The following is a 57,671-nucleotide window of genomic DNA, read 5'->3' on the forward strand; positions in this document are numbered from 1 at the left end:
TCATGTTTGCCGGTTGCTGCAATCCGTCCTTTATCCATCACGACGATTTGGTCGGCCTGTTTGATGGTGGACAGCCGGTGGGCAATCACCAGCAGCGTCTTGCCGTTGGTCAGGGCGGCAATGGATGTTTGCAGCTTGTCTTCATTTTCCGGGTCGGTAAAAGCGGTTGCTTCATCGAGGATTACCACCGGCGCATTTTTTAACAATGCCCTGGCAATGGCGATGCGCTGTTTTTCTCCCCCCGACAGCTTGCTTCCCGCCTCGCCGGCACCGGTATCATAGCCGCCGTCCAGTCTGCGGATAAACTCATCGCAGCAGGCAGCCCGGGCCGCAGCCAGCACTTCGCTGTCTGAAGCCGCCGGATTCCCCAGACGGATATTTTCCCGCAGCGAGCAGTTGAACAGGAAATTATCCTGGGTCACAAAACTGATGGTATCGGCAAGCTGTGTCAAAGGCAAGTTCCTGATTGCCACCCCGCCGATTCTGATTTCGCCGCTGCCGGCATCCCAGAAGCGGGCAATCAGCCGCGCCACCGTAGATTTGCCGCCGCCGGAAGGACCCACCAGCGCCGTAAAGCTGCCTTGGGGAAGCTTTAAATTGATGTCGTGAAGCACATTGCTGCCGGCATTGTCCGCCGGCGAAGTCCGGGCCGTGTCATAAGCAAAGGACACATGATCCAGTTCAATATCAAACCCGTTCAGTTTTGCCGGCCTGTCTGGGGCCGGCAGTTCTTCCAGAGTGAGAAGTTCGACGGCATCATTCACCGCGTATTCTACGGATTTTGCATCATTGACAAATACCGTAAAGCTGGTTAAGGGCGCTACGATTCCCAGGGACAATATCAGGCACATGGTGAGATCGGCCGGGCTTAACGGCCCGTTAAGATACAGCAGCATGCCGGCCGGCATTGTGCCCAGCAAGGTGGAAGGCAGGACCGAACCGCCAAAGTTCATGAGTTTCCAGGTGCTGCGGAACCAGTTGAGGGTATACTCCTTAAATGATTGCACCGCCCTTTCAAATTTTTCATAAGAGGCGGCGGATTGGTTAAAGGCCTTGACGACCTCAATGCCCTCAATATATTCGACAATCACGCTGTTCACGTGGTTGCTCGCCTCCGTATAATCGGCATACTGGCGGTTAAAGGTTCTCATCATGATGGCGTAGGCTGTGACCGCGACCGGGATCGTGAGCATGGCTGCCAGTGCCATGCGCCAGTCGATCAGTACGAGATAGAAAAATACGCCCACAGGCAGCAGCAGGTTGGAGATTCCTTCGGGGATCAGGTGGGCCAGAGGAACCTCGATGCTTTCCGCCCGGTCGATGATTACATTCTTCAGTTTTCCTGCCGGCTGGTTCAGCACGGTGCCGAGGGGAGCCTTCATCAGTCTGCCGGCCATCCGGATGCGCATGTTCTCCAGGATGCTGTAGGCGGAATAATGAGCCAGCATGGTTGACAGGGCATAAAAACCGATCTTTATGACATGCCCGACAAGACATACTGTTGCCCAGAACCAGAGTGCGCCCGCCGTCTGGCGGCCGTCGAAAAATAAAATGATGATCTGATACACGCCGATATAAGGCACGAGTCCGCCGATGACGCTGATAATGGCGCATAGTACCGAGCCCAGCATCTTTTCACGGCACTCGGCGGCAAAGGAAAAAACCGTTTTCAGCCAATGATTTTTTTTGATTTTTTTCATCGTGGCTTCACCTCTTCTGTGTTTGGTTCCCGGAAACGACCGATTTTACCGCAAAAATATAATACGGGTTGGCCGGCAACTGCCGGTCAACCCGTATTATATTTGTTTTACTTTGCTGTTATCTACTCCGCACCAACGACGGCTGCTCCGTTTAGACAAGAGATTTCCGGTATTCCTGTGGTGATTTGCCGGTTGCGGCCTTAAAGGCCGTAGCAAATTTACTGGCATTATCGTAACCCACTTTGCCGGCGATCATGGCAATGCTTTCATTGCTCCGGCTCAGCATCAGCGCCGCCGCCTGCATGCGGTAGGCCCGCAGGTAAGTTTTGACGGAAGCGCCATAAACCCCTTTGAAACAAAGCTTCAGCGTAGTAAGCGGTATATCGAACCTAGCGGACAGTTCATTCAGGGTGAAGTGACGGTCCATATTCTCGCTGATGTACTTCCTGACCGCTTTTACAGTATTCACCTGCCTCCGGGGGAAATAGCGACGCTCTTCGCCGTTGCCGGGGGCTTCAACGGCGCTCAAAAACAGCAGCAATTCCAACACTTTAATCTTAAAGTACATTTGTCTGATTTGACCGGGCACAGTATAGAGCTCGGAGAAAATATGCTGAATGGAATCGCCGGCGCGCATGATGAAGGGTTTGGCGCCGGTGCAGAATTTTTCCTGTAAGGCGGTTACATCCACCGCAAAGCCGTCCAAAACAGTTGATAGCGTTTTGCGGGCTTCATCGATATAGATTGCGACCGTTATACCGTGATAATGGTTTAGTGGAAAGCCGTAGTTGTTGGTATGATTTTTTTTGTTGCTGATCTGCAGGTCGCCTTCGGCCAGATACATATAGGACCCGTTTTGAAATTCCCATTCAATGCGGCCTTCCCGGCAGTGATCAATTCCCAGCATGTTTACTTTCGGCTGAAATTTGGCATAACAGCCGGACATATGAAAATCATTGTACATCAGATCAATGCCGGGAAATACCCGGTAGCAGGTCATAGTGCCCTCGCCGGAGACATCCTGCATTTTATAAATGGTACATGTTTCATCCTGTTTGGTGATCGTAATGTTACCGCCGTAATAAATTTTTTCTTTTCCTGTGATTTCCACATTATCTCACCTTTTAGCAGCCGTGTTTCATACTACCGTTTCAGTTTCTAGCTGTTCATCCATAATTCCTTTATGCCGCCGCATACCGCTTTGTACAAGATGCGGCCGGATACACCTTAGTCAAGATAAATGAAATGTGGTATGATTGAGATAACGATTATATTTATTATAGGAAGGAATGGTCAAACTGCAACTATTCTTTAACAAAGAAAATGAAGTAGATATTAGCGGATTAAACATTAAATCTACTGTGCAGGACTTTTTCGATGCTATTGATGAGTTCTTGACTGAAAATCCATTGCCATGCGATACCTGTAAGCAACATTGCTGTAAAGGCAGATTCAAAATCAATATGGACAGTATCAGCGCTAAAAAAATATCCAAAGGAAAGGTTGAACGCATAATTCCCAAACTGTTTGTTGACGCGGGCCAAAATAAACTGGAGGTATACTTTGTTGCCGGAAACAAAAAATGCCGTCACCTGGACGGCCTGGCAAGATGTCTTATTTACAAAGAGCGGCCGGCAAGCTGCCGGACTTATGTCTGTATTCCGCAAAGCCCATGCTATAAAATCCTCGATGCGGCAATTGTTGCGGAAATGCATCATGCTATGCGGGCAGAATATCTTGATGCGGTTATAGCAGACCCGGCAACGCCGCCGGGAGCTATTGAGCCGGCAAAAACATTGCGCCAGGAAATAATAAGCAACAGCATAGCCTACGGATACAACAATTACAGCGAAATCCTGATCAAGGATTGTGTAAGAGCTGATTTAGCACATTCCAACGTGTCCCAGGAAGAAGTCCGTTTGTTTTACGAAACCATCAAGAATCAATAGAGAGGAGGTTTAACAAATTTTTGTCCAATTTCGAAGACACCCACTTCTATAAGTGGGTGTTACCGCTTCTAAACTTCGGTGGGGGTAGAGTCCCCCACCGAAGCCCCGAAGTTTAGCAGAAGCTAAACGAGTTCACTACGAATTAGTGCTGAAGCTTTCGGAAACTACTTACTATTTCAATGATCGCGCCGATTAAAAGGGTTATACAGATGAACTTTGTTGTAAAAGTCAGGGCCTCTAACAGAATAGTAACTAAATACCATCCGGATACCAATGGTGTAATGTATGATAGAACAATCAAAGGTATTAACGATAGCAGAAATAAATAAGTAGCAGGATAATTTTTCAGCATATGATCATCCCCTTATTGTATTTCTCTTTCTATTTTCATTATATTCTGTACATTTCAATTTGTCTATCAATTCAGGCAAAAAAAATTAATAAAAAAATTTAGGGGTCCGCCATGGCTTACAATTACCATGGCAGACCCCTAAGTGCTCCTTAAGTGAATGATCCTAAGTGAATGACCCTAAGTGAAACACAGCAATTTCTGCCGGACAGCCGAGGCGAAAAGGCAGGCAGTGTCCTGCGCCTACACTCACATAGCCGTAATTGTCTTTTTGCCGATACATGCCGCGTGTATAGGCAAAGGGCAGGGGATATGCCGGTTTTTCGAAGATGCCGATCTGCCCCCCGTGGGTATGACCGGTCAGAGTAAGAGAAATATTGCGTTGAAAACCATCGTCGATAAAATCCGGATGATGAGCCAGCAGTATTGTAAATGACCCATGGGGGATTCCCCTATGGGCGGCAGCGATATATTGACGACGTTTTTCCTTACGCTCCGCCGCGTTGTTTGCCCACGGGTAATCAACCCCGACAATGTAAACCGGCTGTTCACCCGCCATCAATCGATAATGAGTATTTTCAATTAGCGTAACAGTACTTTTAGCGATACGTTCGCGGATTTTACCCATGTTTTTATAGTGCTCGTGATTGCCCCAGCAATAATAAATCCCATGACGCAGGTCAAGGCTGAGTTGTTCAAGCCGGGCAAAGGTCTCATCCAGCATATCCAGATCATCAATAAGATCGCCGGTGATTGCCAGTAAATCCGGCTTTTCCCGCCGTATCATGCCGGCAACATAATCCAGCTTATCCAGGTTAAAAAACGGTCCGATATGCGTATCGCTCAATTGAGCGAGTTTCAGCCCATTCCAGGCGGCAGGCAAGCCGGAAAAAGTCAATTGATGCCGCCGTACGACAATCTCCGTGTCGCCGATGAAAACACCCTGTGTCCCCACCCCGAAGGCAAAAACCGGCGTAATGGACGCCATTTTTCGTAAAAAAATTCGGCGGGACATTTCCGGTGTATTGTCTGCTGCCTGTTCCGCCGGCTGGGCAAATAATTGCATAAAATATTGGCAGCCATAGAAAAAAGGTATAGTCAATATTATGGCAAGCTGACTGAAACACCAATTAAAAGCAATATAGAGCGCCAGGTAAAAGCCATGTACATACATGAAATTGGCAGAGGGCTCAATTACCCAGTAGTATACAATTAGGCAGAAGGTAACCGAAGTGAGCATCCAGTATCCTGTACGCACAAAGCGATTGCTGAAAATGGACATCTTCCTGCATAGAAAACGGTAATCAACCCAGCTGATTACCAAATACAAACAAGAAATCAACGCGACAAGAGAATAAAAAGATATCGTCCGCATGGTCTAACAACCTCCCGCCTCCCAATTCCCGGAAGCTTGTGGAGCATTCTTGCTCCCACGATAGATGTTGTTTCCATCTTAACATGTTTCCCGGGGAGCCATATTAGCGGGAAGTTAAATAATCGTTAACACTTAGCTGAGTTTTGTCGTACTGATCCGTTCCCTGTCGCAACACTGGAAGATATTGCTGCTTTATTGTGATATAATAAATATATCTATAGATTTATGAATTCGAGAGGAGATTTTTATGGCACAGGAAATATTAGCTCAAGATGATGCTGACACAAAGAAAGTAAGTTGGGAGGCTTTTATCAAGCAAGATGTACTTAACTTTATGATGACACATAACTTGCAGGCAATTACCGTAGACGACGGCGCCGGTAAAAAAGGCGTCGTTAAACGAACAGCGAAAGGTGACTTTTCAGTCCAGATTACTTCTAATGAGATACTTTAGCGGTCTGTTAGTTTTAGAGTTTACAGACCATTAGGAAATAAATGCCTTGAAGAATGATATCATCACAGATGGTTATCATATTTGGGGAGGGATAAAAATGACCCAGAAGTATCGCTCGATGGAAGAGTTAGATGCATCGCTTCCGGATAAACATGAGGTTGCCGCAGAGCTTGGCATACCATTGGACAAAGGACATAACGAAAATTTAACAACCAGGGAAGCCGGGAAAATCGGCGGCAAGATCGGCGGCGAAAAAATCAAAAAAATAATTGAGATGGCTGAGGCCCAGATGGCGGAAAGGAAATAACGCCGGAGTAAAAGATTTCTGACGGTAATTATGATCCTGGTTCCAGCAGCACTTTATTGCAGTTAGGGACGAAAGCGCTAAAAAAGAGGAGACCTGGGGAGTTCAGAGTGTGTGAACTGCTCCCAGGTCTTTTTCGTTATAGTAAGAAAGTATCTGTTTAGGACGGCGCAGGACAGCCTTATTAATGCTGCGCTGTCCTTTGCCTGCCGGTCGTCAAAAAGACGCGTTGGCTTTTTTCTTAACTGCCTTTCAAAAGGCTGACCCGGCACGACTCGGGATACCTCTTTTAGCTGAAATACCTCAAATATATATAGGCGTGACAAATCAAAATAGACAGCAGCATAAATGGGAAAGCCACTTTAAAGAACTGGCGAAAGTTAAGCGGAATACCATTTTTCTCTGCAATTCCGGCCACAATAACATTAGCTGATGCTCCGATCAATGTGCCGTTACCGCCCAGGCAAGCTCCCAATGCTAACGACCACCATACCGGCTCCAGATTAATGCCGGAAATTTGCCCCATCTCCTGCAACATTGGAATCATTGTAGCTACAAACGGAATGTTGTCAATAAAAGCTGAAGCAATAGCCGACAGCCAGAGGATTAAAAGCGAAGTTTCCAGTACCTGCCCCTGGGTTATATTTAGGCTCCATTGAGCCAGTGCTTTGATTACCCCGGTAGCTTTCAGTCCTCCTACCAGGACAAAAAGACCGACAAAAAAGAAGATGGTCGGCCATTCAATACTAAGCAGTATTTCTTCCGGCTCTTCTTTGCTGATTAACATCAACAGCATGGCTCCGGCCAGGGCAATTGTCGCTGATTCTATGTGAAAGACCCCGTGCAGCCCAAAACCGGCGATAGTAATTGCCAGTACCGCCAAAGATTTTTTCAATAACTGCCAATCGCTGATTTCGTCTTTATAGTGCAATTTTAATATGTTTTGACGATTTTCTTCATCTACCTGCAAGTCCTTTCTGTATAGCAGAACAAAAATACCAACCATTATAAATGCAATTAAAATACTCACCGGCGCTAAGTTATTAACAAACGCATTAAAGCTCAGACCAACAGCACTGCCAATCATAATATTGGGAGGATCGCCGATGAGGGTGGCGGTACCGCCAATATTCGAAGCAATAATCTCAGAAATCAAAAATGGAACCGGGTTGACTTGCAGTTTATCGGTTAACGTAATTGTGACCGGTACGATCAGCAAAACGGTGGTCACATTGTCTAAAAAGGCTGATGCAAAAGCTGTAATCATAGATAACAATGCCAACAGCCGGAGAGGATAGCCTTGGGTAACAGTGGCCGCCCATATGGCAACCGCCTCGAAGACGCCTGTGCGGCGGGTAATGGTTACAAGAATCATCATACCGATTAACAACCCCAAAGTATTAAAATCGATAGCGTCTTTGATAGCTGTCTCCTGACTCAAAAAACCAAGCAGCAGCATGATGATTCCACCGGTCATGGCTATGACCATCCGGTGAATTTTTTCCCAGATTATCATGATATAAATGGCAACGAAGATTATGATAGAAACATAAAAAGCAGTATCGTACAAACAATCATCTCCCTAATATTTAATATTGGAAATAAGCAAGAGGAGCCCTTGGTGACAGGCTCCTCCCAAAAACAAAACTATTTTATTATCTAGTTATTAGTATACTCTTTCACCATATATTAGTCAAATACTAGGTAAGAATAGCCCGTTCCGAGACGATTTGCCTGTTATTGCATCACTGTGATGGCATCGCCATCTTTTATATCATTTATGTTGGTCGTTATGACCAGGCTTTGTTCCGGCAGGTCGGAGGTAATTTCCGTGAAATCGCCGATGGTTTCCCCGATACTTATTGGTTGGATTGCAGCTTTGCCATTAGCTGCCAGGTATATAAAATTTTGGCCATGGTCATCCCGGAGTACCGATGCGGCAGGAACGGCGGGGACTACGGCTGTTCTGCCGGTGTCGATACGAACATTAACCGACATACCGGATTTTAGTAAACCGGCCGGATTATTAGTGAGTTTAGTATGGGCAAGGAAGGAAGGAATCTGGTTGGCTTCAACCTGAGGATAGATTCTGCAAACTTGACCCGCGATACTTTGTTGCGATATGTCTATTGTAGCCGGGGTGCCCAAATGGACCAGATACAAGTCATTTTGGTCAAGATGAACGACAACCTCTACTTCCTGACCGCTTCCTAAGGATATCAGCTGTTGACCGGCCTGCACCCCTTGCCCGAGGGCAGCGGCTATAGCAGTCACTATGCCGTCGATCGGCGCGTTAATAGTGGCGGAGCCATTTATGGGGACACTAGAGGACTGGGTTGAGTTTAAGCTTTCTTTTGCTTCTTGCAGGCGGGCCGCGGCCATCTCCATTTGCCGGCGGGGAATACCCCCAATTTCGAATAATTTTTGATAGCGGTTATATTCTTTCAGGGCATTGTCATAATTGGCTTGGGCCTGCGGCGAAACTCCTGCCGTTTGATTTCCTGCTGCTTCCGAGGACCCTTGCAGCGTAAATAGAGGCTGACCGGCTTTCACTGCCTGGCCTGCCGTTACGTATAGCTCGCTGAGGAGACCGGAGAATGCGGCGTTGACAGGGACGGATTCCGAGCTTTCGGTAGAACCCGTGCGGACAATATATATTGACTTATTTACGGTACCTACCGGTACAGCCGTAAGAGTAACCGGCGCTTGCGAAACAGTATGCCGGGTCCGGGGTACAAACGGAAACAGGTTGTAATTGGCGGCCAATAGCAGCGCCACCAGACAGATAACTGCGGTTAGGGCAATAATAAGGCGGTATTTTTTGGTGATTCTTTCCACATGTATCACCTCCAATAATGATCAGGTGGCAATTACTATGTTCTCACTTTTTGCTTTTTGCGTCAAGTCCAGGTGGAAAAGTGAAGTTTAACTGCAGGGTGGGAAAAAGACCGGATTTCCGGTATAATGTATATTGATAGGTTGTCAACACCTTGATGACTTGACATTAGTCATTGCCATACGCTTGTCGCGGCAGCGGCGGCTATATTTTTCTAAAGGAGGAGATGCAGTAATGCATATTCTGCCCAAAACGCATAATGAGCAGCAAGTAGGCAGCAGGCGGCTGCCTGTTGTTTCTGTCAGATGGATTGTTTCGCTGTTGTGCTTACTTATCCTATTGACAGGAATTTTTACCCATCACCGGGCAATCAGTGCGGGCAGTAGTGCAACATCTAAGTTGGAACCTGTCCGGCCTAGCGGAGGCGGACAGACGCAAGACATTGAAAAAATGGCCAGGAGTACTGATAAATTGGCGACTAAGCCTTCCATCTGGCCGGTTAGCGGCGCAGTCACCTCGGGTTTTGGCTGGCGTATTTCCCCTTGGGGCGACGGTAATGAATTTCATCCGGGGATTGACATTGCCAACAGTATGGGTACGCCTGTCGTTGCCACTGCTGATGGTAAGGTTGTGGAGAGTGGATACTCCGAGGGCTATGGTAATATCGTGCAAATTGATCATGGCAACGGCATTGCAACTATTTATGGACATAACTCCAGCATAATAGTAAGCGTCGGTCAAAGTGTGAGAAAGGGTCAGATTATTTCTTATGTGGGCAGTACAGGGAAAAGTACAGGCCCGCATGTTCATTATGAAGTCAGAGTAAATGGCACCGCTGTTGATCCTATTGGCTTTATGGTTCTGTATTAAGCGGCACGTTCGCTTAGTTTATAGGAATAATGAATAATGGGGATGATAATGATACCGGGCCGGAACATTTTCAGAGCACTTACCATAAGATTTTTAATTTGCACCTTGTCCCTGTGAGTTTATTGCAGGATAATTTACATTTTAGTAGAATTTATGACATAAACTGCCTTAGAGATAAGTATGTTGTTTTCGTTATCGGTGCGGAGGTGCAGGATGAAATATGTAACAAAGCTGGTTTTGTCTGTAATGGTGATAGTGGGTCTGGGAAGTCAAGCCAGTGCTGCGGCCCTTGGACCAATTGGGCTGGATATAAACAGTCTGCGGGAGTGGGAAGTGAAAAACAGTTCCCTTGGCGGTAAACTTCTGCTTTCTGATAGTCCGGAGATGGTAGCAGATGATGGCATTTTGTACCAGGATATGGTGCAAGGGGATGTGCGTCTCTTTTTTTATCATGTGAATGCATCCAGAGATGTAAAAAAAATGGGGGTGATTCTGGAAAATAAAGGCCATGAAGTTGCTCATATTACTGTCAGCCGCTCTAGTTTGGGCGGGCCAGGGTATGGCTGGATGACGGTAGGAAAGGAAACGCTGACATCATACCTTGCCGGCAGCCCGGCTTATCAGATAGATGTTCCTCCCGGGGGAATGGTGCCACTGTCGGCAAGCATAAGTGAAAATGCGATTTTGCCCCATATGTTGATTCATGGCATTTATGACTTTACGGCTGATCGCCCCATAACCGTCAAAGTCCTGATGTTACCCGTAACCGAAGATTGTGTAAAATTTTCCCGGACGGCGAAGGTGCTTTCGTCTGACCGCTGGCATTTGCGCGGCACTTTTGAAGGCGCAAACAGGCAACTTTCTCCCGTCAGCGTTTATGATCCGGCTTGGGACGGCGCCGTAGCCTTAACTTTGGCTGACAATGAAGTCGACGTTTACTTGAAGGGGATCGACGCAACCGATGGAACGGAAGTTGTTAACTATGGAAATTATGGTGTTGTCTATCAAATTTTGCTTCCTTCGAAAAGTGGCGGCAGAATCGCCTATTATCTTGCGCCAAGGGGCGGGGATTACGCCGGCGCCATAGGAATAAACCATCCTGAGGTGAACTGGAGTCCGAGGGCAACGCCACTGGACAGGATATATTTCGGGAACAATAAACAAAAAGATTTTGCTTTCTTGGGTACTTATGACAGTGGTGATCCGTTATCCTTTACTTTCAGCCCGCCGGGAGCATCAAATTTACCGGTGAAACTTATTATTCTGCCACAGTGAGTTATAGTCTATAACGGAGAATACCAAATTTTTTACATAAAATTTCAAATGATTAAAAGGAAATAAATAATATCTGTAGAAAAATGTTATTAAACGATTAATTAACCCCCAGTTTAGCAGAGGGATAGCCCGGATTTGCCAGGATGACCCGGCAGGAGGTGATTGATTGTGGAACAGAGCAAGGTTGAAGATAAAAGGGACAAACATAAAGCGGTTGTGATTCAAGGCGTTGTTGCATCGGTGCGGGGCACTATCGTTGATATTATATTTGACGGCGACTTGCCTTTCATCCATACCATACTGCAAGCCGGCAGGGAAGGCGCTATCCATATCGAAATATTGGCCCATCTTGGGCTTCACCGCGCCCGGGGGGTTGCTTTAACTCCGACCCGGGGACTTGCCAGGGGAACCAAGGTTTATAGTACGGGTTCGCCCCTGCAGGCGCCGGTGGGAAAGAACATACTGTCCCGCATGTTTAATGTTTTTGGGCAAGCCATTGATCATCAAGATGAAGTTACCGGCGTTGAGTGGCGCTCGGTTCATAATCCGCCGCCAACGCTGGTGAGGCGTTCGGCCAAATCGGAAGTCTTTGCAACAGGCATTAAAGCTATTGATGTTCTTGTACCCCTTGAACGAGGCGGGAAGGCGGGACTGTTTGGCGGCGCCGGCGTGGGGAAGACCGTCCTCTTGACCGAGATGATTAATAATACCAGAGGACGTCATCATGGAGTGAGCATATTCTGCGGTATTGGCGAACGCTGCCGCGAAGGCGAGGAGCTTTACCGGGACATGCGGCAGGCCGGTGTTCTACCCAACACAGTACTGCTTTACGGGCAGATGGATGAACCCCCGGGGTGCCGCTTTCGCATCGGGAACGCCGCTTTAACAATGGCCGAATATTTCCGTGATGATGAACGGCAGGACGTGCTCTTGCTGATTGATAATATTTTCCGCTTTATTCAGGCGGGTTCAGAAATATCCGCCCTCCTGGGACAGATACCTTCCCGCCTTGGCTATCAGCCAACTATGAGTACGGAACTTTATGAGTTGCAGGAGCGTATTGCCAGCACTGATACCGGGGCTATTACCTCTATTCAGGCCGTATATGTCCCGGCCGACGATTTTACCGACCCGGCGGTGGTGCATACCTTTTCGCATCTTTCCGCCTCTATTGTTTTGTCGCGTAAACGGGCCAGTGAAGGGTTGTTTCCGGCTATTGACCCGTTGCAATCCTCTTCCAAAATGCTGTCGCCCAATATCGTCGGCAAACGGCATTATACATTGGCCCAGGAAATAAGGAAAACCCTTGCCGAATATGAAGAACTGAAAGATATAATCGCCATGCTGGGGATTGAGGAAATTTCCCAGGAAAATCGAAACATTGTATACCGGGCCAGAAAGCTGGAACGTTTTCTGACCCAGCCGTTTGTTACCACGGAACAGTTCTCAGGCCTGAAAGGGAAAATGGTTAGTTTGGAAGAAGCGCTGGATGGATGTGAGCAAATACTGGCAGATAAATATCAGGATTTACCTGAAAACGCGTTTTATATGATAGGCGCTATTAGTGAAGCTGAAAACAAATCTTCCGCTAGGCCCCGGGACGATGACGGACAAAAGGAGAAAGTGGATGGAAGTGCCGGCAATGCATCTTAAAGTCATTCTTCCCCACCAGATTTTTTGGCAGCAGGAAGGCGTTAAACGAATTGTCGTTGAAACCCGGCAAGGCTCTCTTGGTTTGTTGCCACGCCGGTTGGACTGTGTAGCCGATCTGGTGCCGGGGATACTAACTTATGAAACAGATCCGGCGGGAGAGTCCTACCTGGCTGTTGATGCCGGTATGCTTGTAAAGTGCGGGTTTGAGGTACTGGTCTCGGTACGTAACGCAATAGCGGGAGACGAGTTGGAAAATCTGCGACAAGCGGTAGAGGCGCAATTTATGAAATTAAATGAACAGGAAAAAAGCGTCCGTATGGCATTGGCCGGACTGGAAAATAGTTTTATCCGCCGGTTTATGGAGTTAAAACGTTATGGTTCAGAATAAGCGTCAAAAAATAACTGCGAAAATAACTACAGAAGAATATGATACCGCCCTAAAAGATGCGGTGGAGAACAAAGCGGCCAGGAAACTTAGAAAACGGCTCCGGAAGTTCAAAAACATCTGGTTCGGATTTAGTGTATTCGGACTGGTTGGCTGGTCGGTGGTAGTTCCCTGTCTTTTGGGAACCCTTTTAGGGATCTGGCTGGACAGGAATTACCCCCGGCAGTATTCATGGACTTTGACCTTTTTACTGGCAGGGCTGATCCTGGGTTGTTTCAATGCCTGGCGCTGGGTGGAGAAAGAACGCCAGAAAATTCACCGCGAGGAGGATGACGGATGACAATGCTTGTGGTTTCCTTTGGGGCCGGGTTGGTATTTGGTATTATCTTCTTTGGCGGTTTATGGTGGACTGTTGTCCGAGGCGTTTCATTCAGACGGACGAAAATGTTATTCATAATCAGTTTTCTGGTTCGGGCCGGGATGGTTATACTGGCACTTTCTTATATTGCCGGCGGCGACCCTATTCGGATAGGCTGTTATATGCTGGGCTTTTTAACGGCCAGGACAGTTGTCATGCGGCGCTTTCAGCCGCCAAGGGAAGGAGAAAGGGTCCAAGATGAATCTTACTCCTGATGAAGTGATCTATTGGCAACACGGTTTTATCAAAATTAATTCCACCATTGTAACAACCTGGGGGCTGATGCTCGTTATGGCGTTTGGCGCGTGGCTGATAACCAGAAGGCTTTCAACCGGGATACAGATTACCCGCTGGCAGAACGCCATGGAGATTGTGGTCATATTTATCCGGGGCCAAATTCAGGAAGTCGGTCTGCCAAAACCCGATAAATATCTTAATTTCCTGGTAACCTTGTTTTTGTTTACCGTCTTTGCGGCTATTTGCACCGTCATTCCCGGCTACGAATCACCAACTGCATCCCTCTCGACCACAGCGGCTTTAGCCATTTGCGTGTTCATTGCCGTTCCCCTTTACGGCATAGCCGAAAGGGGGACGAAAGGTTACCTGAAACGGTATATCGAGCCTACGGTCATCATGCTCCCTTTCAATATCATTACCGATTTTTCCCGTACGCTGGCCCTGGCAGTAAGGCTGTTTGGCAACATGGTTAGTGATGCCATGATAGTAGGAATCATCCTGGCCGTAGCGCCGCTGATTTTTCCGGTTGTCATCAAGCTGCTGGGGTTATTGACAGGTCTGGTTCAGGCTTATATCTTTACGATTTTGGCTATGGTGTATATTGCGGCGGCGGTCAGCGGCCGGGAAGGCTGAAAATAAACAGGAGGTAGAAGAAATATGGATGGTGTCACTATGGTAGCGGTTGCTTCTATTATTATGATAGGCTTCACAATCAGTATCGGCAGTATCGGGCCGGCACTCGGCGAAGGCCGGGCGGTGGCGACGGCCCTTACTGCCATTGCCCAGCAACCGGACGAGGCCGGTACCATTTCGCGCACTCTGTTTGTCGGTCTGGCGATGATTGAATCCATGGCCATTTACTGCTTTGTTATCTCCATGATTCTTATTTTTGCAAACCCATTTTGGAACTATGTTATTTCTAAAGCCGGGGGTTAAGTTATGCTGATTGATTGGTTTACTGTCGGTGCCCAGATAATTAACTTTCTTATCCTGGTGTTGCTTTTAAAACGTTTTCTTTTCCGACCTATCCTTAAGGCCATGGATGAACGCGAACAGAAAATTGCCGCCAATCTTGAAAACGCTGCCGCCGCCAAGGTGGAGGCCGAAAGGGAAAAAACGCTTTTTCAGGATAAAACCCAAGCGTTGCAGCAGCAAACAACGGCAATGCTGAAAAAGGCCGAAGTGGAAGCCGATCAGAAATATCAAACTCTGTTGGAAGAGGCCAAAAACGAAGTAAAGAAAAAACAGGCGGCCTGGTACAACGCTCTTGAAAATGAGCAGCAAGCCTTCTTGAATCAGCTGGAGGCCAAAGCGCAGCAAGAAGTCTTTGCGGTCGCCCGGCAGACCTTGGCCGATCTGGCCGGCGCCGATCTGGAAGAACAGATGGTTCATGTTTTTATTCGCAAGTTTAAAGAGTTTGTTCAGGACAAAGAGAGAAACAAGGAAGAAACCGCCGGTTTTCTCTATAACGCTGAGAATCCCCTGCTGGTTCGCAGCGCTTTTCCCTTATCGGCAGTGTCACGGCAGTCGGTTGAAAAGGTGCTGCAACAGGAAATACCCGGTGCTGCGCGGATCATTTTTCAAGTGGCGCCGGAAATGGCCGGTGGCCTTGAACTGGCGGTAGGCGGGCAAAAGGTTTCCTGGACAATAGGGAATTATCTGTCATCCTTACGCCAAAGCATGAAGGAAATACTGGAGAGGAAGAAAAACGACAATGTGGCGCGAAGCTGAAGGACTGTCAGCGATTCTGGATAACACGTTTAATGCTTTGCAACAGGCCGCCCGGGAATATAAACCTGTTATTGCCTGGCGGGAAACCGGCACTGTTAAGTCCTTAGCCAACGGCATTGCCTGGATAGAGGGATTGCCTGGGGCGGAACTGGAAGAACTGGTGCAATTTACCGACGACCTGGCGGGAATCGTTTTTAACCTGGATGACAAGGAAGTGGGAGTTGTTCTCCTGGGAGATAACCCGGACCTGGAAGCCGGCGCCCAAGTGCAACGGACCGGCCGGGTGGCGGACGTGCCGGTGGGCGAAGGGCTGCTGGGCCGGGTTATTGACCCTCTGGGTAAACCGCTGGATGATAAAGGTCCGCTGGCTGGTAAAAAACGGCTGCCTATCGAAAGAGAAGCGCCGCGGATTATGGATCGTTCGCCGATTACGGTGCCGCTGCAAACGGGTATTAAAGTAATTGACGCTCTGATTCCCATCGGCCGGGGGCAGCGACAGCTCATCCTGGGGGATCGCCAGACGGGGAAAACGGCGATCGCTGTTGACACCATCATCAATCAGCGGGATACCGGCGTAATTTGTGTGTATTGCGGGATTGGGCAGCGTGGGGCCTCGCTGGCCGGATTAATTGCGGAGTTGACAGACAGGGGAGCATTGGACTATACTGTGGTTGTTATCGCCGAAGGAAACGAGCCGCCGGGGCTGCGTTATATTGCGCCCTATGCCGCCACAGCCATTGGTGAGTACTTTATGGAACAAGGGCGGGACGTTCTCATCGTTTATGACGATTTGACCAACCATGCCACCACATACCGGGAAATTTCCCTGCTTTTGCGCCGGCCCCCCGGGCGGGAAGCTTATCCCGGCGATATTTTTTATATCCATTCCCGGTTGTTGGAACGTTCCACCCAATTAAGAGGGGAAAGCGGCGGCGGCTCACTAACCGCCCTGCCGATCATTCAGACCGAGGCCCAGAATATTTCCGCCTATATTCCCACCAATCTTATATCAATTACCGATGGACAGCTGTACCTATCGCCAAACCTTTTCCAAAAAGGAATGTTGCCGGCCGTGGATGTGGGAAAGTCAGTTTCCCGTGTCGGCGGGAAAGCTCAGATTAAAGCCTATCGGTCCGTAGCCGGTGATCTGAAACTAGCCTATTCCCAATTTGAAGAACTGGAGATTTTTTCCCGGTTTGGCACCAGGCTGGACGACCAAACCCGCAGGATACTGGAGCATGGACACCGTATCCGTTCCTGTTTGAAACAGCCGCGCTATCAGCCGCTGACGGTAGAGCAGCAAATAACCTTATTGCTGGCATTAACCGCCCGACTTTTTGATGAAATTCCTTTGGATCATCTGCCGGTATTGGAACAAGCCGTTATCCAAACTGCCGCCGAGATGCCGCAGGAGATCCGGGAGCGTATTCTTACGGGAAAAATTTTGACAGAGCAGGACCGCGACATCATCCTGGCAATGCTAAAAAGACGTTTTGCCGGCTGGGAGGTAAATGATGGCACAAACGCTGGATATTCTGCAACGGAAGATAAAGAGCGCAATGGAACTTCAGTCGGTAGTTGACACGATGAAAGCGTTAGCTGTAGTCAACATCGGGATTTACGAAAAAGTCGACCAATCCTTATCGGAATATTACCGCACAATTGAGTTGGGGCTCATTGGGATTTTGCGCCAGTATCGTCCGGTTTTATTATCTCCTGGCTACAGACAGGCCGCCGGCGGCGTCGGGATTGTCATTTTTGGTTCCGATCAGGGGATGGTAGGACAATTTAACGATTCCCTGGCCAGCCTCATTATGGATAAATGGGGACCGACTAACGGGAATATAAGCGTGTGGGCGGTTGGCGAGCGCATCACTCTGAAGATCCAGGATAAACTGGCTATTGAAAAGCAGTATCGTGTGCCCGACTCAGCCAATGGGATTGTTTCCCTCATTGGCAGCATAGTGCTCGATATTGACAGAAAACGTCAAACAGGAGCAATCCATCAACTCTCTATTTTTTACAATAAACCTTTAGCCGGTACCGGCTACCAGCCGACGGTCCAGCAGCTTTTACCCATTGACCTGCAATGGTTGGCCGGACTGGAGGAGCAACCGTGGCCGACAAACAAGCTGCCTCAGGTTGTCCAAGAACATAATGAGGCTTTTCAATTGTTCATCAGGGAATATTTATTTATTTCCCTGTGCCGGGTTTGTACCGGTTCCCTGGTAAGTGAAAATATCGGCCGATTGGCGTCAATGCAGCGGGCAACAAAAAATATCGATGATTTGTTGGCGCAACTGCGGGGCATATATAACGAGGAACGCCAAAGTTCCATTACGGAAGAATTATTTGACCTGGTTTTCGGATTCGATGCCTTGGCGCGTGATACAGATAGATGACAGGTCAGGCGGAATCATTCATGGTATGATGGTATGTCTCTGGAAAAATAATTAGGAGGTTGGTTTTATAGTGAATGCAATCATTTATTCGGCAATTTTGGAAAACCAGGTATTAAAATTTGATTACGAAGGAGGAGTGCACACAGTAGAACCATTTTGTTACGGGGTCAGTTCGGTTGGTGAACCCGTATTGCAGGCCTATCAAATCGCGGGCGGCAATAATCCCAATGACGCTATTGGCTGGCGGTTGTTTAAAGTATCGGGAATGACCAATATAGCTACGATAGATAAAAAATTTAATCCGCGAAAAGATGGATACAGTTCCAATCCGGCTATAAGCAAGATATTTTGTGCTGTACCGGTGAATGAATAATAAGCCGCAAAAGGAAAAGTGGAGATTTCCGGAACCGGAATGAAGCTGAAGCCGCTAATTTTGGCGGCTTTTTATGTTTAGTGAGTTTGCTGGGATCATTACAAAGAATTAACAATAGTTAACCGAAACTTAATCATTTCCGGAAGAACTAGGCGATAGAATTATATTTAGTATTAGCTTTAACAGGGGGGGGATTCATTGACGAAAAAATGTGTTGCAAATGATAAAAGGCTGTTGGTGAAATGCTTTTTGACAGCTGACTATAAATGAGTTGGGGAGGCATGGCGATCATGCGTATAGAAGAAGGAAAATATCTGGTGAAACTAGCCGAAACTTCAGACGAAAAGGAACAAGTATATAGACTGCGACATGATGTTTATCATAAAGAACTCAATCTTATTGGTAAAAACGCCCAATGCGAGCAGGAGTATGATAGTTACGATGAAATTTGTGACCATTTGATTATCCGCGATGTAGAAGCAAACCGGTGTGTCAGCACGTTCCGATTTTTATCGGGAAAAAAGCTGCAGGGAAATGCCGGTTTCTATTCGGAACAATGGTTTGATATTGGCAACTTAAGCCGTCAAAGAAGCAAGGTTTTGGAACTTGGGCGGGCCTGTATAGATTTGCAGTACAGGAATACAAAAGTATTTAAAATGCTTTTTGCCGGTGTGGGCGCATATCTGAAGCTATATCCCCATGATTATTTGATTGGTCTTACAACCGTGTCTTGCAACTCAAAGCAGCATATCAGAATGATAACAGAGTACTTGATAAATAAGAAAGTCGTTAATGTCTCTTTTGGAATAAAACCTAAAAAACATTTTGAAATCAACGAAGCGGAGTTAAGGGGTTACACGATGGCGGCATTCACTGAAAGGGAGGTATTCAGCAAGATGTCGACCCTAATGCTGGCATATCATAAATATGGCGCGGAATTTATTAGTGAACCGTCGATTGATGTTGACTTTAACCCGCCGGTAGTTGATTTTTTCACGATTTTTAATACTGAGAAATACCCGAAATGGGTATCATGAGTCAACTCTAAATCACATTGAAACTGAATAATATAAGAGGTCAACAATTAATGAAGCCTTTTCTAAGTCAAGCCGCCACTCGGCTTAAACGAAAAATATTGGCACTACTGCAAATCGGAGCGGCCCATGTGATTGTATATTGGGTATTCAAACTCAGAGCTCAATTGAGGGTTGACCGCAGCGGCATGCGGGGAATGAAGCCGCCATTCATCGTACTGGGAAATCATACATCCAATTTTGATCCGGCGCTGGTGCAGCATGTTATATCACCCTATCCCTGTTATTTTCTTACTTCCAATTATTATTTCCGGTTGCCAATTGTGAGGCAGGTATTAAATATATTCGGCGCAATTCCCAAAATACAGTTTTATCCCGACATACGTTCGGCGCGCATGATGGTGGAAGCCATTTCCAGGGGGGACGCCGTGGGCATATTTCCGGAAGGGCGTCGCTCAATTGACGGGAAATGCTGCCCGATACCCGATTCAGTGGCGAAATTGATTAAGAAGTTCAAAGTTCCGGTTGTGTCCGTCAGGACAAGGGGCGGCTATTTTATTTGGCCCCGTTGGTCTTCCTTCTGGCGGTCCGGCAGTGTGGAGACGGTTGCTAAACCGATTCTGACAACAGAAGAGATTTGTAAAATGGATGTTCAGGAAATATATGATATTATTTGCCAGGCGTTGACATATAACGATTATGAATGGAATCGCACCGCCCGGGAAAATTATTATCATAAAAATGCGGCCGAGCGGCTCCATCTTGTTTTGCACCAATGTCCGCGCTGTTTCGCCGAGCGGACGATGCGCAGCAAAGGAATCAGGCTTTACTGCAGCGCGTGCGGCAATACGGCGGTTATCGACGAGTCTGGTTTTTTGCAGCCGCTTGACGGCGAGAGCGTTATTTTTGACGATCCGGTAAAATGGAATGCCTGGCAGCGCAATAACATGCTTGCGCTTTTGCGCGACGACCGCTTTACTATTCATGTCAAAGTAAAAGACCTTCGCATTGCCGACAAATATTATGGTGAATATCGCAGCTGCGGCTATGGGGAAATTATCCTCAATAAAGACGGCATGCGGTTTTGGGGTCCAATTGACGGGCGAATGACGGAACTATTCTTTCCCTGTGAAACCATGCCTTCGATTTCCACGGAATTCAGAGATGACTTTGAGATCTGTGATAATATTAATGCATGGTGGTTTTTTTTGGAAGAAGAACAGCAAACCGTTCGGATGGAAGCTGCTATATCGCTGCTTTACGAACAAAAAATGAGTCCACTCCGAAGCATCTGAAAAAATGGCTGTAAGTTTTATATGTATGTTTCAAATGCTGGCTGTTAAGGGAGGCTGCCCGGGATGCTTAGGCTGTCACCGCTGGGGGCATTGTATGCCACCCAATTTCTGTCTGCTTTCGTTGACAATATGATCTTATTCATTATTCAAGCTATTATTATACGGGATGCCTATCCTGATTTCTACCTGCCTTTCGTGCAAAGTACTTTTCTTGCTTCTTACATTTTTTTATCGCCGTGGGTTGGCCGTTTTGCCGACCGAAAGCCAAAAGCCCGGATACTCAAGGTGGGCAACATCGTGAAAACCGCCGGTGTCCTGCTATTGCTCCTGAATTTTTCCCCGGCTCTTAGTTACGCGGTAGTAGGGTTGGGGGCAGTGATTTACAGTCCTGCCAAATATGGCATGCTGCCCTTTCTCACCCAGGGCGAGGATCATCTGCTCCGGGCGAATTCCGGTTTGGAGAGCTATACCATTTTAGCTATCCTGGCCGGTTCGGTGGCAGGTGGTTTTCTCGCCGACCTCTCCATACCCCTGGCGCTTGGTACCTGTGTGCTTTTATACGGCGCCTCCGTCGGCACCAACACTTTAATCCCCGAGGATCCCGGCAACACGGCTATCAGCTATAGAAACGCCATCCGCGAATTTATTGCCGATACCGCCACTTTGCTAAGTCAGCGTCAAAGCCATTACTCCCTGCTGGGGACGGGTTCTTTCTGGCTTGCCTCCGCTGTCCTCCGGATGATTATCTTTGCCTGGGCGCCGCTCACGCTGGGAATAACCAGCGGCTCGGCCATCAGCCTGATTATCGCCGTCACCGGCGTAGGCATTGTAATCGGGGCGGCGGTTACGCCATACCTGGTTAGCATCCGGAGTTATCAGCGTACCGTCTGGTTCGGTTTCGCCATGGGGCTGTCGATCCTGGCTTTACTAAAAATAACCAGTCTGCCGGCCGCTGTTATCTTCCTGCTGCTGATTGGAGCGCTGGGAGGCATCTACATTGTGCCCATGAATGCCTGCCTGCAGCAGGTAGGTCAACGTACTGTCGGGACGGGCAAGACCATCGCCGTCCAGAACTTTCTGGAGAATACATTCATGTTTGCCGGCGTAAGCGCCTACACCGTAGCCACCAAAACGGGCGTAGCCACAAATACCTGTATAGGCGTCACCGGTATGGGTTTCTTATTCTTTGTTGGGTATTTATTCCTGTCTTCCCGAAAGGGAGGCACTATATGCAACGTATAATTTCGCGAGCAAAGACCGGGTCAGGCTGTTGAAAAACTTCGCCTAGCGTCGTTGCTCCTCAGAGCCCTGGCTTGCGTACCCCCCAAAGTACGCGGCGCGGCGGGCTCTTCCGGTGCGCCTAGCTATGCTCGTTTTTGAACAGCCTGGGATTTGTCGCGAGCAAAGACCGGGTCAGGCTACATTATTGCAATAATGCAAGCCTGACCCGGTCTTTTAACCCAGTTCATTTCTGAGCACAGTTTTTGAACTTTTTCCGGTATTTAAATTTTCAATACTACCCGGCCTAAGACATGATTTGCCGGGACCGGGCCGATATACCGGCTGTCCTTGCTGTTATTGCGATTATCACCCATGACAAATACTTTGTTTTCCGGAACAACAATTTTTTGGGCAGATGCATATTGCATCGCTTCTTTTACATAAGGTTCATCCAAAGCCGTTCCGTTCCGGTAGACCTTGCCATCCTTAAACTCAAGGGTATCGCCGGGTTTGCCGATAACTCTCTTGACCCAGATATGATGATCGGAATCATTGATAACTTTGGTTACCGCTAAATAGGTGTTCAGGGGGTCGGATATATCGTCTTTCCAAGAGCGTTCGCGCAAGACCCGGCTGTCAATAATGACAATATCGCTATAGTCCGGTAATTGACCCAGAGTATGGGATATTTTGGATACAAACAGATAGTTATTGTTTTCCAGCGTCGGTTCCATCGAACTGCCTTGAACCCGTGTGGGTTGAAAAAGGAAGGCGTTTATAACAAGCGCCAGCGCAAAAGCGATTGTAATGCTGTATACCCAGTCCAATAATTCTCTCAATAGTTTCATCTTATTCTCTTGTCCTCCTGTCCTCCTGGCCCTTAAGTAAAAGAACTTAATAGGCATTAAAATTGTATCAAATTCTTAACACCAAGGCAAGGTAAAAATGTGCTAATAAACGGGTGCGGTCTATTTTTTATAGATATAACAGGGTGACAGGAAAAAATATTTCAGTTAAAATATGGATATAGAGTATGTAGATATTATTACTAATCATTTATTTTTAAGAGATAATAATTAAACAAGAGGTGACTCATGATGCAGACATTGCCCCATGTTGTGATTGTCGGAGCCGGATTCGGCGGCTTGTGGGCAGCGCGGGAACTTGCCGGGGCACCCGTAAGCGTAACGCTTATTGACAGGAATAACTATCATCTGTTTCAGCCGCTGTTATATCAAGTAGCTACTGCTGAACTGGCGCCGGAAGACATTGTTTACCCTGTGCGATCCATCTTTCGCCATCAAAAGAACTTACAATTTCGCATGGCGGAAGTGGAAGGCGCCGACTTTAACGCAAAATTACTGCATACTTCCATCGGCAATATAGGGTATGACTACTTAATTCTGGCGGTTGGCGGCATCAATAACTATTTTGGAATCCGATCCGTCGCTGAAAACGGCCTTGGTTTAAAAAATGTCAATGATGCCATGGCTATCCGTAACCAAATCCTTAAGTCTGTGGAAATGGCTATGCAGGAAACGGACGCTAAGGTCCGACAGGCTCTCATGACCTTTGTAGTGGTAGGCGGCGGACCGACGGGGGTGGAAAGCGCCGGCGCGCTGTCGGAACTTCTGCACTTGGTACTGCCCAAAGATTACCTGGGATTTGATTTCAGCCAGACAAGGATTATATTACTGCAGTCTTCCAACCGGCTGCTGGCAGAAATGCCGGAACCGCTCAGCAAAGAGACGGTAGCTGTGCTGACCAGGAAAAAGATTGAAGTTCGGCTTGGTAATCCGGTGATCGATTTTGACGGTACTACCGTTACATTGAAAGACGGTCAAACCATATCTGCCCATACCTTAATCTGGGCTGCCGGGATACAGGCGGCAAGCTTGGCCGGCAAGCTGGGGGTAAGACAGGCCCGCTTGGGCCGAATTGTTGTGGACCCAACGCTGCAGGTCCCCGATCACCCGGAGGTGTTCGTAGTTGGTGACGTTGCCTACCTTGAGGACAATGGCCAACCGTTGCCCATGATAGCCCCGGTCGCCACGCAACAGGCTAAGACTGCTGTTGCCAACATCCGCCGTCTGCTTGCCGGGAAGCCCCCGGAAAATTTTACCTATCGCAATCCGGGTGTGCTGGCTACAATCGGGCGGAATTCTGCCGTAGCTTATTTTGGCCGTTGGCAGTTCCATGGTTTTATTGCCTGGGTGATGTGGCTTGTAATTCACATACTAAGGCTTATTGGTTTCCGCAACCGTCTTACGGTATTGAGCAACTGGGCCTGGGACTACTTTTTCTATGAACGGGCCGTGAGGTTTATTTTGCACGGGCCATGTGATGAAAGCGACAAATTGCTCATTTGTTCCCTTCCGGATGATACGAAGTGAAAATTATTCGGAGATAATCATCTAATTGTCCTGAGTTTTGGCGGTGTCTTTACTGACAGTAAACTGACCCTTTGAATCCATTCCCGCATACGAAACTTGCGCAATGTCAAAGATGCCCTGGGCGGTAAGTTGTTTTTCCAGCCAATCCCGGGAAAGATTGTGCTTACGCAAGTTTTCTTCAATGACTTGGCCGTCCATGATTAACTCCACGGGATAAGCTGGATCAGGCAAATGAATGTTAACATCGGTTTTGGTTAAAGGCTGGTAATCGGATTTTTTTATGATGTTTAGGTCGCCTGTTGGTTCGACGATGGCATACTGTACTTCGGCATGGTCGAGAATACCTTTTTCACGCAACTTGCTGTTCAATTCGTCCAAATCGAAACGCATGCCCCGCATATTATCTATTAAAACGTTGCCGTTTTTAATCACGATAGTTGGTGAGCCCTCAATGATCTTTCTTAACGGCCGGCTCTTTATCGTAAGAAAGGATGTAAAGTATGCAAGCGCCACAAATAGAATGAGATCGTAATAGTGGCTCCAGACTTTACCCGGCTCGGATGAAACGACGGTACCGGCGATAGAACCGATGGTAATACCGCTGATATACTCATAGAGGGTTAATTGTCCAATCTGAGTCTTACCCATAACGCGGGTAAAGACCAGCAAACTTAAAAAGACCAGGGAAGTCTGCCAGGTATCACGCATGATTTCCTGCCAATCCATATTTAAACATCTCCTTTAAATCTAAATCTAAATTTGATTGTGCTTATAGGTTGGACAATTAGCAGTTAAGATATTACACCAGGCAACTTCTTTTTCTCTATCTATGTCCATTAAAAATTGACATCCGGGTATTAGGATAAGCTGTTGCTGAAACTTTTATTATGAGTTACAGTATAAAACTTCTTGTTGCGGTAAAAAAAATATACTATATAATAAAGGTGAATAAAATAATAAAATTCTTCATCTAACATTTACATTTTTACATTCCACCTGTGTTAAACTTAACGTAACAAAAATTAAAGGAAACTAAAGGGAGAAATCAACATTGCTTATTATGCTGGCTAAGTTTTTGCTTGTTGGTGTATCCGGTGTGGGGGTTAACCTGGCGGTTTACCTGCCCCTTACTTATGCCGGAGTTCACTATCTTTTAGCGGCAGTCATTTCTTTTGCCGTTGCCGTTACCAGTAATTTTTTTTGGAATTTGGTTTGGACTTTTAGAGGGCGGGCCGCGGATAAGACTACGCGGCAGAAATACATTATTTTTGTTATTATCAGCGGCCTGAACTTAGGGGTTAATTTGCTTATACTGCGCTTGCTGGTAGAGACTTTAGGCATGAAGGACTCCTGGGCTCAGCTTCTGGCTGTCGGCTGTACCGGCATTCTCAATTTTTCCATGAATTATGCAGTTACTTTCCGGGAATCGCGCAAGACTAAACGGAAGGAGAATCAGGCGCCTTATGAAACTAGTTATCATCCCAACCTATAATGAACGGGATAATATGGAAGAACTATTGGCGGCAATATATAAAATTGTGCCTGGCATTCATGTGCTGGTTGTTGATGACGGGTCACCGGATGGAACAGGGGAGTTGGTTGAAGATCTCATTCAACGCCGTTACCCCGACAATCTTTTTTTAATAAAGCGTGCCGGCAAGCTGGGATTGGGAACGGCCTACATTGCCGGGTTCAAGTGGGCATTAAAACGGGACTATCAATATATCTTTGAAATGGATGCAGACTTTTCGCATAATCCGCAATATTTACCTGTTTTCCTCGCCGCAATTCAGGAAACGGATTTAGTCCTGGGCAGCCGGTATATTACCGGCGGCGGCGTTAAAAACTGGAGTTTTTTCCGGCGGTTGATCAGCCTGGGGGGCAGTTTGTATTCGCGAACCATATTGCAAATGCCGTTTAAAGATTTGACAGGCGGCTTTAAGTGCTTCCGGCGGGAAGTATTGGAGGCCATTGATCTTGACAGAGTTAAATCCAACGGCTATTCTTTTCAGATTGAAATGACTTACCGCGCTTTTCTTCAAGGCTATCGGGTCAAAGAAGTTCCCATTGTTTTTGAGGAACGGGCCGAAGGTAAATCCAAAATGTCCTCGGCTATATTTATGGAAGCGATATTAATGATTTGGAAGCTGAGAGCCGCCAGAAGTCAGATGAAAATCTCACGGCGCAGTGAAGTGGAGAAATTAGCTTAGAGTCATTGGACAGGAAGGAGTTTATCATTTGTTTTACCTGTCACCATCGCTAGCTGCCGCTGGTATTATTGCAGCGGGGTTGATTGCCAGGCTGATCCTGGCTGCATCTGTAGGATTAGGTGTGGATGAATCCTATGTAGCCGCGGTAGCACACCAGTTTAGCTTGAGCTATTTTGACCATCCGCCCCTTCATTTTTGGATTATTTGGTTGACCGCGTTTATAACGGGCAGCGAACATCCCGTAATATTGCGGCTGCCGTTTATTTTGTTATTCGCAGGTACCAGCTGGCTCATGTATAAAATCACTTCCCGGCTATTCGGAAAGTGGGCAGGGGTATACGCCACGCTCCTTTTGAATGTGTCGGCGGTATTTAGCCTGAGTACCGGCAGCTGGCTGTTGCCGGACGGGCCTTTGATGTTTTTCATGCTGGCCGCGGTTGGGGTTTTAACCAATATGTTGTTCGTTCCGGGGAACATACCGTCGCTTCCTGGCTGGCTGCTGGCTGGAATTTTTACCGGGCTGGGTATGCTGAGCAAGTACCATGCCGTCTTTATTGCGCTAGGCACGTTGGCGTTTTTGTTAACAAGCCGGGAACGGCGAGGGTTATTATTGACACCCGGACCCTATCTTGCCGCCGGAATTTCGTTTCTCGTTTTTCTGCCGGTACTGGTATGGAATCACGACAACGGCTGGGTATCTTTTGTATTCCAAACCGGCAGAGGGGCCGCCAGCGGTTTTTATCCGGCCAAAATGCTTGGCAATATCGCCGGGCAGGCGATCTGGCTGTTACCGTGGATCTGGCTGCCGCTGGCCGGGATTTTCATTGCCGGGTTAGCTCGCGGTCCGGTGCGTAAGCGGGACAATATCATCCAGGACCGGACCTGGTTCTTATGTTGTATGGCCTTTGGTCCGATCGTCCTGTTTACGCTGGCGACGTTATGGGGATCGCAGGGGTTGTTCCATTGGCAGGCGCCGGGATATTTGCTATTGTTTCCTTTATTGGGACGGGAAGCGGCCGTAAGGGTGGAAAGCGGGGCCCGGCTGGTACGCTGGTGGCTGAAAGGGTCGGTTGCTGCCTTTATAGTAATTGTGCTGATTGTTGCCAGTCATACCGCTACCGGGTGGTTGCGCACGGTCGCACCGGCGTGGTTCGCCGGCGGCGACCCTACCGTGGAAGCCCTTGACTGGCGTGAAGTACCTGATATCGTGACCAAAGCCGGGCAGATGACGGGCACAGAAGTGTCGTTCATTGCCTCCGGGCACTGGATTGATACGGGAAAACTGGCTTATGCCCTGGCGGGAAAATATCCCGTGTTATGCCTGAGCAAAGAACCGCACCATTTCGCCTTCATGCACGGGCAGTCGGAATTCAAAGGGAAAAATGCTTTACTAATTGGACGCAAAAGTACTATGGGGGAAGCGGTCAAGGAATACGGACCGTATTTTGATGCTGTTATTCCCCTGGGAGAAGCCCAAATTCACCGCTACGGCCGGCCGGAAGTGGACCTTGTCCTGTTTCTGGGCCGTAATTTCCACGGTGATTATCCGTTACCATACGGTAGGCAGTGACATGACCAATTTGCATAGACATAGAAAGGGAAAAATGATATGAACATGCTTAAGCTGCTTCGGCAGCGGGATAGTTTTTCCAAGGCATTGATATGGGCGGTCGGAGTAGGGTTGGCAACTATTCTGCTGGTACTGACAATGAAAAAGAGCGGCAATATCGATATATGGGCCTTGGCATATAATATTGGCAACCAGGGAAATGATCTGTTTCTCATACTGACCAATCTCCTCATTATCGGTTGGGCTTTGAACAAGAGATGGCGCAGTATTATTTATCTCACTTTAACGCTTGATGCTGCCGTGTGGGCTGTCGTTCAGGGAGTCAAGGCCCTCCACTTAACAACAGAATGGGCCTATAGACCTAATGGCGGGGCGGGAGGATTTCCCAGCGGGCACGCTACCCATGCGTTTGCCATGGCTTTCCTATTGACTCTTTTTTTTCCCCGGCTGGCTTGGTTATGGTACGGATGTGCCGCCGTTATTTCCTGGTCCCGGGTGGAATCGGACTGGCACACCGGTTTTCAAGTAACGGTAGGGGTTGTATTAGGGATCGGAACGGTGTTGCTGTTAGTCGGCAGATGGTTAAAACATCCTGATGCCGCGCAGGCGATTGGGCGGTTCCAGCAGGGAAAGCCGGCAGTTCAAACGGATCAAAAATATGTCATCGAGTAATTCTTGCTGATACTGCGAAAAGAGATGTTACGGTATGCGTATAATTGATAAGTGCATAATCCGGGAAATGCTGGGTCCTTTTATTTTTGGGGTATGTGCTTTTTCCAGTGTTTTTATTGGCGGCGGGACGTTGTTTCGCATTGCTCAGTATATTAGTAAGTATGGAGCATCGATAAAGGTTGTCATTCAACTTTTTCTTTACAACATCCCCAGTGTTATCATGTGGACCTTTCCCATGTCGGTTCTGCTGGCCACACTAATGTGTTTTGGCCGGCTTTCCGGCTGCGGGGAACTAACCGCCATGCGCGCGGCGGGACAAAGCTTTTACAGGCTGGCGCTGCCGGTGTTTATTACGGCTTTTTCAATATTCGTTTTCTCGGTTGTATTTAATGAAACGGTTGTACCGTCCGCCACCGCCGCCTATAACCGTTTGGTGTTTTACGAGATTGAGCACAATACGAAGCTAAAAAGCCAGGAACATCTCGTCCTGCTTAATAAGAATCAGGGAGCTGTCAACCGGTTAACCTATGCCACCAAGTATGACGAAAACACCAGATCCATGCTGGATGTTACTGTGCAGGAGTTTGAAAACAATATACCCGTAAGGGTGCAAACGGCGCAGCGAGCGGTATGGGAAGACGGGAGATGGGTTTTTTATTCCGGAATCATGCAGGATTTGTCCGGTGACGGCAGCATTCACGCCCTGCACTTTGATCAACAGGAAGTACCGGTAGAGAAGAACGAGTTTGCCAATAATGCCAGTGAGCCGGAAGAAATGACAATTAAGCAATTGAAGCAGACAATCCAAGTCTTGCCTGGCAACTCGCAAGAAAAGCGCCGGTATGAAGTGGAATTGCACCAGCGCTTATCTATTCCGGCGGCATGTCTGGTATTTGCCCTGATTGGGTCGCCTCTTGGCGTTACTTCCCAGCGGGTAAGCTCATCTAACGGCCTTGGAATCAGTGTCCTGGTAATATTTCTTTACTATATTATCATGACCGGCAGCACAGTCGCAGCTCAGAACGGCGCCATATCGCCGGTATTGGCAGCCTGGCTGCCCAATATTGCCGGTGGAGCCATTGGCTTGCGCCTGATACTAAAGGCGGCGGCATAATGGAATGCATTATTAACACCCGGCAGCAGAAAAAACTGTTGCCGGGTGTTGACTTTACTCCTCTTTGTCATCCTACGGTATACGGTATTACGCCAAAATGCTTGGCAAGGAGGTGCGATAGGGTTTGGTGGTATTTGCCGACCGTATCATCTGTCAGCTCTAAAGGGGCGGGGGCATATTTCTCCAGGCTATGAGCAAGAATTACATCAAGTTCTTGCGGATAGCGGGGTTGGTGGAGAATATGGTAGGCCAAAGGTATGGGGAATCTTTTTATTGTGATATGATTCTCCCGGGCAGCCAGCAGCAGCCAGTAGTCGTACCAGGGCAGGTTTAGGCAGAAATCTTCCTGCGGATGCGGATATTTGTCAATTATTTCTTGCGGGAAAAATAGGCAGCCTGCTCCGGGAATATTCCAGGCAGGCTGGGCTTCCACCGGTTCAATATCGGTCCTGCCGATATAAACCAGGGAATTAGCCGCCTCTCTCGCTATGACGCCTGGCAGGTGTTCGTCGAACAGGCAAACATCCGGCGGTATGATTCCACATATTCCGGCCGGTTGCCGGCGTAATGCTGCCAGAACTTCATGGATAAAAACATAGGGGCGTCCATATTTGCTTACGTTGTCTTTGGCCTCGATGAATATTATATCGGGAAATTTGTTTTTGAGAAGCGGGATATCTTCCTGCGCGTTGACCGAAATAATTTTACAGCCCAGTTTAAGCCAACTGGCCACTGCCCGGTACTGGTTGCAAAATTCCCCCCCGGGGACTAGGGAAGTGGCTACAATGATGGCCGCCTCTTGCCCGTTCCCTGAATTAGCTGGTGCAGCGGCTGTTTGCTTTTTGCTGAAGATTGCCTGCGATTCTACTACCAGGTCGGAGAAAGATCTGGCGAATATTTTCGCCAGGCAATCGGCTTGCATTCGGGCCTCTGTCTCCCGTTTGAAGTCAGGACCCGGCAGGCAAACAGGCAGGAGCGCCGATATTTTGCTGGCCAGATCGGCTGTATTTTCCCGTTGGAAGTACACGCCGTATTCATGTTCCAAGTGAACGGGAAGGTCGGATAAGAGAATGGTTTTGCCTAAGGACCGGCACTCCTGAACGATTAAGCTCAAGCCTTCAAAAAGTGAGGGCTGCACGACAAACAAGCTGCGGCGGACGAGCTGAATTTGGTCCTGTCTGGGCACCAAGCCCAAAATATGTATCAAATCTGAAACGCCGCTTTCGGATATATGTTTTTGCAGTTCTTCCATATATTGCGGCCGGCGGAAGTCGTCAGTCATTCCTGTGCACGCCAGATGTACATCCAGGCCTGTTTGTCTGAGCGCGGCGATTGCGTCAAACAGGCGGCGATGATTTTTATGCAGCCAAAATTGGTTGGAACACAGAATAAACCTGTCTGGCAGGCCATATTTTTCCTGGATGGCGGCAGGGTCTCCCCGATACCAGTCGTCTTCCGGCAGGATGTGGAAAGGAAGAACTCGGGTGACAGCCTGTGATTCCGGGTAAAACTTCCGGAAATCCTGCTCGACTGCCCGGCTGCTGCAATAAACCAGCCGGGATTGGGCCGCTACCCGGGAGCAAAGCTCATCCCGTATTGCCAAGTCCTGGGGAGAAAAAAAGTCAGGCCGGTATTTGTGCTGAAAGTCATGGACCCAGGAAGCAGCCGGCCGGTCCGGAATGACGTTAAAATTAACTGGAAAATAAAAGTCGATTTTACAGAAGAGATCATCCCAGGTATGGACGTCAATGACCGGCAGGCCGGTTTGGTCCGCAAGGCCTGAGAAACCGGTTCCAAAACAAATGATGCCGTCAAATTTTTCGGCAAAAGGAAGATACAGCCGGAAGCCTTCCCGGGTTTCGCCGGATACGATAAGGAATAACTGCGGGCGTTCCTGTGCCGGTAAAGAGGCTACTGCTTTGACGTGATGTTCCAGATGAGACACGCCGCCAATCCAGCCTTTGCCGCCTATTACCGGAATACCCACCCGCAGGCTGTGAACCGAAGTCATCCGTTAACACCTCACATATCGCCTGAGTTGCAGGGTGCTTACATCCCTGATAATTGGTCCGCCGTAAAAAAACGGTTAGCGGAAGCTAACACCATATTCTCAGCCGTCTGCTATATGATATGGGCAACAGGGAGAAGTGCTACGCTGCGACTGTGAAAGATACAGACTGTGAAAAGATATGGATTGACATATTTTTTGTAACGTGCTAACATTTAAATTAAATTATATCCATATCATGCCATATCACGACAATTTAATATTTTTTGAGACAGGTGCCCTAAGGGGCTTAATAGGGAAGACCGGTGTGATACCGGCGCGGTCCCGCCACTGTAATGGGGAGCAAATCCAAGGTATGTATGCCACTGAGACGTGAAAGTCTCGGGAAGGTTTGGACGAGCGATGAGCCAGAGCCAGGAGAACTGCCTGTTTGACAATCACCGTTTTACCTACGAGCGATGGGGAGGGGATTATGGAGTAATCTATCCTTCCCGGCTATTTATTATGCCGGGATTTTTGTTGGGAAAGAGTACTGAAATAATGAAACCCCCCTTCAGCATGCAAGGGGGGTTTCTCTTAGTTGAGGACAATTTTGGCTGTAATGATATTGTTAAGTTGTATGACGGGGACAGGCACGGCCGGCGGCGATATTTCCGTATCCTGCGACATACCTTACTTTCTGGGGCAGAAACGCGGCTATATGCTGCCGGGCGAACTGCTGCAAGCCAGGATTATAGTGGAAAATTTCGGGCCGGCAGCCAAGAATGTGCCGGTGGATATTGTTTTACCGCCGGGTTTTTTACCGGCAGGGCGCTATGAGTATTGGCAGGTTGCCGGCCTGGAAAACAACGCGGTGCTGAAGACGGAGGCCGACCTGGGCGGCGGTTATGGGCAGTGGTTTGACTTAGTGCCCATCCGGGTTGGACCGGACGCAGCGCCGGGGGCCTATACGGTAAGTATTGTCGCCGGCGGCCTTATACACAACTATGGGGTAACGGTGGCGGCTAAGAAGCCGGCGGAAGCCGACGGCGGGCTCACAGTGAATAGAATCCTGATTCCGTTAGATAAAGACGGCAAAAAAGATGAGCGCTTGCATGACAATACTTTGGTGCTCCGGGACCGGACACTGGATTACTACAAAAATATACTGCGCGGCAAAGGCGCTTCCAATCAGGAAGTGGAGGCCATCCATCCGGTTGTCCATATGGGGATTGAATTTTTAAATCCCGGGGGGCAGCAAAAGCTGGTTAACATTACTGTACGGCTGCTGGACTACAATACTCACCAGCCTGTAGCCGGACTGCTGACTCCGGGAACTACCGGCGAGGATAAAGATGCCGGCTCCCTTGCCGGGAATGCCGACTGCCTCACGGCTTTCGCCGCCATAACCGGGGAAGAGCGGCAGCGCCTGCTGCTCCCGGTTTATGCGGACGAAAGGCTGATTGCAGGCGGGCGATACTGGCTGCAGGTGGTTGTTGATGATGGTTTTATCCAGCCGGTTACGGTGAAAAGTCCGCTTACCGTGGTGAGGAAAAACATGGGGGCCATGCTGGTCACAGGCGCGGCGGCACTGGTATTTTTGCTTGCTTTGGCGCTGGGACTAAAGCAGTTGCGCGCCACTTTGGCAACTATGAAGACTCGCTGGCTGGTTACCATAGCGTTGTTTGGCGCGGCAGCGTTCACGATAGTGAATGTTCCCACCACGCTGCTCAATGATTTCTTTCATATTTTACTGGGACCCTTCGGCTTTTTGGTGACCGGCATATTTAATGGCGTTTTCTTATATATGCTGGTGATTGCTTTAGTCATTTTGATTCCCCGGCCGGGGGTTGTCGCCCTGATGATGGCAGTGCGCATGCTGCTGGGTATGCTGGCCTTCGGCAATATTTCGCCGGTGAGTATCCTCACTTATGGTTTGCAGGCATTATTGCTGGAATTGGCCTTGTACTACGCCAATGTTTATGCCAGGTCTTCCGGGACGCCGGTTTCCGCCGCCGCAACCGCCGGGCAGGTATTGCCGACGGCTATTGCCTGCGGACTGGCCGACTCAATAGCCACTTACGCTAATATGCAGGCGATGGCTTTTCTGTACCGGCTGTATTTTGCCGACTGGTATATTTATATGGTTACACTGGTAAACGGTTTTTTGTATACGGCGGTTGGCGCGGCGTGCGGCGTATTTTTGGGAAAACAACTGGCCAAAGTGGGGGGCGATTGAGTTTGGGGAATGAGATTGCGGCTGCGGCTGTTGAAGTTAATAATGTGTCTTTTACTTACCTGGGGCGGGGCGGGCCCAGTTTAGCCAACGTGGACTTAAACATACCGGCAGGCGATTTTTTGCTGATCACCGGCGCTACCGGCTGCGGCAAGAGTACGCTGTTAAAAACCTTCAACGGGCTTATTCCCCATGAAAGCGGCGGCCTTTTAACCGGCGACGTGCGGGTTGAAGGCCGGAACATCCGGGATTTGTCCGTAGCGGAGCTTAGCCGTACCGTGGGCATGATGTTCCAGAGTCCTGACGATCAGATTTTTTCCACAACAGCGGCGGATGAAACGGCCTTTATTCTGGAAAATATGGGGGTCGATTTTAAGGAAATACCGGGCCGGGTCAGTGAGGCCCTGGCCTGGGTCGGCCTGGAAGGGATGGAAACAACAAGTGTCCATGCTTTGTCAGGCGGGCAGAAACAGCGTTTGGCCCTGGCGGCGGTGTTGGTGGCCCAGCCGCGGATACTGGCCCTTGACGAACCTATCAGCCAGCTTGACCCCCAGGGCGGGGCGGAATTGCTGCGGGTGGTATACCGTCTGAACCGGACGCGGGGCATTACCGTCGTTATGGTGGAGCACCGCCTGCACGAAGTACTGCCGCTGTGCCGGCATGTAGCCGTTATGGACAGCGGAAAAATTGTTTGGCAGGGGACGCGGCAACAAGCTTTTCTCCAGCCGGAAGTTTTTGTCCGGCGCGGTCTCAGATTGCCGCAAACTGTGGATGTTTGCCGGCGATTGGGGGTGGATGTGTCGACGGCGTCGGTGCCGGGAACCGTCGCGGCGGTGCGGCAAAGTTACACCGTGCCGGCTTGCCGCGCTGCCGCGGCAACGGCGCCGGCTATTGACGGTTCCGGCAGCGGCAGGGAACAGCCGGTCATCGAAATCAACGGGCTGGTATTTCAGTATGAAAAAAAAGGCCCGAAAATCCTGGACGATATTTCCCTGACCATTGGCAAAGGACAGTTTGTGGCTCTGATGGGAAATAACGGCGCCGGCAAGTCCACATTGCTGAATCATATCGGCGGCTTGCTCAGGCCTGTGGCGGGACAGGTCCGGGTTATGGGGAAAGACGCCCGGCAGGCAGGCTGCCAAGTAGGGCTGGTGCTGCAAAATCCGGATTTTATGCTGTTTAATACTACCGTGACGGCGGAAGTGGCTTTTGCCTTGCGCCGCCAAAACAAACCGGGCGGTTGGGCGCATTGCCGGCGGCTGATAGCCAGGCTGGGACTAAACGGGCTGGAAGACGATTTCCCGCTGGCGTTAAGCCGCGGTCAGCGCCTCCGGGTGGCCATTGCCGCCGTGTTGTCTTACCAGCCGGCGGTCCTGCTGCTGGATGAGCCGACAACCGGACAGGATATCGGGCATATTGAGGAAGTGGTCGGTTTGCTGAAAGAATATGTGACCGGCGGCGGGACGGTTATTTTTTGTACCCACGATACGGAGGTGGCTGCGAGACACGCCGGACGGGTTGTGGTTATGACCGGGGGAAGAGTGGTGGCTGATGCGCCGCCGGCGCAGATTTTTTCCCGGAAAGACCTGCTCTGTTCCGCCGGCTTAAAACCGCCCGCTGTTCTCGAATTTGCCCGGCAGTTATACGGCGGGACAGCGCTGACAGTGGAAGAGGTGGTTTCTTATGTACGACAGGACGCTCTGGGAAGCAACGCCGTCGGATACCTTTATTTTTAAACTTGACGCCAGGACTAAAATAGTCCTGCTGGCGGTGAGCGCATTTAGCGCCATCGGCCTTGACAGTCCCCGTTCCCTGTTTTTGCTGTTTTGCCTGACCCTGATCCTGCACGCAATGGCGCGATCCTCTCTGCCCCGGTGGCGGATTCTGCTTATATTCCTGTTGTTCGGCATGTGGGGTTCCATGGTGAGCCAGGCATTGTTTTACAATCAGGAACCCCGCACCGTGCTAGCCTGCATGGTGTCTCCCGCCGCACCGGTGGTGGGCGCCTGGACCGGGGGAATATTTCTCTACCGGGAAGGATTGGAATACGGGGCGGTGCAGGCCCTCAGGTCAGGTATCATGCTGGCTACAGGACTTTTAATTTGCTGGAACTCCGACCCGCGGCAACTGCTGCGCTGTTTTATGCATTGGAAGATGCCTTATGAATTTGCGTTTATGCTGACAATCGGTCTGCGCTTTCTGCCGTTGATGTTTCATGAAATGGCGGTGGTGCTGACGGCGCAGCGGCTGCGGGGGTTCGAGCCTTTAAAGACGCTGGCGCCGCAAAGATTGGTCAGGACGGCTTTCCAGACGCTTTTTCCCATATTGGCGCGGACTTTAAGGCGGGCGGTTACTTTGGCATTTTCCGTGGAGAGCCGCAGCTTTGGCCACGGTGGGCGCCGGGTAGATATGACGCCCTGGCCGTTGCTGCAAAAGTCCCTGTGTCTGTTGGCAATGCTTGGACTAGCCTGCATGGCGGCGTTAAAAACCATGTATGCGCTGCAATACAACGGTATTGCTTACTTTCCGGCATTGCGCAATGTGTATGACTTTATCGTTATGTGGATGTGAGACAGGCAATGAAAAAACTGCTTACCGTATTGCTGATGACAGTATTTGCCGGCAGTTTGCTGTTATTGGCCGGACATATTTTCCCCGGTTTGAAGGCCATACTGTCCGGCGCGGCGCCGGCCGGGCCGGACAGTATGGCCCGGAATTACGAAAAAGTCGCGGAAATACCCCTGGGGCAAGTGGAAGCCCACGATTACCGGCGCATGGGCTTTACTTCCGGGATAGTCAGGTTTTCGCCCGACAGCCGCTTGCTGGCGGTGGGGACGGAGACCGGGGATGTTCTGCTGCTTTCGTCAGACGGGCGCAAACGGTGGCAGCGGCAGGCCGGCCTGGCCAAAATCACCGCCCTGGAGTTTGCCCGGGACGGGCGCAGTTTATACATTGGCGAGACCAGTCCCCAGGGGGCGCTGATTTGTGTTGACGTTGCAAGCGGCGCGGAACTGTGGCACCGGGACAGCGCCGGCGAGTTGGGTGTGGATATCCGGCAGAAGACCTTGCCGGGAACCGTCTTTGTTGCCGGCGACGCGCAGGGAAACGTGTATGCCGTAGGGCAGCGCTATATACGGCAGCCCGACGGCAGCAACCAATATTACAGCCGGATTTATAAGCTGGATAAAAGCGGCGGACTAACGGCGATGTTCCCGCCCGACCACAATATAGATACCTGGGTTAGCTGGATCGGGGTCGATGACGGCGGGAAACGGATAGCATTCGGGACCGCCAATTATGACACAAGCAGAGTTTACCGCTACCGGGACAACATCTACTGTCTGGACGGGACGCTTAACCGGCGGAACTGGAGCCTGTTGCTGGACATTGTGCCGCCTTATCAGAACACCACCATGCGCAAGAGTCCCGACATGTCGGCTGACGGCCGCTATATTGCCGCTGTCACCACCGACGGCAGGGCGTTTTTGTATGACGCCGGCGGCAAGGAACTGTGGCGGCGCAGCATCAGCCAGCCGCAGCGAATAGCCGGCGTATATTTAAATGCCACCGGCATGTATGTGCGAATTGCCGGGGAGCGGGTGTTATTTACCACCGGTAATACCTATAACCGGGCTAACTGGCAGCTGCCGACCCCGGTGGAGCACCCCAGCAGCAACAGCATGTTTTTGTTTGATCTGACGGGAAAGCTGGTAAACAGGCACAAAGCAGGCGGTATGATTGAAGAGATTGCCGTTAACGATACTGTCGTCATGTTAGCGGTTGGCCGCAATATTTGGACCAAAGACATCAAGGTCCACGGCATGTACGTGCTGTCTCTCCCGGACGGGGGCCAGACGGATTTTCTTGCTACTGCGGGACCGTGCGTCGGCGTGGCTGTCAGCGCCGATAGTGGCTGGATAGCCGGCATTGAGGCGCCGTTGAGGCTGGACAGCGGCGAGATTGTCGGCGGCTACCGGCTGCATATTTGGAAACGGACCGGGGATAAGTCCCGGACGGCCGCTTTATAGGAGCCGGGGTTGTAAAATAAAAATTTGACAGGAGGCCAAATAATGAAAATGCGTAAGAAAAGACAGAACTTAGCCCTACTTATCGCCGGCGCGCTCATGCTGCAATTGCCAATGACCGTTTACGGCGAGGAAAATCAGGAATTTACCTTCGATCCCATGGTGGTTACCGCCAACCGGGTGGCGACCAAAATTTCCGAAGCCGGGGCAAATGTTACTGTTGTGACCAGGAAAGAAATTGAGCAGGGGAATTACAATACCATCAGTGAAGTGCTACGGAATGTGAGCGGTATTATTGTAACGGGTCAGGGCTATCCGGGCGCAGGCAATTACGCCAGAGTGCACGGTGACGACCGGGTGCTGATCATGATCGACGGGCGGCGGCTCAATATGGACAAGGGCGCTGGCACCGGCCGGGCCGGCTATGATTTAGCCAGCCTGCCAAGTCTCGCCAATGTGGAACGGATTGAAGTGGTAAAAGGCGCGCAGTCGGCCCTGTACGGTTCGGACGCGGTGGGCGGGGTTATCAACATTATTACCCGTAAAGGGGCTGCCGGCCGGACGGCTTTGGAATTTTCCAGCGGCTCCTGGGGAATGAGAAATTACGGGATAACCCATGAAGGCAGTAAAGATGGCTGGAGCTGGTTTTTCACCGCCGGCAAAAAGGAGCAAGACCGCTTTGCCTATAAGGACTACGCCACAGGCGAAGTAAAGGATATGCCTAACAGCTACTACGATCAGAACAATGTGACCTTCAGGCTGGACAAAGAAATCAGCGAACGCCAGTCAGTGACTTTTAATTTTGAACACGCCAATGATGAAAGCGGACAACCCTACATGGTTCCGGGCCGGGTCGTGTGGGGCGAATCCATGCATTATCCTTACGATTCTAAAACCAGCCTGTCCAATAACTGGGCATTAACCTACAATTTTGACAAAGGCTTGGAAACTGCCGGCTATTTGCGCATTTATGAAAACTACTATACTTCGACTATGCATGAATTAACCAGCGGGGTCTGGTCAGCCACTTCTTACAGCAACAGGGCCAGGGGTATCGAGTGGCAGGACGGGTGGCGGCTGAATGCTGATAACATTCTTGTCGGCGGCGCCGAATGGCGGGACACCCAGGTAACCAATGAAGGCAGCTATAACGGCAAATCCATAACCAACAAGGCCTTTTATGTTGAAGACCGGATGTCCCTGGGTGACAGATGGACCTTTACCCCCGGCGTACGCTACGATGACCACAACATGTTTGGCAGCAAGACTACGCCGCGGCTTTCTTTGAACTACAAGATGAATGGTGATACAAATATGTATGTTTCCTGGGGGGAAGTGTTCAATGCCCCTAATGCCGACGACTTATTCTGGCCGGATACCGGGTGGCTGGCGGGCAATCCCGATCTGAAACCGGAAACCGGACATGTGACCACCATCGGCTTGAATACCAGGCTCAATGCCAAAACCCGCCTCAGCGCCAGCTGGTTCACCAGCCAGCTGGACGACGCCATCGACTGGGCTGCGGACGCGTCAGGCAAATGGACTCCTTCCAATGTGGATAAGCAGAAAAAGACGGGCTTTGAACTGAACCTGACTTCGGTGCTTTCGCCGCAATGGAGTGTGGAAGCCGGCTATTCGTATATTAATGTGAAAAATAAAGGCCAGTCTGACCCGGATTATATCTGGGACACCAGCAACAGCCAGCCCCACGGCTACAAATTAGGCGTCAACTACACCTGCAATTCCTGGGACATTGGGCTGACGGGACGGGGCGCCTCCGGCAGAAGCCTGCAGGAATTTACTTCTTCCCGCTACTGGGTGTGGGATGCAGCGGTCAATTACCGGCTTAATAAGAATACCCGCTATTTCCTGAAACTCAATAATATTACCAATCAGGCTTACGAAATTGACGGCAATCCCGCCAGTAACAGCGGTGTCGGCGCTTTCCCCATGCCTGCCCGCAATTTTCAAATGGGGATACAATACCAGCTCTGATTTGTTTGCCGGCGTGATGCCGGGGTTCTTTGCGGATAGTGATGAGAAAGGTGAAGGAAATGATAAAAATGCTGGTCCTTAGTCTCACCGGCAAATGCAATTTTGCCTGCAAGTACTGCTACGCCGACCGGCACCCGCAGGACACGATGAGTATGGAAACAGCCGTGGGGGCCATAGAATTGGCAGCTCAGGCAGACCGGGCCTTTATTCTTCAGTTTAGCGGCGGCGAACCGCTTCTGGCTGCCGGATTGCTGCAGGACATTGTCCGGCATGTGCGCCGCCGCAAATTGCCGGCGGTCATGCAGCTTCAGACCAATGCCTCCCTGTTGACCCAGGATATTGTCCGGTATTTGCGGGAAGCCGGCGTGGGCATCGGAATCAGCCTGGACGGCAGGCCGGACATTAACGATCTAAGCCGTTGCTATACCGACGGCGCAGGGGCCAGCCAGGATATTTTGCTGGGAGCCAAGTGCCTCATAGCAAGCGGCGTGGACGTGGGCGTAACCTGCGTTGTCTCCAAGGCCAACGTGGGGCATCTGGCCGGCATAGTAGAAATGGCCTACTTTCTGGGGAATGTACGGCGAATTGGCTTTGATTTGCTGCGCGCTCAGGGGCGAGGCGCTTTATTGGAGCCGCCGTCTGCCAGTGAGGTGGAACAAGGCGTTGAGGCGGCGCTAATGATGACGGAACGGCTGTCCCGGAGTACCGGCCGGACTATTAAGATCTCCCAATTGGAAAGAGTCGAGACTCTGGCCGGGGGGAAAATCGGCGGTTTTGGTCATTGCCACGCTCTAAACGGCGAAGCGGCGTTTGTTGATGCCCGCGGCTATATTTACCCTTGCTCCTCCCTGGTGGGGGATGACGTGTTTTTGCTGGGACAAGTTGAGGCGGGAATTGATCCGGCAAAACAAAAACAGGTTACCTGCCTAATTCAGGACAGTATGGCTTTTTGCCTGCGGTGCCCGGATTTCTCCTTATGCGGGGGAGGATGCTTCGCCCGCTGGTATGGCTCCGGCGTTGGGAACGGCGCCTACCCGGCGGAGTGCGCCTTGAAAAAGGCGGCAATCCGCTGGCATCGGCAAGTCAATTGATGGAGAGGAAAGTGGTTATGCAATGATTCGCACGGAAGCACTGGCAAAAATGTACGGGGAGCGTGTGGCCTTAGATCGGGTAACGCTTGACGTCCGGCAAGGCGAGATTTTTGGACTCTTAGGTCCCAACGGCGCCGGCAAAACGACGATGATTCGAATCTTAACCATGCTGACCCGGCCTACTGCCGGCTATTTTGAGATTAACGGCTGGCAGCCCAAATTGGCTGAACAGAAAATGAAAGCCATTATGGGCATAGTTCCCCAGCATTTAAATCTGGATACGGATTTGTCGGTTAGAGAAAATTTGGAATTGCATGGCCGTTTGCATCATATGGCCGCGCCTGACCGCGTTAAACGCATTTTAGAATTATTAAACTTTGTGGAGCTTAAGGAGCGGGAGAATGACAAGGTGCAAAGCCTGTCGGGAGGAATGAAGCGGCGGCTGATGATTGGCCGGGCTTTGTTTCATGAACCGCAAATATTATTTCTCGACGAACCTACCATTGGCCTAGATCCCCAGGTACGCCGCCGGATATGGGATTTAATCCGCCGTTTGAATAACGAAAATACCACTGTTTTTGTGACAACCCATTATATTGAAGAGGCTGAACAGCTATGTAACCGGACCGCCATTTTGGATAAAGGCAGGCTGATTGCCCTTGACACTCCGGCTGACCTTTGTCAGCGGATGGGCTCTTATGTGGTTGAGTGGCATGTTGACGACTGCAAAAAGACACAGTTTTTTCATGAGCGAGGGGAAGCCGTCGACTTTGCCGGCACACTGGCAGCCAATGCCAGCATCCGGCGTTCAAATCTGGAAGATGTTTTTGTGGAATTAACGGGTAGAGGAGTGAACGACTAGATGTTTGCGGACATTGCCACTGTTTTTTGGCGGGATTGGGTTGTTCTGAAACGGCGAATAGGGGTGTTTATTTTTTCCCGGATGGTTACGCCCTTATTATATCTGGTCGCATTCGGCTGGGGACTGGGACGCAGTATTCAGGTCAACCATAGCAATTATCTCGATTTTATCGTGCCGGGTATTCTGGCGTTAAATTCTATGAACATCAGTTTTAATTCAGTCGGTTCACCGTTAAATATGAGCCGGTTATATTATAAAACCCTGGAAGAATATCTGCTGGCGCCGATTAGCGCCGGTGCGTTTGTTATCGGCAAAATCCTGTCCGGTACGCTGCGGGGTTTACTGTCATCGGCAATTATTGTCGTATTGGCTTATCTGTTTGGCGCTAATTTTATTCTCAATGGACCGTTTGTACTGGTTCTTGCCCTGAATTGCATGGTTTTTTCCTCCCTGGGGTTTATTGCGGCTATGATTATTAATTCCCACGAAGATATGGGCAATTTTAGCACTTATGTTCTGCTGCCGATGTCCTTTCTCAGCGCTACTTTTTTTACTACCGATAAATATCCGGCGCTTGTCCGCTGGATTTTGGACCTGTTGCCTTTGACCCACGCCAGTTACGCTTTGCGGGCAATCGGCGCCGGCGGGGAGGCTGCCGGCGTATCGTGGGCGGTCCTGGCGGCGTATTGCATAATCTTTTTTTTGCTAAGTGTTTGGCTGATGAACAAGGTCCGGGAGTGAAGCGTTGACTTTTATTTCCTAATTTGCTATAATTCTATTATTTAGGTATGCAGTCTTGAGGATAAAATGAAGCAAAGAAACTTTTTTTTCTTTTTTGGCGCTGTTGTCATCCTTTTATTATTCCTTGTTATCTTTCCTGCCCTTACAGAACAGGAACCGACAGGAGTAACGGGAGGGCAACCGACTGATTCCTTAAACCGTAAAATCCATATCCCTGTTTTCAAACCGCAGCGAATTGTGTCTTTATCCCCGGGAAATACGGAGATTATTTATGCTTTAGGCGCAGGGGACCGGTTGGTCGGGGTTACTACCTACTGCGACTATCCGGAAGACGCAAAAAAGCTGCCGAAAGTCGGGGGCTTTGAAAAACCCGACATTGAGCAAATTTTGCTGTTGAAACCGGATCTGGTTATTGCCGGCGGCAGTTTTCACACCGGCGCCATCCGCACTTTGGAAAAGGCGGGTGTGCCCGTAGTGGCCGTCGAGCCGAAAAACCTGGCTGAACTGACGGCGTCTGTCCGGCTGATTGCAACTGTTATCCATGAGACGGATAACGGGGAAGAAGCCATTGCCAGGATGGAGGCATCGGTGAATAAGGTGAGAAGCCGCATTGGTGAGTCGGCTTACCGGAAAAAAGTATTTATTGAAATTTGGGACATGCCTTTGTTAGCAGTGGGAGGCAAATCATACATAAATGATATTATCACTCAGGCCGGCGGCGTAAATGTTGCGGCAGGCAAAGAAACCTTCTATGCATTGTGCGATGATGAAACCTTATTTTCGTATGATCCGGATATTTACATTGTAGCCCGTCACGACAGGGGGGGCAGCCGGGAACGGGTCTTCCGGCGGTTCGAAACGGAACATGTACGGGCAATCAGGGATAACAAGGTATTTTATATATCGGATGATTATCTCGACCGGCCGGGCCCGCGCAGTTTTATTGCGCTGGAACAACTTGCAGATATATTACAGGATTAAAGGTAGATGCTCATGATCCAAATTCGTTTCATACCTAAACAGGCAATCTTTCCCCTTTTTTCCCTGGCAGCCCTGTTTGTCAGCCTGTTGCTTATGCTAACAATCGGCACTGCTTCTATTGGTTTTAAGGATGCTGTTGCCTTGCTGGCCAAGGGAATGTTTAACATTCCCATCAGCGAAGGAATTGACCCTGCCTACAGCGCTATTCTGCTGGATATCCGCTGGCCGCGGCTGGTGCTGGCCATGTTGGCGGGAAGCGGCCTGGCAGTATCAGGCGCCTGTTATCAGGCAATGTTTAATAATCCCCTGGGCGACCCGTTTATTTTGGGGATCTCGTCGGGAGCGGCGCTGGGAGCTGCGATTGCCATTATTATGCAGCACTCCCAGTATCTTAGCCTGTTTGCTTTCTTAGGCGGAGTGGTTACCATATTCACGGTTTATGGCTTGGGACGCACCGGACCCACAGGCCTTGACAGCAACCGGCTGCTTTTGGCCGGCGTTGCTTTCGGTTCTTTGCTAAACGCGTTGTTGTTTGCGTTGATGGCTATCAATACCCGGCAGGTAACGGAAATTTTGTTCTGGATAATGGGTAATCTTACCAATCCGGTGGAGAACTTGCCGGCAGTGGCGGCTCCTGTGCTGTTGGGAGGGCTGGTGATCTGGGTCCATGCCCGGGATTTGGATATTATTACAACGGGGGATGAAAATGCGAAGTATTTAGGGGTGGATGTCAGCCGGATCCGGATTATCATCCTTCTGGCGACGGCGCTGGTCACCGGTACGGTAGTATCGGTATGCGGAGTTATTGGGTTTATCGGCTTAATTGTGCCCCATCTTGTGCGTAAGCTGGCCGGTTTGCAGCATGGAACACTGCTGCCGCTGTGCGCCATATGGGGAGCCATATTTTTGCTGTGGGCCGACGGCCTGACGCGCATGGTTCCGGCCCTGGCGCAAATCCCGGTGGGGATTGTGACTGCAATGTTTGGAAGTCCCTTTTTCCTTTATATACTTTACCTGGGAGGGAGAGGTCGATGACTGCCAATAAGGCTTTTCCGGTCCTGCGGGCTGAATCACTGACTGCGGGGTACAATGGCAAACCGATAGTATCAGACATTGATTTTACAGTAGATCACGGTGAATTTCTCAGTATTGTGGCCCCCAACGGAACAGGCAAGACAACGCTGATCCGGACACTGGCGGGGGTACTGCCGCCGCTGCATGGCGCCGTATCCGTCTGCGGACGCAATGTTGCCGGCTATTCGCGGCGCGATCTGGCCAAACTGGTGGCAGTCGTCGGTCAAAACGAGAGCGTAGCGGACTATACTGTCGAGCAAGTTGTGGCAATGGGACGTTATTCCCATATTCCCCGGTTTGGCAGCCGGACGCATCAAGATGAATCAATCATTAACCGCGTGCTGGCTCAGGTGGGAATGAAGGAAAAACGCAAAATATTTGCCGGTCAGCTCAGCCAGGGGGAACGTCAAAAAGTTACTGTCGCCCGCGCTTTGGCCCAGTGCCCGAAGCTGCTGATATTAGATGAGCCGACATCCCATCTGGATGTAAAGAATCAGATCGAAATCCTTAGACTAATCAAACGCATGACGGCCGAACAGGGATTGACGACATTGGCCGTGCTTCACGATATCAATCTGGCCAGTCATTTTAGCACCCATCTGGCGTTCTTGAAAGACGGCAGAATGACCTCGTACGGTCGCACGCAAGAGGTGCTGTCGGTTGAGACTTTGCAAAATCTCTACGGTATGAACTTTACTTTGCTGAAGGATGCCGGCAGTATATTCGTACAGCCTGACTATGGGCTGGGGGATTATAACCAGTAAATATTTGCAATAGTAACAAATCTTATTGTCAAACTCCTTAAAAAAAGTGTTGACAATTTATCGAATATTAAGTATGATAGTAAAAAAGACACATAAAAATGATCAATAATATGGGTGGTTGACCAGAAAAAAGCTGGAGACGATAGGTCTTTAGCTTTTTATATTTTTAACGGTCGAAGCCCAGATTAAAAATCTAACTTGACAGACTTTATTGAAAGATGCCCTTTGCCTATTTTACATAGATGCGGCCGCCCAGCCGGTGCAAAGCGCGCAACCCGCAGCATCGCTTGGCGGCACCCCCTTCTCATGTTATCTCATTATCATTATCCTCCTAAGCCGTCTTTTTATGGGCGGCTGCTTTTTTTTGCGTTTATCCAACTGGCGCTGCCGTTTACGACCGCTTATATTTTTCTGCAGCTATGATTGCTTGGCCTAAGGCTAAACCGCCGTCATTGGGCGGAGTCTGCCAGGGTAAATAAACACGCAAACACTTTTCTTGCAGAAGGTTCGCTACTTCGGTAAGCAATCTGATATTCTGGAATACTCCGCCGCTAAGGACAACCTTGCCGATGCCTGTTTCTGAATTGATTAGTTGCACCATTTCGACTATGGCATTGGCAATCGTAGTATGAAATGACGCTGCCAAATAGTCTTTACTATGTTCGCGTTGCGCCAGTTCCACCAGGGCGCAGAAAGACGACGAAAAATCCAGCTGTTTTACCGTGCCTGGTATAATGCTATAGGGTAACGGGTTGCCGGTAGTTTTCCCGGCTATCATTTCCAGTTCCACAGCCGCCTGACCCTCATAATTTATGCTATTTCGCAAACCAATAATGGACGCCGCGGCGTCGAACAACCTGCCGGCGCTGGAGGTTAACGGTGAATTGATACCCTTTTTGGCAGCTTCCATAATTAAGGGCCACTCGTTGGGCAAGTCGCGAATGAAGGGAATGCGCAAGCCGGTGAGATTGGTTCCAAATAGTTCATAAAGCAACCAGGCGGCTAGGCGCCAGGGTTCTTTAACAGCCTTGGTTCCGCCGGGAAGTGTCAGATACTTGCAGTGTCCGGCCCGGGTAAAATTATAATAGTCGGCAACTAAGAATTCGCCGCCCCATAATGTTCCGTCAGTACCATAGCCTGTTCCGTCAAAAGCCACACCTATTACCGGTTCGTATAATCCATGCTCCGCCATGACGGCGGCAATGTGGGCGTGATGGTGCTGCACAGCTACTTTTGGCAGAGCAAGACTTAATGCATATTTCGTTGACAGATATTCGGGATGCAGGTCGTAGGCTGCTATCTGAGGTTTGATATTGAACAGACGGCGGTAGTGGTCTATGGACTCCAGGTAGTAATTGTAGGTTGCCAGATTCTCCAGGTCGCCGATATGGGCGCTAAGATAAGCCTTGTTCCCGTAAGTTAGGCAGAAGGAATTCTTTAACTCTCCGCCACAGGCCAGGGTGGGTACTGTTTTTTGCGCAAGATGTATCGGACTGGGCGTATATCCCCGGCTTCGCCGCAAAATATAAGGTTTACCGGAAAAAATACGTACCACCGAGTCGTCAGCCCGGCGGTAAATATCACGGTTATGCACCAAAAAATAATCGGCGATAGGATTGAGGCGCTCCAACGCATCGCCATCTTCATAGGCGATAGGTTCGTCGCTGGTGTTGCCGCTGGTCATCACCCAAACATCGTCAGGGCCGAGCAGCAACTCATGGGCAGGGGTATAGGGAAGCATAACGCCAATGCGGGGATTGCCAGGGGCGACCTGTTGGGCTAAATTATAAGCCGGGCTTTTATCCAGCAGCACTATTGGCCTGACGGCGCCGGTGAGCAATTCCGCCTCAACTTGTGAAACAAGGCATTGCTGTTTTACTGCTTCCAAGCTTCCGCACATTACAGCAAACGGTTTATCTTCCCGTATTTTTCGTCTTCTTAGTGAATCAACAGCTACAGGATTAGTTGCGTCACATGCCAGATGATATCCCCCCAGGCCTTTAACCGCCACTATTTTCCCTTGGGCAATAAGTCGTTTGGTTTCAATGAACACATTTTTGCCGTCAGGAATAGAAACTTCAGAAACTTCCGTGGAGTTTCTATTTATTAAACGATAGTTGGGGCCGCATACCGGGCAGGCGTTGGGTTGCGCGTGAAATCTTCGGTCTGCAGGGTCATCATATTCTTTTTGGCAGACCGGGCACATGGGGAATTCGGTCATGGTGGTGGCAATCCGGTCGTAAGGCATATTCTTAATTATAGTGTAACGCGGACCGCAATTCGTACAGTTAGTAAACGGGTATTGGAAGCGTCTGTCTTTACTGTTTAAGGTTTCTCTTCGACAGTCCGGGCAAGTTGCAATATCCGGCGATACCATAGGTACCTGCCCTTGGGACGGAAGGCTGTCTTTAATAACGAATCCGGCTTCGCCCTTAACTTGGCAGACATCTACCGACACCCCGGTCAATTGTGCAAGCGGCGGCTTTTCCTGGTGAAGAGCGTTTACAAACTCATAGGCTTCGGGTTCTTCCCCTTCAACTTCAATGCAGACACTATCCCCGTTGTTAAGAACCCAGCCGCCTAAATGACAGCGACAGGCAAGCCGGTAGACAAAAGGACGAAAACCAACGCCCTGAACGATACCATGAACTGTTATCCGAAGACGAACCATTAAATAATCCTCCAAGTTCCGGATGCATCACATTACCAATCCCAGCTCCGCCGGACTCAGGTCAATTCGACCGCCGTCCCGCAGCACGTTCCTGATGGCAGCCAGCTGCCGGTCCATTTTCTCCAGTATTGCCAGGTTGCTCCGTTCTTGTTCTGATGTTGGGATAACTTGGCTGATACCGCCGTTTTTAATCACCAGGCGCTTGTCGCCCATTAAGGCCAATATTGGATCATGGGTGGCCATCAGCACGATTTTTTGCTTATCCACCAGGAGACGCAGCGCTTTCTGGCGGTCGATGCCGGCATTTTCGATTTCGTCAATCAAGACGATGGGAGATTTGCTTAAGTATGCGGTATCGGCAATCATTAGCGCCCGGGACTGGCCCCCGCTCAGGGCGGTGACAGGAGTGTGGGGCAAAAACCCTTCGCCGGCCAATTCGTTGGCTTTGGCGATGATGTTCCGGGTCACTTCGGCAATGTTCTCCACCATGCGGCTTTCGGCATGCATGTTTACGAATTCTTCCACCGACAGGTCCATAATGAAATTCATATTCTGCGATAACTGGGCCACTAGTTTATGTTCGACGGAAAATCGCCGTTTTGTATCCGGCACTTGTCCGTTCACCAATATTTTCCGATTGGTGGGCGTGTCCCGCTGCGCCACCCATTCGATATCCGCCAGCAGCCGGCTCTTGCCTGAGCCGGTGGGACCGACAATGCAAATAATTTCCCCGGCATTTATAGTCAGCAGTACGTTTTCCCCATTCCCATCCTTGTCGATGCCGCCCATGATGGTGATGGAATTGACTTTTTCATCCTGGGTTTTCAATTGCTCCATCTGCGACATAAAGGTGATGAATTGGTCCACAAGCGACCGGCGTTCCATACCCATGGTCGCCAGTACTTCATCCTCTATAGCGGCAAAAAAATTCGCAAGCAAGTCCGACGGCTCAGCGCGCACCGGCAGAGTTTGAAAAAAATCTGCCGCGTAAGGGTATTCAACAAGCAACTCCCCTACGGTCAGGGAAAGCATCCTATCCCGCACCGGCTTCACCTCCTGCTAATTTCCTGACTATGATTAAGTATGATCCAGTATGATCTAGCCCAGATCCATCCTTTTGACGTTGCCCATCTGGAAGTTCTCACCAATCCGGGTTTGCCCTAAACAGTAGGAGCAGGTAGCCGCCGGCATGGAGAACCGCAAATGACACCCGGCAAGGCTGTCAAAATGGGCAGCTGCCTTGAACAGCCGGCTGGCTTCCAGCGCTCCCTGGCCGGTAATGCCGTTGATATGGACAATGGTGGCTCCCGGGTTGGCCTGCCGCACCCGGAAGGCGAATACTTCCCGTTCGGCCTGGGATACGATGTCGCCTTTCGTTATAATAACAACATCGGCTAACTTCAACATGGGGCCGATTTTTTGCGGTGTATGCACACCGCTAAGGTTGTCAATCAGGCAAACTGCCAAAGCGCCCCGGATATGCGGTGAACACCTGTTGCACAGGCCGGCGCTTTCGCTGATCAGCATATCGAATTTGCTCCGTTTGGCCCACTCCAGGCAGTCCTCAATATTACTGACAAAAAAATGGTCCGGGCAAAGGTTGCCCGACAGACCGAGCTTGGCCACCACACCCCGTTTCTGATATAGTTCCTGGTCCTTGGTAGACAGGCAGTCGAACTTTACGACTCCCACTTTTAACCCGTCGGCCCGCAGCGAATCAATGATTTTCAAAATTGCGGACGTCTTGCCCGACGAAGGCGGCCCGGCTACGGTGACTAGCTGCACGGCGGCATTCCTCCCTCGCGGTGAAATTGCAGGAACTTGCGGTTGAGCTCTTCAACCAGAACCTCAATATCGCATTCCTTTACATAGTCCCAGCCCAGCCACTTGAATTTGGCATCCGCCGGCAGGTTGTTCCTGGTTGCGGGATGGGCGGCCGGGAAAAATGCGTCGGCGCAAATTTGGGCTGCCTGCGGTCCTGTAAGATAATCGGCCAGTTCCTTAAGTTCCTCCAGTTTGGCAGCCTTGATCAGCAACGACACCGGATAGGCCAGGGCTCCGTCTGCCGGCCAAATAATTTCTATATTGCGGCGGTCGGTGATAGTTTCGGCAAAAAAGCGCGGCATGATATGGATGGGCGGCACATCAGCGCGGCTGCTTGCTAACTCTCGCACCATCTGCGCCGGATGCAGCCCGTAACGTACGGCCTTAGCCAGGCCGGCAATCCCCTGTAGGCCGTAGTCCTTATAGTAGTTCATCTGGACGATGTCGCAAAAGGTGTCGCCATGGCCGCGGATTACGACTTTCTTAGCATAAATGGGATCGATTAGATCGCCCCAGTTTTTTGGCGCCGGCAGGTCGCCGAGTCGTTTGTTATCTACGACCATTACCAAGGTATTTACGGCAATAACGGTAAAATGCCCTTCCGGGTCGACAATCCCGGCCTCGGTCAACCGGGGATGGATCTTTTGGACGGGGACGCAGGTGAATACGCCGGTGTTAACAAAGCGCTCAATAAATTTTTTATGAAAGAAATCGTAGCCGGTTGTAAGTATTACATCAGGCACTTCGTCAGGGTCTTCAAAATATTTGATATAATCATCGTAATTCAGTAGTTTATTCGCAGACACTTCTATGCTGTAATTCAATTCCAAGCCTTTTTCGTAACGCAGATGCTCCAGCAGAATTTTCAGTTCATCCTGTAAGGGGACTTTCAACGGACAAGGTAAAAGGGTCAACATATTCAGTTGGCCGCTGTCGCCGGGAACTATTGCCTGCAGTTCCCGATAACGATTGGTTTCGGCAATTTTTTCTTCCAGCAGCCGGACAAATACCTCAGCGTTCATGTTTTTGCTCTTCAACGCGGTTTTCAGTTTTAGCACCGGGCCTAACTGTTTCACGACGGTATCGTCGGCAAACGCAGGAAAGCCGTTATGGACAAACACTTCCCGCGTTTCAGGAAATGCTTCGATAATCTGTCCGATTGTTAGATCAAAGTTTCCTAAGCCCATAGTTTTTCCCTCCTTATGAAAAAACAACCAAAGCTGAGGTCCCCGCCGGCCTCAGTTTAGTTGATACCTCATCGTATAGCCCGTTACTTTCATTTTTCATACATTGTAATATGAAAACTTGCTCAAGTCAATATTGACCATGGCGCCCAAACCCTTCTCTGCGCAAGGGAAAAGCCGGCTTGAATATGCTACAGATATTGACAAGTAATTGTGGTGGGTGTATGATGTATAATAAGTGAGTAAGATTAGATGACTAAGATACATTGCTGACTAGTCGAGAGCTAGAGGCGGCATCCCATTGGCTGCATCCCATTATAATGGGATATAGTCTTTTTTGTTTGCTACCAACGGGCATCAAAGTATAGCTGTAGCCAAACAGGGCAATTCAATTATTAGTTTGAAATGCAGCAAGAAAATTCAATATCTTTGGTATTGTTCAAAGTTGACCAGAAATGCTGGAGGCTTGGTTTCTTAATCTATTGTCAAAGTAGATGCGGACCAGGCCTCCTTTATTTCATATTACTGATAAGCATGGTACATGCCTTGGCAACGGGAGTTTTCAGAGTGAGTAGCTTGCAGCCAGGAGCCAAAGGTAGAAAAGCGAGTTGAAAATTTTTGATATCTATTAAAAATTTAAACAAAACCTATGTTACGCCACATTCCAAAATAACGGCGTTAAGCAACATAAACCTGGAAATTGAGAAAGGTGATATTTTTGGCATTATCGGCTTTAGCGGGGCTGGCAAGTCAACGCTGATAAGATGTATAAACCGGCTGGAAGAGCCTGATTCCGGCACTATTCTTATTGAAGGGCAAGACATCACCGCCATGAATAACACGCAGTTAAGACTGGCGAGAAGAAAAATCGGGATGATTTTTCAGCAGTTCAATTTGCTTGATGCCAAAACTGTATATCAGAATGTGGCCTTTCCCCTGGAAGTGTCCGGATATCCTAAGAAGCTGATTCACAGCAGAGTGGAGGAAATTCTTGAGTTAGTAGGATTAGCGGATAAGGCAAAGGCTTATCCGCTGCAGTTAAGCGGCGGTCAAAAGCAGAGGGTTGGTATTGCGCGGGCCCTTTCCAATGAGCCGAATGTCCTCTTAAGTGACGAAGCTACTTCCGCCCTTGACCCGCAAACAACGTATTCCATATTGGAACTGCTGAAAGATATAAATAAAAAGCTTGGTCTGACAATTGTTTTAATAACTCATGAGTTGGATGTGTTGAAACATATCTGCAATAACATGGCTGTTATTGAACAGGGAGAAATTGTTGAAAACGGGCCTGTTGAAAAATTTTTCCTGAACCCTGAGAGTGACACGGCTAAACGGTTTATTGACATACTGCAGGGTTTTCAGGCAAAAAGGGTATACAGAGGAGGTGAAGGAATTTGAACGACGATTTGCTGGACCTGTTGCTGACCGGACTCGGCGAAACTGTGTACATGGTAGTGTTCTCCACCGCCGTCGCCCTTGTGCTTGGACTTCCGCTGGGAATTATACTTGTGGTTACTGAAAAGGGATATGTGTTGGAAGCTCTTAAGTTTAATAAAATCCTTGGGACATTAATCAATGTGGTACGCTCCTTTCCTGACATTATACTCATTGTTGTTTTATTGCCTTTGGCAAGGTTCATTGTGGGGACAACATTAGGTTCCACAGCGGCCCTTGTGCCTCTGTCCATCGGCGCAGCGCCGTTCATCGCGAGAATTATCGAGAACTGCCTCAAAGAGGTTAGCTTTGGCAAGATTGAGGCAGCCATGGCTATCGGCGCCAATCCATTAACAATAATCACCAAAGTCCTTATCCCCGAGGCTCTGCCTTCTCTCATCCGGGGGATAACAATCGCGGTGATTGCGATTACCGGCATGACGGCGGTTGCCGGGGCGATCGGAGCCGGCGGCCTCGGCAGCCTCGCGATACGGTTTGGATACATGCGATTCAGAGACGATGTGATGCTAGCCACGGTCGTAACATTAATCATTCTTGTGCAAGGTGTGCAGTGGGGGGGAGATTATTTAGCCAAATACATTAATAGAAAAAGGTATAAGTTTGATTAAGCTTGCTAACGGAGGGGAATAAAGAAGATTTATGGAAAAGCAAAATTTTTGGTGGATTTGTATAATGAAAAAAAGGATTTTTATAATGTCACTTGCGGCTGTCATTATGTTTATGCTCCTGGCGGCGGCAGGATGCGGCAAATCTTCAGTAACTAAGGATGCTGCCGGCGAAGCTGATAAACCTAAATTTGTTAACGGCAAGCTTACCAAGGAATTTCATCTTAAAGTCGCAACTTTTCAAAGCTATAATGAGTTTACCATCGCCGACAAACTGGGCTTTTTCAAGGAAGTGGGGATTATCCCGGAATATACCGGCGTGATCAATACGCCGGCATTGGCAGTGCAGGCAGTAATTAAAGGCAACAATCATCTATTGGCTTTGGGACATCCCATGGATATTGCGGCGGCCAGGCTGGCGGGAGCTAAGATCAAGATTGTGCTTCACAGCATGGTAGATGATCCTGATCCGGATAAAATGCATATAACATGGCTAACGAAGAGTGACAGTCCAATTAATTCTCCCCAGGATATCGTTGGTAAAAAGATAGCCCTCAACGGCACTTCCGGTTGTGCAGGACTAATATTTGATGAATTTTTACGCCAGAACAATATTCCCAAAGATAAACTTACTATTGTGGTAATGCCGGATAAGCAGCAGGAACAGGCTCTGAAACAGGGACAAATCGATGTGGCGGCGCTGCACAATGTTTATACAAAAGCCACCAGAAACACAGGCGGCGTGAAAGTACTTACCACCAGCTACAAGATCAATGAAGTCAACGGCGGCGGCCCGCTGGGCGGTCTGGCCGTCAGATCCTTCAGTGAAGACTTTATCAAGGAATATCCTGATGTTGTCAAAGCCTATATTGCTGCCGATTTGAAGGCGCAGCACTGGATTATGAACCACTATGATGAATCACTGAAGATTATGGCAGACTTCTTACAGGTGGATGTCAAGGATGTAGCGGGAAATGTCTATCCCAATCAGTGGTGGATTCAGGATAATGATATTAATTACTGGATTAAACTGGGGGAGCAGAATGGATGGTATAAACCCGGGGAAGTAAGTCCCAAAGATCTGTACACAAATGATCTCAATCCCTATTATACGAAGGAGATTCCTATTCCTGCAAATTAAAAGATCAACGATATTGTTTTGAAGGCTGATTGTTAATAATACCGCTGTATCTTATATATTAAGTATATTAAGAGTATATTGACAAATCGGCAACATGAAGTATAATAAAATACAATACATATTGAATATATTATTGGGCTGATCAGAAAAACTGAAGGCTAAGTTCTCTTTCGATGCACCAACTTTAGCCTGTTTTACGCGTTTCTTTGACAGGTATTCTTTGCCTGAGGGTTACGGAAATAGTAACCAAATAAATGAATAACGGATTTGACTGGTCAGTAATATACTGAAGGCAAAGAAATTTCCTGGATTTCTTGACACAGGGATTGATCTTTGCCTTTTGAATTTATAACACCAGGCGAATATCCGTTCATATTACCCGTTCCCCATGAAAGAATTATCATGCTGACAGGGGGAAAGATAGAAAAAATACCTTGACAAGTGCAAGAAGCTATGAAATTATAAATGTAATTAATTCCGGATTGTATCATAATAATGAAGTGAACTCGTTTAGCCTTTGCTAAACTTCGGGGCTTCGGTGGGGGACTCTACCCCCACCGAAGTTTGGAAGTGGTAACACCCACTTATAGAAGTGGGTGTCTTCGAAATTGGATAATATTAAATATTAATATTAAATTTAGCTGATCAGATAACTGAAGGCTAAGGAACTTTTTCGCAGATAGTTCCTTAGCCTTTTTATTTTGGAGGTGTAAGGTGTGGGGAAAATAGCTCGCCCAAAAATTCTGCCGCCGCAAGTCATGGAATTGATTGGACATGCACTTCATACGGTCCAGTACGGATACCTGATCTTGACAGTTCAGGATGGATGCGTAATTCGAATGGAAAAAACGGAAAAATATGTGTTTTCCTCCAAAAACAAAGCTGGATATGTTAAGCGGAATGTGCCGGTGGGGGAACACTTGTTACAGTCCAAAATTATTGCCGAGTTGCAAGGATTGATGTATGGCCAGTTGATTATTCATTTAGAAGACGGCAAGGTAGGACTGATAGAAAAAACTGAGAAGCGACGCATCAATGAGTATGAAGGGATTAATGGGGACGGTATATAAAGGTATATAAAAAATTACCCTAAAAAATTTATCTCCATTGCCAATTGCCAATTGACAATTGGCAAAATGCAATTTAAAATAAAATAAACCAAGCGGCTAAGCGGCTGAAATGTAATAGTGTTAAACACAGATATTAACGAGTTTACCGACCAGATAACTGGAGGTTGACCATTTTACATGGTTAGCCTCTTTTATTTTTGCTTAAATTGGCCGATACTGTTTCGAAGCTAAAGGTGAACCATAATGATAATAATGGCTGACCTTTCGTGAAGTTCAACAAAAAAGGAGAGAGTGGTTATGTACATGTTAAAGCGAAGACTTAAAACAGGCACACCGAAATTAATTTTGCTGATAGTTGTGCTGTCGCTGATCGCAGTCACCTTAACAGGCTGCGGAGCGAAACAGGAAACTTCCGCCGAGAAAGGTAAAGCGGCCGAACCGGTAAAATTACTTAACGTTTCTTATGATCCGACGCGTGAATTGTACAAGGAATTCAATGAATCTTTTGCTGATTATTGGAAAAACAAAACAGGTCAAACCGTTACCATACAACAATCCCACGGCGGGTCGGGCGCACAGGCGCGTACGGTGCGCGAGGGAATTGAGGCTGATGTTGTGACCTTAGCTTTAGCTTATGACATCGACGAACTGGCTACGGCGGGACTTATCCCGGCAGACTGGCAAAAACGTTTAGCCAACAACTCGACGCCATATACATCTACCATTGTATTTCTCGTCCGCAAGGGCAACCCCAAGAATATCAAGGACTGGGACGATTTAGTCAAGCCTGGCGTGTCGGTCATCACGCCCAACCCTAAAACATCCGGCGGCGCCCGGTGGAATCATCTCGCGGCCTGGGGTTATGCCTTGAAGAAAAATGGCAACAATGAAGCCCAGGCCAAAGAATTTATTGCCAAGCTGTATCAAAATGTACCGGTACTGGATTCCGGCGCCCGGGGCGCAACAACTACATTTGTGGAGCGGGGCATCGGTGATGTGCTCCTGGCTTGGGAAAATGAGGCCCTGCTGGCGGAAAAAGAGCTGGGTAAAGACAAATTTGAGATCGTTGTGCCTTCCATCAGTATTTTGGCCGAGCCTCCTGTTACGATAGTCGACAAAATTGTTGATAAAAAAGGAACCCGGGAAGTGGCCCAGGCCTATCTGGAATATCTCTATACCGATAAGGGGCAGGAACTGGCGGCCAAGCATTTCTACCGGCCGCGTTCAGAAGCAATTGCCCAGAAATATGCCAGTCAGTTTCCTAAAGTCAGTCTGATCACCATAGCAGATCTTGGGGGCTGGACCGAGGCCCAAACCAAACACTTTAAAGACGGCGGTATTTTTGACCAAATTTATACGCCGAAGGCCAAACAGTAGAAAGGACGTGCTTTTTCAGCAACAGCGCCGGGTACTGCCAAGTTTAAACAGCACAATATAATTAACTTAAAGGTAGCTACTGATAAGCATAGCGAAATGACTGTATGCAACGGCGCCTCTGCTCGATTTAGAGCCCGTAGAGGCGCTCTTTGTCTGAGTGAAATACAAAGTGAGGAATAATTATGGCCATCAAGTCCTTATCCTTTAAGAAGCACAGTATCTTACCCGGTTTTGGCCTTACCATGGGGTTCACCATGATGTATCTGGGTCTGCTGGTCTTGCTTCCCCTGTCCACGATTATTATTAAAACAGCCGGGATAGGCTGGTCACAGTTATGGGATATTGTTACGGCGCCCAGATTGGTTGCCTCTTACAAATTGAGCTTTGGGGCATCGTTGATTGCGGCTCTTATTAATGCAGTTTTCGGGCTATTGGTAGCGTGGGTATTGGTTCGCTACACGTTTCCCGGCAAGCGGATTATAGATGGGCTGGTCGATCTGCCGTTTGCGTTGCCGACGGCTGTTGCCGGCATTACCCTCACAACCCTCTACGCTCCCAATGGATGGATTGGCAAGTATTTGTCGCTTATTGGGGTGAAGGGCGCATACTCGCCTTTGGGGGTAGTTATCGCCTTAACCTTTATCGGTTTGCCTTTTGTCGTACGAATGGTTCAACCGGTTCTGCAGACTTTAGACAGGGAGGTGGAGGAAGCGGCTGCCAGCCTGGGGGCAACCCGCTTCCAAGCCTTCACGAAAGTCATCCTGCCTG

At 49.0% G+C, this 57,671-nt stretch carries 53 protein-coding genes and 1 riboswitch (2 of these 54 cut by a window edge); of the genes, 41 read left to right on the forward strand and 12 right to left on the reverse strand.

Features of this window, described 5'->3' with window-relative positions:
• Nucleotides 1–1,700, reverse strand: the 5' portion of a protein-coding gene (locus tag MAMMFC1_RS12475) for an ABC transporter ATP-binding protein (RefSeq protein WP_232035437.1). Its footprint begins 118 nt before the window's first position; only the first 1,700 of its 1,818 coding nucleotides appear in the window; the start codon lies at nucleotides 1,698–1,700; its stop codon lies off the left edge, out of view.
• Nucleotides 1,701–1,851: 151 nt separating this feature from the next.
• Nucleotides 1,852–2,811 carry a helix-turn-helix domain-containing protein gene (locus MAMMFC1_RS12480; RefSeq protein WP_162499706.1) on the reverse strand — a complete coding sequence of 320 codons (960 nt, stop codon included), beginning with the start codon at nucleotides 2,809–2,811 and terminating at the stop codon, nucleotides 1,852–1,854.
• 178 nt (nucleotides 2,812–2,989) lie between these two features.
• Here MAMMFC1_RS12480 and MAMMFC1_RS12485 point away from each other — a divergent pair, with 178 nt between their 5' ends.
• Nucleotides 2,990–3,649, forward strand: coding sequence for a YkgJ family cysteine cluster protein (locus MAMMFC1_RS12485; RefSeq protein ID WP_126308821.1), 660 nt, complete (start codon nucleotides 2,990–2,992; stop codon nucleotides 3,647–3,649).
• A 515-nt stretch (nucleotides 3,650–4,164) separates the two neighbouring features.
• Here MAMMFC1_RS12485 and MAMMFC1_RS12490 read toward each other — a convergent pair.
• Complete coding sequence (locus MAMMFC1_RS12490; protein ID WP_126308822.1) at nucleotides 4,165–5,373, reverse strand: metallophosphoesterase; 1,209 nt, start codon at nucleotides 5,371–5,373, stop codon at nucleotides 4,165–4,167.
• A gap of 247 nt (nucleotides 5,374–5,620) precedes the next feature.
• On the opposite strand from MAMMFC1_RS12490, the gene MAMMFC1_RS12495 reads away from it, so the two are divergent.
• Nucleotides 5,621–5,827, forward strand: coding sequence for a hypothetical protein (locus MAMMFC1_RS12495; protein WP_126308823.1), 207 nt, complete (start codon nucleotides 5,621–5,623; stop codon nucleotides 5,825–5,827).
• A 97-nt stretch (nucleotides 5,828–5,924) separates the two neighbouring features.
• Nucleotides 5,925–6,134 carry a small, acid-soluble spore protein, alpha/beta type gene (locus MAMMFC1_RS12500; protein WP_126308824.1) on the forward strand — a complete coding sequence of 70 codons (210 nt, stop codon included), beginning with the start codon at nucleotides 5,925–5,927 and terminating at the stop codon, nucleotides 6,132–6,134.
• A 286-nt stretch (nucleotides 6,135–6,420) separates the two neighbouring features.
• On the opposite strand, the gene MAMMFC1_RS12505 is transcribed toward MAMMFC1_RS12500, so the two are convergent.
• Nucleotides 6,421–7,701, reverse strand: coding sequence for an ArsB/NhaD family transporter (locus MAMMFC1_RS12505; protein ID WP_126308825.1), 1,281 nt, complete (start codon nucleotides 7,699–7,701; stop codon nucleotides 6,421–6,423).
• Between the two features lie 167 nt (nucleotides 7,702–7,868).
• Entirely contained in the window at nucleotides 7,869–8,969 is a 1,101-nt protein-coding gene (locus tag MAMMFC1_RS12510) for an efflux RND transporter periplasmic adaptor subunit (RefSeq protein ID WP_126308826.1), read from the reverse strand.
• A 232-nt stretch (nucleotides 8,970–9,201) separates the two neighbouring features.
• Here MAMMFC1_RS12510 and MAMMFC1_RS23020 point away from each other — a divergent pair, with 232 nt between their 5' ends.
• The 15 genes from MAMMFC1_RS23020 to lplT all read left to right on the forward strand — a co-directional run bounded on the left by MAMMFC1_RS23020 (nucleotide 9,202) and on the right by lplT (nucleotide 21,882).
• Nucleotides 9,202–9,837, forward strand: coding sequence for a M23 family metallopeptidase (locus MAMMFC1_RS23020; protein ID WP_126308827.1), 636 nt, complete (start codon nucleotides 9,202–9,204; stop codon nucleotides 9,835–9,837).
• A 213-nt stretch (nucleotides 9,838–10,050) separates the two neighbouring features.
• A complete protein-coding gene (locus MAMMFC1_RS12520) occupies nucleotides 10,051–11,112 on the forward strand; it encodes a hypothetical protein (RefSeq protein WP_126308828.1) in 1,062 nt (353 codons plus the stop codon).
• 216 nt (nucleotides 11,113–11,328) lie between these two features.
• Nucleotides 11,329–12,765: a F0F1 ATP synthase subunit beta gene (gene atpD / locus MAMMFC1_RS12525; protein ID WP_126310599.1), complete on the forward strand. Its 1,437-nt coding sequence runs from the start codon at nucleotides 11,329–11,331 to the stop codon at nucleotides 12,763–12,765.
• Nucleotides 12,740–13,153 (forward strand): F0F1 ATP synthase subunit epsilon, encoded by a 414-nt coding sequence (locus MAMMFC1_RS12530; RefSeq protein ID WP_126308829.1) that lies wholly within the window; start codon nucleotides 12,740–12,742, stop codon nucleotides 13,151–13,153. The genes atpD and MAMMFC1_RS12530 overlap by 26 nt, the downstream gene beginning before the upstream one ends.
• The gene (locus MAMMFC1_RS12535) at nucleotides 13,140–13,490 is read left to right on the forward strand and encodes an AtpZ/AtpI family protein (RefSeq protein ID WP_126308830.1); all 351 of its coding nucleotides are present in this window, start codon (nucleotides 13,140–13,142) and stop codon (nucleotides 13,488–13,490) included. The genes MAMMFC1_RS12530 and MAMMFC1_RS12535 overlap by 14 nt, the downstream gene beginning before the upstream one ends.
• The gene (locus MAMMFC1_RS12540) at nucleotides 13,487–13,783 is read left to right on the forward strand and encodes an ATP synthase subunit I (protein ID WP_126308831.1); all 297 of its coding nucleotides are present in this window, start codon (nucleotides 13,487–13,489) and stop codon (nucleotides 13,781–13,783) included. Before MAMMFC1_RS12535 ends, MAMMFC1_RS12540 begins: the two co-directional genes overlap by 4 nt.
• Nucleotides 13,767–14,438, forward strand: a complete 672-nt coding sequence (locus MAMMFC1_RS12545) for a F0F1 ATP synthase subunit A (protein ID WP_126308832.1) — start codon at nucleotides 13,767–13,769, stop codon at nucleotides 14,436–14,438. The genes MAMMFC1_RS12540 and MAMMFC1_RS12545 overlap by 17 nt, the downstream gene beginning before the upstream one ends.
• 24 nt (nucleotides 14,439–14,462) lie before the next feature.
• The gene (locus MAMMFC1_RS12550) at nucleotides 14,463–14,741 is read left to right on the forward strand and encodes a F0F1 ATP synthase subunit C (RefSeq protein ID WP_126308833.1); all 279 of its coding nucleotides are present in this window, start codon (nucleotides 14,463–14,465) and stop codon (nucleotides 14,739–14,741) included.
• 3 nt (nucleotides 14,742–14,744) lie between these two features.
• Nucleotides 14,745–15,536, forward strand: a complete 792-nt coding sequence (locus MAMMFC1_RS12555) for a F0F1 ATP synthase subunit delta (protein WP_126308834.1) — start codon at nucleotides 14,745–14,747, stop codon at nucleotides 15,534–15,536.
• On the forward strand, nucleotides 15,520–17,118 hold the full coding sequence (locus MAMMFC1_RS12560) for an alternate F1F0 ATPase, F1 subunit alpha (RefSeq protein WP_126308835.1): 1,599 nt from the start codon (nucleotides 15,520–15,522) through the stop codon (nucleotides 17,116–17,118). Before MAMMFC1_RS12555 ends, MAMMFC1_RS12560 begins: the two co-directional genes overlap by 17 nt.
• Nucleotides 17,051–17,938: a F0F1 ATP synthase subunit gamma gene (locus tag MAMMFC1_RS12565; protein ID WP_158618756.1), complete on the forward strand. Its 888-nt coding sequence runs from the start codon at nucleotides 17,051–17,053 to the stop codon at nucleotides 17,936–17,938. The genes MAMMFC1_RS12560 and MAMMFC1_RS12565 overlap by 68 nt, the downstream gene beginning before the upstream one ends.
• Before the next feature lie 70 nt (nucleotides 17,939–18,008).
• Nucleotides 18,009–18,311 carry a WYL domain-containing protein gene (locus MAMMFC1_RS12570; protein WP_126308837.1) on the forward strand — a complete coding sequence of 101 codons (303 nt, stop codon included), beginning with the start codon at nucleotides 18,009–18,011 and terminating at the stop codon, nucleotides 18,309–18,311.
• A 290-nt stretch (nucleotides 18,312–18,601) separates the two neighbouring features.
• Nucleotides 18,602–19,348 carry a GNAT family N-acetyltransferase gene (locus tag MAMMFC1_RS12575; protein ID WP_158618757.1) on the forward strand — a complete coding sequence of 249 codons (747 nt, stop codon included), beginning with the start codon at nucleotides 18,602–18,604 and terminating at the stop codon, nucleotides 19,346–19,348.
• Nucleotides 19,349–19,398: 50 nt separating this feature from the next.
• Entirely contained in the window at nucleotides 19,399–20,640 is a 1,242-nt protein-coding gene (locus MAMMFC1_RS12580) for a lysophospholipid acyltransferase family protein (RefSeq protein WP_126308839.1), read from the forward strand.
• A gap of 63 nt (nucleotides 20,641–20,703) precedes the next feature.
• Nucleotides 20,704–21,882, forward strand: a complete 1,179-nt coding sequence (gene lplT / locus MAMMFC1_RS12585) for a lysophospholipid transporter LplT (protein ID WP_126308840.1) — start codon at nucleotides 20,704–20,706, stop codon at nucleotides 21,880–21,882.
• 260 nt (nucleotides 21,883–22,142) lie between these two features.
• Here lplT and lepB read toward each other — a convergent pair whose 3' ends face one another.
• Complete coding sequence (gene lepB / locus MAMMFC1_RS12590) at nucleotides 22,143–22,709, reverse strand: signal peptidase I (RefSeq protein WP_126308841.1); 567 nt, start codon at nucleotides 22,707–22,709, stop codon at nucleotides 22,143–22,145.
• A 246-nt stretch (nucleotides 22,710–22,955) separates the two neighbouring features.
• Between lepB and MAMMFC1_RS12595 the strand changes: the two genes are divergently transcribed.
• Nucleotides 22,956–24,254, forward strand: coding sequence for an NAD(P)/FAD-dependent oxidoreductase (locus MAMMFC1_RS12595; protein WP_126308842.1), 1,299 nt, complete (start codon nucleotides 22,956–22,958; stop codon nucleotides 24,252–24,254).
• A gap of 21 nt (nucleotides 24,255–24,275) precedes the next feature.
• On the opposite strand, the gene MAMMFC1_RS12600 is transcribed toward MAMMFC1_RS12595, so the two are convergent.
• Entirely contained in the window at nucleotides 24,276–24,980 is a 705-nt protein-coding gene (locus MAMMFC1_RS12600) for a YetF domain-containing protein (protein WP_126308843.1), read from the reverse strand.
• Between the two features lie 334 nt (nucleotides 24,981–25,314).
• On the opposite strand from MAMMFC1_RS12600, the gene MAMMFC1_RS12605 reads away from it, so the two are divergent.
• The 5 genes from MAMMFC1_RS12605 to MAMMFC1_RS12625 are packed head-to-tail and all read left to right on the forward strand — an operon-like array spanning nucleotide 25,315 to nucleotide 29,820.
• Nucleotides 25,315–25,746: a GtrA family protein gene (locus MAMMFC1_RS12605; protein WP_126310600.1), complete on the forward strand. Its 432-nt coding sequence runs from the start codon at nucleotides 25,315–25,317 to the stop codon at nucleotides 25,744–25,746.
• Nucleotides 25,718–26,464, forward strand: coding sequence for a polyprenol monophosphomannose synthase (locus tag MAMMFC1_RS12610; protein ID WP_126308844.1), 747 nt, complete (start codon nucleotides 25,718–25,720; stop codon nucleotides 26,462–26,464). Before MAMMFC1_RS12605 ends, MAMMFC1_RS12610 begins: the two co-directional genes overlap by 29 nt.
• Before the next feature lie 28 nt (nucleotides 26,465–26,492).
• Nucleotides 26,493–28,034 carry a glycosyltransferase family 39 protein gene (locus tag MAMMFC1_RS12615; protein WP_158618758.1) on the forward strand — a complete coding sequence of 514 codons (1,542 nt, stop codon included), beginning with the start codon at nucleotides 26,493–26,495 and terminating at the stop codon, nucleotides 28,032–28,034.
• Nucleotides 28,035–28,073: 39 nt separating this feature from the next.
• Nucleotides 28,074–28,706, forward strand: a complete 633-nt coding sequence (locus tag MAMMFC1_RS12620) for a phosphatase PAP2 family protein (RefSeq protein WP_126308846.1) — start codon at nucleotides 28,074–28,076, stop codon at nucleotides 28,704–28,706.
• Nucleotides 28,707–28,740: 34 nt separating this feature from the next.
• The gene (locus tag MAMMFC1_RS12625; RefSeq protein ID WP_126308847.1) at nucleotides 28,741–29,820 is read left to right on the forward strand and encodes an LptF/LptG family permease; all 1,080 of its coding nucleotides are present in this window, start codon (nucleotides 28,741–28,743) and stop codon (nucleotides 29,818–29,820) included.
• Nucleotides 29,821–29,887: 67 nt separating this feature from the next.
• On the opposite strand, the gene MAMMFC1_RS12630 is transcribed toward MAMMFC1_RS12625, so the two are convergent.
• On the reverse strand, nucleotides 29,888–31,831 hold the full coding sequence (locus MAMMFC1_RS12630; RefSeq protein WP_126308848.1) for a glycosyltransferase family 4 protein: 1,944 nt from the start codon (nucleotides 31,829–31,831) through the stop codon (nucleotides 29,888–29,890).
• A 253-nt stretch (nucleotides 31,832–32,084) separates the two neighbouring features.
• Nucleotides 32,085–32,272, forward strand: a riboswitch (cobalamin riboswitch).
• A 175-nt stretch (nucleotides 32,273–32,447) separates the two neighbouring features.
• Between MAMMFC1_RS12630 and MAMMFC1_RS12635 the strand changes: the two genes are divergently transcribed.
• The 11 genes from MAMMFC1_RS12635 (at nucleotide 32,448) to MAMMFC1_RS12685 (ending at nucleotide 45,576) form a co-directional block, all read left to right on the forward strand.
• Complete coding sequence (locus tag MAMMFC1_RS12635; RefSeq protein WP_145987645.1) at nucleotides 32,448–34,046, forward strand: hypothetical protein; 1,599 nt, start codon at nucleotides 32,448–32,450, stop codon at nucleotides 34,044–34,046.
• 2 nt (nucleotides 34,047–34,048) lie between these two features.
• A complete protein-coding gene (locus MAMMFC1_RS12640; RefSeq protein WP_126308850.1) occupies nucleotides 34,049–35,779 on the forward strand; it encodes an ABC transporter ATP-binding protein in 1,731 nt (576 codons plus the stop codon).
• The gene (locus tag MAMMFC1_RS12645) at nucleotides 35,727–36,614 is read left to right on the forward strand and encodes an energy-coupling factor transporter transmembrane component T family protein (protein ID WP_126308851.1); all 888 of its coding nucleotides are present in this window, start codon (nucleotides 35,727–35,729) and stop codon (nucleotides 36,612–36,614) included. Before MAMMFC1_RS12640 ends, MAMMFC1_RS12645 begins: the two co-directional genes overlap by 53 nt.
• An 8-nt stretch (nucleotides 36,615–36,622) precedes the next feature.
• A complete protein-coding gene (locus tag MAMMFC1_RS12650; protein WP_126308852.1) occupies nucleotides 36,623–38,071 on the forward strand; it encodes an outer membrane protein assembly factor BamB family protein in 1,449 nt (482 codons plus the stop codon).
• Nucleotides 38,072–38,113: 42 nt separating this feature from the next.
• A complete protein-coding gene (locus MAMMFC1_RS12655; RefSeq protein WP_126308853.1) occupies nucleotides 38,114–40,063 on the forward strand; it encodes a TonB-dependent receptor plug domain-containing protein in 1,950 nt (649 codons plus the stop codon).
• A 41-nt stretch (nucleotides 40,064–40,104) separates the two neighbouring features.
• Nucleotides 40,105–41,154: a radical SAM/SPASM domain-containing protein gene (locus MAMMFC1_RS12660; RefSeq protein WP_126308854.1), complete on the forward strand. Its 1,050-nt coding sequence runs from the start codon at nucleotides 40,105–40,107 to the stop codon at nucleotides 41,152–41,154.
• Between the two features lie 22 nt (nucleotides 41,155–41,176).
• Entirely contained in the window at nucleotides 41,177–42,016 is an 840-nt protein-coding gene (locus MAMMFC1_RS12665; RefSeq protein ID WP_126308855.1) for an ABC transporter ATP-binding protein, read from the forward strand.
• Nucleotides 42,017–42,757, forward strand: coding sequence for an ABC transporter permease (locus MAMMFC1_RS12670; RefSeq protein WP_126308856.1), 741 nt, complete (start codon nucleotides 42,017–42,019; stop codon nucleotides 42,755–42,757).
• A gap of 66 nt (nucleotides 42,758–42,823) precedes the next feature.
• Entirely contained in the window at nucleotides 42,824–43,738 is a 915-nt protein-coding gene (locus tag MAMMFC1_RS12675; protein ID WP_126308857.1) for an ABC transporter substrate-binding protein, read from the forward strand.
• A gap of 6 nt (nucleotides 43,739–43,744) precedes the next feature.
• On the forward strand, nucleotides 43,745–44,773 hold the full coding sequence (locus MAMMFC1_RS12680) for a FecCD family ABC transporter permease (protein ID WP_232035438.1): 1,029 nt from the start codon (nucleotides 43,745–43,747) through the stop codon (nucleotides 44,771–44,773).
• Entirely contained in the window at nucleotides 44,770–45,576 is an 807-nt protein-coding gene (locus MAMMFC1_RS12685; RefSeq protein ID WP_126308858.1) for an ABC transporter ATP-binding protein, read from the forward strand. Before MAMMFC1_RS12680 ends, MAMMFC1_RS12685 begins: the two co-directional genes overlap by 4 nt.
• A 391-nt stretch (nucleotides 45,577–45,967) precedes the next feature.
• On the opposite strand, the gene hypF is transcribed toward MAMMFC1_RS12685, so the two are convergent.
• The 4 genes from hypF to MAMMFC1_RS12705 are packed head-to-tail and all read right to left on the reverse strand — an operon-like array spanning nucleotide 45,968 to nucleotide 51,258.
• Complete coding sequence (hypF, locus tag MAMMFC1_RS12690) at nucleotides 45,968–48,247, reverse strand: carbamoyltransferase HypF (protein ID WP_126308859.1); 2,280 nt, start codon at nucleotides 48,245–48,247, stop codon at nucleotides 45,968–45,970.
• A 27-nt stretch (nucleotides 48,248–48,274) separates the two neighbouring features.
• Nucleotides 48,275–49,291: an ATP-binding cassette domain-containing protein gene (locus tag MAMMFC1_RS12695; RefSeq protein WP_232035439.1), complete on the reverse strand. Its 1,017-nt coding sequence runs from the start codon at nucleotides 49,289–49,291 to the stop codon at nucleotides 48,275–48,277.
• Between the two features lie 54 nt (nucleotides 49,292–49,345).
• Nucleotides 49,346–50,032, reverse strand: coding sequence for a GTP-binding protein (locus MAMMFC1_RS12700; protein WP_126308860.1), 687 nt, complete (start codon nucleotides 50,030–50,032; stop codon nucleotides 49,346–49,348).
• Complete coding sequence (locus tag MAMMFC1_RS12705) at nucleotides 50,023–51,258, reverse strand: ABC transporter substrate-binding protein (RefSeq protein WP_126308861.1); 1,236 nt, start codon at nucleotides 51,256–51,258, stop codon at nucleotides 50,023–50,025. Before MAMMFC1_RS12705 ends, MAMMFC1_RS12700 begins: the two co-directional genes overlap by 10 nt.
• Nucleotides 51,259–51,873: 615 nt before the next feature.
• Here MAMMFC1_RS12705 and MAMMFC1_RS12710 point away from each other — a divergent pair.
• The 6 genes from MAMMFC1_RS12710 to cysT form a co-directional block, all read left to right on the forward strand.
• Nucleotides 51,874–52,653, forward strand: coding sequence for a methionine ABC transporter ATP-binding protein (locus MAMMFC1_RS12710; RefSeq protein ID WP_126308862.1), 780 nt, complete (start codon nucleotides 51,874–51,876; stop codon nucleotides 52,651–52,653).
• Nucleotides 52,650–53,318 carry a methionine ABC transporter permease gene (locus tag MAMMFC1_RS12715; protein WP_126308863.1) on the forward strand — a complete coding sequence of 223 codons (669 nt, stop codon included), beginning with the start codon at nucleotides 52,650–52,652 and terminating at the stop codon, nucleotides 53,316–53,318. Before MAMMFC1_RS12710 ends, MAMMFC1_RS12715 begins: the two co-directional genes overlap by 4 nt.
• 64 nt (nucleotides 53,319–53,382) lie before the next feature.
• The gene (locus MAMMFC1_RS12720; RefSeq protein ID WP_126308864.1) at nucleotides 53,383–54,456 is read left to right on the forward strand and encodes an ABC transporter substrate-binding protein; all 1,074 of its coding nucleotides are present in this window, start codon (nucleotides 53,383–53,385) and stop codon (nucleotides 54,454–54,456) included.
• Between the two features lie 716 nt (nucleotides 54,457–55,172).
• Nucleotides 55,173–55,526: a DUF2292 domain-containing protein gene (locus MAMMFC1_RS12725; RefSeq protein ID WP_232035440.1), complete on the forward strand. Its 354-nt coding sequence runs from the start codon at nucleotides 55,173–55,175 to the stop codon at nucleotides 55,524–55,526.
• A 297-nt stretch (nucleotides 55,527–55,823) separates the two neighbouring features.
• Nucleotides 55,824–56,903, forward strand: a complete 1,080-nt coding sequence (locus tag MAMMFC1_RS12730; protein ID WP_269471834.1) for a sulfate ABC transporter substrate-binding protein — start codon at nucleotides 55,824–55,826, stop codon at nucleotides 56,901–56,903.
• Between the two features lie 182 nt (nucleotides 56,904–57,085).
• A protein-coding gene (gene cysT, locus MAMMFC1_RS12735) for a sulfate ABC transporter permease subunit CysT (RefSeq protein WP_126308865.1) crosses the window boundary here: on the forward strand, nucleotides 57,086–57,671 show its 5' portion. Its footprint extends 260 nt past the window's final position; only the first 586 of its 846 coding nucleotides appear in the window; it begins with the start codon at nucleotides 57,086–57,088; its stop codon lies beyond the right edge, outside the window.

Origin of the sequence: Methylomusa anaerophila (genome assembly GCF_003966895.1) — a bacterium.
In the GTDB taxonomy this organism is placed as follows: domain Bacteria; phylum Bacillota; class Negativicutes; order Sporomusales; family Sporomusaceae; genus Methylomusa; species Methylomusa anaerophila.

What these genes read in the sequence shown, in the direction of transcription:
- MAMMFC1_RS12485 (WP_126308821.1), top strand. Translation starts at nt 2,990, where the DNA reads ATGGTCAAACTGCAACTATTCTTTAACAAAGAAAATGAAGTAGATATT.
- MAMMFC1_RS12490 (WP_126308822.1), bottom strand. Translation starts at nt 5,373, where the DNA reads ATGCGGACGATATCTTTTTATTCTCTTGTCGCGTTGATTTCTTGTTTG.
- MAMMFC1_RS12495 (WP_126308823.1), top strand. Translation starts at nt 5,621, where the DNA reads ATGGCACAGGAAATATTAGCTCAAGATGATGCTGACACAAAGAAAGTA.
- MAMMFC1_RS12500 (WP_126308824.1), top strand. Translation starts at nt 5,925, where the DNA reads ATGACCCAGAAGTATCGCTCGATGGAAGAGTTAGATGCATCGCTTCCG.
- MAMMFC1_RS23020 (WP_126308827.1), top strand. Translation starts at nt 9,202, where the DNA reads ATGCATATTCTGCCCAAAACGCATAATGAGCAGCAAGTAGGCAGCAGG.
- MAMMFC1_RS12520 (WP_126308828.1), top strand. Translation starts at nt 10,051, where the DNA reads ATGAAATATGTAACAAAGCTGGTTTTGTCTGTAATGGTGATAGTGGGT.
- MAMMFC1_RS12530 (WP_126308829.1), top strand. Translation starts at nt 12,740, where the DNA reads ATGGAAGTGCCGGCAATGCATCTTAAAGTCATTCTTCCCCACCAGATT.
- MAMMFC1_RS12535 (WP_126308830.1), top strand. Translation starts at nt 13,140, where the DNA reads ATGGTTCAGAATAAGCGTCAAAAAATAACTGCGAAAATAACTACAGAA.
- MAMMFC1_RS12540 (WP_126308831.1), top strand. Translation starts at nt 13,487, where the DNA reads ATGACAATGCTTGTGGTTTCCTTTGGGGCCGGGTTGGTATTTGGTATT.
- MAMMFC1_RS12545 (WP_126308832.1), top strand. Translation starts at nt 13,767, where the DNA reads ATGAATCTTACTCCTGATGAAGTGATCTATTGGCAACACGGTTTTATC.
- MAMMFC1_RS12550 (WP_126308833.1), top strand. Translation starts at nt 14,463, where the DNA reads ATGGATGGTGTCACTATGGTAGCGGTTGCTTCTATTATTATGATAGGC.
- MAMMFC1_RS12555 (WP_126308834.1), top strand. Translation starts at nt 14,745, where the DNA reads ATGCTGATTGATTGGTTTACTGTCGGTGCCCAGATAATTAACTTTCTT.
- MAMMFC1_RS12560 (WP_126308835.1), top strand. Translation starts at nt 15,520, where the DNA reads ATGTGGCGCGAAGCTGAAGGACTGTCAGCGATTCTGGATAACACGTTT.
- MAMMFC1_RS12565 (WP_158618756.1), top strand. Translation starts at nt 17,051, where the DNA reads ATGGCACAAACGCTGGATATTCTGCAACGGAAGATAAAGAGCGCAATG.
- MAMMFC1_RS12575 (WP_158618757.1), top strand. Translation starts at nt 18,602, where the DNA reads ATGCGTATAGAAGAAGGAAAATATCTGGTGAAACTAGCCGAAACTTCA.
- MAMMFC1_RS12580 (WP_126308839.1), top strand. Translation starts at nt 19,399, where the DNA reads ATGAAGCCTTTTCTAAGTCAAGCCGCCACTCGGCTTAAACGAAAAATA.
- lplT (WP_126308840.1), top strand. Translation starts at nt 20,704, where the DNA reads ATGCTTAGGCTGTCACCGCTGGGGGCATTGTATGCCACCCAATTTCTG.
- lepB (WP_126308841.1), bottom strand. Translation starts at nt 22,709, where the DNA reads ATGAAACTATTGAGAGAATTATTGGACTGGGTATACAGCATTACAATC.
- MAMMFC1_RS12595 (WP_126308842.1), top strand. Translation starts at nt 22,956, where the DNA reads ATGATGCAGACATTGCCCCATGTTGTGATTGTCGGAGCCGGATTCGGC.
- MAMMFC1_RS12600 (WP_126308843.1), bottom strand. Translation starts at nt 24,980, where the DNA reads ATGGATTGGCAGGAAATCATGCGTGATACCTGGCAGACTTCCCTGGTC.
- MAMMFC1_RS12605 (WP_126310600.1), top strand. Translation starts at nt 25,315, where the DNA reads ATGCTGGCTAAGTTTTTGCTTGTTGGTGTATCCGGTGTGGGGGTTAAC.
- MAMMFC1_RS12610 (WP_126308844.1), top strand. Translation starts at nt 25,718, where the DNA reads ATGAAACTAGTTATCATCCCAACCTATAATGAACGGGATAATATGGAA.
- MAMMFC1_RS12620 (WP_126308846.1), top strand. Translation starts at nt 28,074, where the DNA reads ATGAACATGCTTAAGCTGCTTCGGCAGCGGGATAGTTTTTCCAAGGCA.
- MAMMFC1_RS12625 (WP_126308847.1), top strand. Translation starts at nt 28,741, where the DNA reads ATGCGTATAATTGATAAGTGCATAATCCGGGAAATGCTGGGTCCTTTT.
- MAMMFC1_RS12630 (WP_126308848.1), bottom strand. Translation starts at nt 31,831, where the DNA reads ATGACTTCGGTTCACAGCCTGCGGGTGGGTATTCCGGTAATAGGCGGC.
- MAMMFC1_RS12635 (WP_145987645.1), top strand. Translation starts at nt 32,448, where the DNA reads ATGACGGGGACAGGCACGGCCGGCGGCGATATTTCCGTATCCTGCGAC.
- MAMMFC1_RS12645 (WP_126308851.1), top strand. Translation starts at nt 35,727, where the DNA reads ATGTACGACAGGACGCTCTGGGAAGCAACGCCGTCGGATACCTTTATT.
- MAMMFC1_RS12650 (WP_126308852.1), top strand. Translation starts at nt 36,623, where the DNA reads ATGAAAAAACTGCTTACCGTATTGCTGATGACAGTATTTGCCGGCAGT.
- MAMMFC1_RS12655 (WP_126308853.1), top strand. Translation starts at nt 38,114, where the DNA reads ATGAAAATGCGTAAGAAAAGACAGAACTTAGCCCTACTTATCGCCGGC.
- MAMMFC1_RS12660 (WP_126308854.1), top strand. Translation starts at nt 40,105, where the DNA reads ATGAGAAAGGTGAAGGAAATGATAAAAATGCTGGTCCTTAGTCTCACC.
- MAMMFC1_RS12665 (WP_126308855.1), top strand. Translation starts at nt 41,177, where the DNA reads ATGATTCGCACGGAAGCACTGGCAAAAATGTACGGGGAGCGTGTGGCC.
- MAMMFC1_RS12670 (WP_126308856.1), top strand. Translation starts at nt 42,017, where the DNA reads ATGTTTGCGGACATTGCCACTGTTTTTTGGCGGGATTGGGTTGTTCTG.
- MAMMFC1_RS12675 (WP_126308857.1), top strand. Translation starts at nt 42,824, where the DNA reads ATGAAGCAAAGAAACTTTTTTTTCTTTTTTGGCGCTGTTGTCATCCTT.
- MAMMFC1_RS12680 (WP_232035438.1), top strand. Translation starts at nt 43,745, where the DNA reads ATGCTCATGATCCAAATTCGTTTCATACCTAAACAGGCAATCTTTCCC.
- MAMMFC1_RS12685 (WP_126308858.1), top strand. Translation starts at nt 44,770, where the DNA reads ATGACTGCCAATAAGGCTTTTCCGGTCCTGCGGGCTGAATCACTGACT.
- hypF (WP_126308859.1), bottom strand. Translation starts at nt 48,247, where the DNA reads ATGGTTCGTCTTCGGATAACAGTTCATGGTATCGTTCAGGGCGTTGGT.
- MAMMFC1_RS12705 (WP_126308861.1), bottom strand. Translation starts at nt 51,258, where the DNA reads ATGGGCTTAGGAAACTTTGATCTAACAATCGGACAGATTATCGAAGCA.
- MAMMFC1_RS12720 (WP_126308864.1), top strand. Translation starts at nt 53,383, where the DNA reads ATGAAAAAAAGGATTTTTATAATGTCACTTGCGGCTGTCATTATGTTT.
- MAMMFC1_RS12730 (WP_269471834.1), top strand. Translation starts at nt 55,824, where the DNA reads ATGTACATGTTAAAGCGAAGACTTAAAACAGGCACACCGAAATTAATT.